The 56,134-nt window shown below is 62.7% G+C and carries 54 protein-coding genes, 3 tRNA genes and 1 pseudogene (1 of these 58 cut by a window edge); 27 read left to right on the top strand and 31 right to left on the bottom strand.

What is annotated here, in order from left to right; genetic code table 11:
- From lpdA to CKO25_RS07850, 4 genes are all read right to left on the bottom strand, one after another.
- On the bottom strand, positions 1-818 hold the 5' portion of the coding sequence (lpdA, locus tag CKO25_RS07865) for a dihydrolipoyl dehydrogenase (RefSeq protein ID WP_200387378.1). 958 nt of this gene lie to the left of the window's left edge; 818 of the gene's 1,776 nt are visible here — the first part of the coding sequence; the start codon lies at positions 816-818; its stop codon lies off the left edge, out of view.
- Between the two features lie 197 nt (positions 819-1,015).
- Complete coding sequence (gene aceF / locus CKO25_RS07860; protein WP_200387377.1) at positions 1,016-2,767, bottom strand: dihydrolipoyllysine-residue acetyltransferase; 1,752 nt, start codon at positions 2,765-2,767, stop codon at positions 1,016-1,018.
- Positions 2,768-2,802: 35 nt separating this feature from the next.
- On the bottom strand, positions 2,803-5,457 hold the full coding sequence (aceE, locus tag CKO25_RS07855) for a pyruvate dehydrogenase (acetyl-transferring), homodimeric type (RefSeq protein ID WP_200387376.1): 2,655 nt from the start codon (positions 5,455-5,457) through the stop codon (positions 2,803-2,805).
- A 113-nt stretch (positions 5,458-5,570) separates the two neighbouring features.
- Positions 5,571-5,789 (bottom strand): cysteine-rich CWC family protein, encoded by a 219-nt coding sequence (locus tag CKO25_RS07850; protein WP_200387375.1) that lies wholly within the window; start codon positions 5,787-5,789, stop codon positions 5,571-5,573.
- 139 nt (positions 5,790-5,928) lie between these two features.
- On the opposite strand from CKO25_RS07850, the gene CKO25_RS07845 reads away from it, so the two are divergent.
- Positions 5,929-7,251, top strand: a complete 1,323-nt coding sequence (locus CKO25_RS07845) for an adenosylcobinamide amidohydrolase (protein WP_242467493.1) — start codon at positions 5,929-5,931, stop codon at positions 7,249-7,251.
- Positions 7,242-8,207, top strand: a complete 966-nt coding sequence (gene cbiB / locus CKO25_RS07840) for an adenosylcobinamide-phosphate synthase CbiB (protein ID WP_200387510.1) — start codon at positions 7,242-7,244, stop codon at positions 8,205-8,207. The genes CKO25_RS07845 and cbiB overlap by 10 nt, the downstream gene beginning before the upstream one ends.
- Positions 8,208-8,234: 27 nt before the next feature.
- On the opposite strand, the gene CKO25_RS07835 is transcribed toward cbiB, so the two are convergent.
- A complete protein-coding gene (locus CKO25_RS07835) occupies positions 8,235-8,543 on the bottom strand; it encodes a DUF4282 domain-containing protein (protein WP_200387374.1) in 309 nt (102 codons plus the stop codon).
- A gap of 247 nt (positions 8,544-8,790) precedes the next feature.
- Positions 8,791-8,877, bottom strand: a tRNA-Leu gene (locus tag CKO25_RS07830).
- Positions 8,878-8,994: 117 nt separating this feature from the next.
- Between CKO25_RS07830 and rnr the strand changes: the two genes are divergently transcribed.
- Both rnr and rlmB read left to right on the top strand, forming a co-directional pair.
- Positions 8,995-11,349, top strand: coding sequence for a ribonuclease R (gene rnr, locus CKO25_RS07825; protein ID WP_200387373.1), 2,355 nt, complete (start codon positions 8,995-8,997; stop codon positions 11,347-11,349).
- Positions 11,350-11,447: 98 nt separating this feature from the next.
- The gene (gene rlmB / locus CKO25_RS07820) at positions 11,448-12,209 is read left to right on the top strand and encodes a 23S rRNA (guanosine(2251)-2'-O)-methyltransferase RlmB (RefSeq protein WP_200387372.1); all 762 of its coding nucleotides are present in this window, start codon (positions 11,448-11,450) and stop codon (positions 12,207-12,209) included.
- 62 nt (positions 12,210-12,271) lie between these two features.
- On the opposite strand, the gene tsaA is transcribed toward rlmB, so the two are convergent.
- Positions 12,272-12,991 carry a tRNA (N6-threonylcarbamoyladenosine(37)-N6)-methyltransferase TrmO gene (gene tsaA, locus CKO25_RS07815; protein WP_200387509.1) on the bottom strand — a complete coding sequence of 240 codons (720 nt, stop codon included), beginning with the start codon at positions 12,989-12,991 and terminating at the stop codon, positions 12,272-12,274.
- Positions 12,992-13,285: 294 nt separating this feature from the next.
- Here tsaA and CKO25_RS07810 point away from each other — a divergent pair, with 294 nt between their 5' ends.
- Entirely contained in the window at positions 13,286-14,266 is a 981-nt protein-coding gene (locus CKO25_RS07810; protein WP_200387371.1) for a SphA family protein, read from the top strand.
- A 75-nt stretch (positions 14,267-14,341) separates the two neighbouring features.
- Here CKO25_RS07810 and CKO25_RS07805 read toward each other — a convergent pair whose 3' ends face one another.
- Entirely contained in the window at positions 14,342-15,370 is a 1,029-nt protein-coding gene (locus CKO25_RS07805) for a serine hydrolase (RefSeq protein ID WP_242467492.1), read from the bottom strand.
- Between the two features lie 146 nt (positions 15,371-15,516).
- Between CKO25_RS07805 and CKO25_RS07800 the strand changes: the two genes are divergently transcribed.
- Entirely contained in the window at positions 15,517-16,740 is a 1,224-nt protein-coding gene (locus CKO25_RS07800; protein WP_200387370.1) for a YcjF family protein, read from the top strand.
- Positions 16,737-18,293, top strand: a complete 1,557-nt coding sequence (locus tag CKO25_RS07795; protein ID WP_200387369.1) for a GTPase family protein — start codon at positions 16,737-16,739, stop codon at positions 18,291-18,293. Before CKO25_RS07800 ends, CKO25_RS07795 begins: the two co-directional genes overlap by 4 nt.
- 78 nt (positions 18,294-18,371) lie before the next feature.
- Here the strand turns inward: CKO25_RS07795 and CKO25_RS07790 are convergent, their stop codons facing one another.
- The 3 genes from CKO25_RS07790 to CKO25_RS07780 all read right to left on the bottom strand — a co-directional run bounded on the left by CKO25_RS07790 (position 18,372) and on the right by CKO25_RS07780 (position 23,989).
- Complete coding sequence (locus CKO25_RS07790; RefSeq protein WP_200387368.1) at positions 18,372-22,097, bottom strand: sulfite exporter TauE/SafE family protein; 3,726 nt, start codon at positions 22,095-22,097, stop codon at positions 18,372-18,374.
- A 142-nt stretch (positions 22,098-22,239) separates the two neighbouring features.
- Positions 22,240-23,181: a dicarboxylate/amino acid:cation symporter gene (locus CKO25_RS07785; protein WP_338115088.1), complete on the bottom strand. Its 942-nt coding sequence runs from the start codon at positions 23,179-23,181 to the stop codon at positions 22,240-22,242.
- Positions 23,117-23,989, bottom strand: coding sequence for a dicarboxylate/amino acid:cation symporter (locus CKO25_RS07780; protein WP_200387367.1), 873 nt, complete (start codon positions 23,987-23,989; stop codon positions 23,117-23,119). The genes CKO25_RS07785 and CKO25_RS07780 overlap by 65 nt, the downstream gene beginning before the upstream one ends.
- Before the next feature lie 119 nt (positions 23,990-24,108).
- On the opposite strand from CKO25_RS07780, the gene CKO25_RS07775 reads away from it, so the two are divergent.
- Both CKO25_RS07775 and CKO25_RS07770 read left to right on the top strand, forming a co-directional pair.
- A complete protein-coding gene (locus tag CKO25_RS07775) occupies positions 24,109-24,444 on the top strand; it encodes a hypothetical protein (protein WP_200387366.1) in 336 nt (111 codons plus the stop codon).
- A gap of 82 nt (positions 24,445-24,526) precedes the next feature.
- Positions 24,527-24,880, top strand: coding sequence for a DUF4870 family protein (locus CKO25_RS07770; RefSeq protein ID WP_338115087.1), 354 nt, complete (start codon positions 24,527-24,529; stop codon positions 24,878-24,880).
- Positions 24,881-24,936: 56 nt separating this feature from the next.
- On the opposite strand, the gene CKO25_RS07765 is transcribed toward CKO25_RS07770, so the two are convergent.
- Both CKO25_RS07765 and CKO25_RS07760 read right to left on the bottom strand, forming a co-directional pair.
- The gene (locus CKO25_RS07765) at positions 24,937-25,122 is read right to left on the bottom strand and encodes a hypothetical protein (protein WP_200387364.1); all 186 of its coding nucleotides are present in this window, start codon (positions 25,120-25,122) and stop codon (positions 24,937-24,939) included.
- A 69-nt stretch (positions 25,123-25,191) separates the two neighbouring features.
- Positions 25,192-25,860: a Bax inhibitor-1/YccA family protein gene (locus CKO25_RS07760; RefSeq protein ID WP_200387363.1), complete on the bottom strand. Its 669-nt coding sequence runs from the start codon at positions 25,858-25,860 to the stop codon at positions 25,192-25,194.
- Between the two features lie 277 nt (positions 25,861-26,137).
- Here CKO25_RS07760 and CKO25_RS07755 point away from each other — a divergent pair.
- From CKO25_RS07755 to CKO25_RS07715, 9 genes are all read left to right on the top strand, one after another.
- Positions 26,138-26,225, top strand: a tRNA-Ser gene (locus tag CKO25_RS07755).
- A gap of 134 nt (positions 26,226-26,359) precedes the next feature.
- The gene (gene rpsU, locus CKO25_RS07750; RefSeq protein ID WP_200387362.1) at positions 26,360-26,575 is read left to right on the top strand and encodes a 30S ribosomal protein S21; all 216 of its coding nucleotides are present in this window, start codon (positions 26,360-26,362) and stop codon (positions 26,573-26,575) included.
- 159 nt (positions 26,576-26,734) lie between these two features.
- Entirely contained in the window at positions 26,735-27,178 is a 444-nt protein-coding gene (locus tag CKO25_RS07745; protein WP_200387361.1) for a GatB/YqeY domain-containing protein, read from the top strand.
- A gap of 18 nt (positions 27,179-27,196) precedes the next feature.
- A complete protein-coding gene (gene dnaG, locus CKO25_RS07740) occupies positions 27,197-28,963 on the top strand; it encodes a DNA primase (protein WP_200387360.1) in 1,767 nt (588 codons plus the stop codon).
- 81 nt (positions 28,964-29,044) lie between these two features.
- Entirely contained in the window at positions 29,045-30,907 is a 1,863-nt protein-coding gene (gene rpoD / locus CKO25_RS07735) for an RNA polymerase sigma factor RpoD (protein WP_200387359.1), read from the top strand.
- A gap of 63 nt (positions 30,908-30,970) precedes the next feature.
- Positions 30,971-31,047 (top strand) — tRNA-Ile (locus CKO25_RS07730).
- Between the two features lie 609 nt (positions 31,048-31,656).
- Positions 31,657-32,811, top strand: coding sequence for an IS110 family RNA-guided transposase (locus CKO25_RS07725; RefSeq protein ID WP_200387507.1), 1,155 nt, complete (start codon positions 31,657-31,659; stop codon positions 32,809-32,811).
- Between the two features lie 335 nt (positions 32,812-33,146).
- A complete protein-coding gene (locus tag CKO25_RS07720; RefSeq protein WP_200387358.1) occupies positions 33,147-33,479 on the top strand; it encodes a hypothetical protein in 333 nt (110 codons plus the stop codon).
- A 148-nt stretch (positions 33,480-33,627) separates the two neighbouring features.
- Positions 33,628-34,782, top strand: a complete 1,155-nt coding sequence (locus CKO25_RS07715; protein ID WP_200387507.1) for an IS110 family RNA-guided transposase — start codon at positions 33,628-33,630, stop codon at positions 34,780-34,782.
- A 906-nt stretch (positions 34,783-35,688) separates the two neighbouring features.
- Here the strand turns inward: CKO25_RS07715 and CKO25_RS07710 are convergent.
- A complete protein-coding gene (locus tag CKO25_RS07710) occupies positions 35,689-35,967 on the bottom strand; it encodes a hypothetical protein (protein WP_200387357.1) in 279 nt (92 codons plus the stop codon).
- Positions 35,968-36,007: 40 nt separating this feature from the next.
- On the opposite strand from CKO25_RS07710, the gene CKO25_RS07705 reads away from it, so the two are divergent.
- Positions 36,008-36,466 (top strand): REP-associated tyrosine transposase, encoded by a 459-nt coding sequence (locus CKO25_RS07705; protein ID WP_200387356.1) that lies wholly within the window; start codon positions 36,008-36,010, stop codon positions 36,464-36,466.
- 424 nt (positions 36,467-36,890) lie between these two features.
- Here the strand turns inward: CKO25_RS07705 and CKO25_RS07700 are convergent, their stop codons facing one another.
- Positions 36,891-37,694, bottom strand: a complete 804-nt coding sequence (locus CKO25_RS07700) for a DUF2189 domain-containing protein (RefSeq protein WP_200387355.1) — start codon at positions 37,692-37,694, stop codon at positions 36,891-36,893.
- A gap of 177 nt (positions 37,695-37,871) precedes the next feature.
- On the opposite strand from CKO25_RS07700, the gene CKO25_RS07695 reads away from it, so the two are divergent.
- The 3 genes from CKO25_RS07695 (at position 37,872) to mazF (ending at position 38,842) form a co-directional block, all read left to right on the top strand.
- Entirely contained in the window at positions 37,872-38,138 is a 267-nt protein-coding gene (locus CKO25_RS07695) for a hypothetical protein (RefSeq protein WP_200387354.1), read from the top strand.
- Positions 38,139-38,252: 114 nt separating this feature from the next.
- Positions 38,253-38,495, top strand: a complete 243-nt coding sequence (locus CKO25_RS07690) for an AbrB/MazE/SpoVT family DNA-binding domain-containing protein (protein WP_200387353.1) — start codon at positions 38,253-38,255, stop codon at positions 38,493-38,495.
- Positions 38,495-38,842: an endoribonuclease MazF gene (mazF, locus tag CKO25_RS07685; protein ID WP_200387352.1), complete on the top strand. Its 348-nt coding sequence runs from the start codon at positions 38,495-38,497 to the stop codon at positions 38,840-38,842. The genes CKO25_RS07690 and mazF overlap by 1 nt, the downstream gene beginning before the upstream one ends.
- Before the next feature lie 536 nt (positions 38,843-39,378).
- Here mazF and CKO25_RS07680 read toward each other — a convergent pair.
- The 4 genes and pseudogenes from CKO25_RS07680 to CKO25_RS07665 all read right to left on the bottom strand — a co-directional run.
- A pseudogene (locus tag CKO25_RS07680) lies at positions 39,379-39,537 on the bottom strand (type II toxin-antitoxin system Phd/YefM family antitoxin); the annotation flags it as partial.
- Positions 39,538-39,881: 344 nt separating this feature from the next.
- Complete coding sequence (locus CKO25_RS07675; protein WP_200387350.1) at positions 39,882-40,136, bottom strand: toxin-antitoxin system HicB family antitoxin; 255 nt, start codon at positions 40,134-40,136, stop codon at positions 39,882-39,884.
- Positions 40,123-40,362 carry a PIN domain-containing protein gene (locus CKO25_RS07670; protein ID WP_242467491.1) on the bottom strand — a complete coding sequence of 80 codons (240 nt, stop codon included), beginning with the start codon at positions 40,360-40,362 and terminating at the stop codon, positions 40,123-40,125. Before CKO25_RS07670 ends, CKO25_RS07675 begins: the two co-directional genes overlap by 14 nt.
- A gap of 290 nt (positions 40,363-40,652) precedes the next feature.
- Positions 40,653-40,841, bottom strand: coding sequence for a hypothetical protein (locus CKO25_RS07665; protein WP_200387349.1), 189 nt, complete (start codon positions 40,839-40,841; stop codon positions 40,653-40,655).
- 175 nt (positions 40,842-41,016) lie between these two features.
- Here CKO25_RS07665 and CKO25_RS07660 point away from each other — a divergent pair, with 175 nt between their 5' ends.
- Complete coding sequence (locus tag CKO25_RS07660) at positions 41,017-41,298, top strand: DUF2887 domain-containing protein (protein WP_200387348.1); 282 nt, start codon at positions 41,017-41,019, stop codon at positions 41,296-41,298.
- Positions 41,243-41,608 carry a DUF4351 domain-containing protein gene (locus CKO25_RS07655; protein ID WP_200387347.1) on the top strand — a complete coding sequence of 122 codons (366 nt, stop codon included), beginning with the start codon at positions 41,243-41,245 and terminating at the stop codon, positions 41,606-41,608. Before CKO25_RS07660 ends, CKO25_RS07655 begins: the two co-directional genes overlap by 56 nt.
- A 227-nt stretch (positions 41,609-41,835) precedes the next feature.
- On the opposite strand, the gene CKO25_RS07650 is transcribed toward CKO25_RS07655, so the two are convergent.
- The 12 genes from CKO25_RS07650 to CKO25_RS07595 all read right to left on the bottom strand — a co-directional run bounded on the left by CKO25_RS07650 (position 41,836) and on the right by CKO25_RS07595 (position 53,754).
- Positions 41,836-42,339 (bottom strand): GNAT family N-acetyltransferase, encoded by a 504-nt coding sequence (locus tag CKO25_RS07650; protein ID WP_200387346.1) that lies wholly within the window; start codon positions 42,337-42,339, stop codon positions 41,836-41,838.
- Positions 42,336-42,626 (bottom strand): type II toxin-antitoxin system TacA family antitoxin, encoded by a 291-nt coding sequence (locus tag CKO25_RS07645; RefSeq protein WP_200387345.1) that lies wholly within the window; start codon positions 42,624-42,626, stop codon positions 42,336-42,338. Before CKO25_RS07645 ends, CKO25_RS07650 begins: the two co-directional genes overlap by 4 nt.
- A gap of 600 nt (positions 42,627-43,226) precedes the next feature.
- Entirely contained in the window at positions 43,227-44,399 is a 1,173-nt protein-coding gene (locus tag CKO25_RS07640) for an ATP-binding protein (protein WP_200387344.1), read from the bottom strand.
- A gap of 1,349 nt (positions 44,400-45,748) precedes the next feature.
- The gene (locus tag CKO25_RS07635; protein WP_200387343.1) at positions 45,749-47,038 is read right to left on the bottom strand and encodes a pilus assembly PilX family protein; all 1,290 of its coding nucleotides are present in this window, start codon (positions 47,036-47,038) and stop codon (positions 45,749-45,751) included.
- Between the two features lie 60 nt (positions 47,039-47,098).
- The gene (locus CKO25_RS07630; protein WP_200387342.1) at positions 47,099-47,743 is read right to left on the bottom strand and encodes a PilW family protein; all 645 of its coding nucleotides are present in this window, start codon (positions 47,741-47,743) and stop codon (positions 47,099-47,101) included.
- Positions 47,740-48,354, bottom strand: a complete 615-nt coding sequence (pilV, locus tag CKO25_RS07625) for a type IV pilus modification protein PilV (protein ID WP_200387341.1) — start codon at positions 48,352-48,354, stop codon at positions 47,740-47,742. The genes CKO25_RS07630 and pilV (CKO25_RS07625) overlap by 4 nt, the downstream gene beginning before the upstream one ends.
- The gene (locus CKO25_RS07620; protein ID WP_200387340.1) at positions 48,324-48,920 is read right to left on the bottom strand and encodes a GspH/FimT family pseudopilin; all 597 of its coding nucleotides are present in this window, start codon (positions 48,918-48,920) and stop codon (positions 48,324-48,326) included. The genes pilV (CKO25_RS07625) and CKO25_RS07620 overlap by 31 nt, the downstream gene beginning before the upstream one ends.
- A complete protein-coding gene (locus CKO25_RS07615; RefSeq protein WP_338115086.1) occupies positions 48,908-49,387 on the bottom strand; it encodes a type IV pilin protein in 480 nt (159 codons plus the stop codon). Before CKO25_RS07615 ends, CKO25_RS07620 begins: the two co-directional genes overlap by 13 nt.
- Positions 49,388-50,087: 700 nt before the next feature.
- Positions 50,088-51,851 carry a pilus assembly PilX N-terminal domain-containing protein gene (locus CKO25_RS07610; protein WP_200387339.1) on the bottom strand — a complete coding sequence of 588 codons (1,764 nt, stop codon included), beginning with the start codon at positions 51,849-51,851 and terminating at the stop codon, positions 50,088-50,090.
- Positions 51,852-51,905: 54 nt separating this feature from the next.
- A complete protein-coding gene (locus tag CKO25_RS07605; protein ID WP_200387338.1) occupies positions 51,906-52,550 on the bottom strand; it encodes a PilW family protein in 645 nt (214 codons plus the stop codon).
- Positions 52,547-53,167: a type IV pilus modification protein PilV gene (gene pilV / locus CKO25_RS07600; RefSeq protein ID WP_200387337.1), complete on the bottom strand. Its 621-nt coding sequence runs from the start codon at positions 53,165-53,167 to the stop codon at positions 52,547-52,549. Before pilV (CKO25_RS07600) ends, CKO25_RS07605 begins: the two co-directional genes overlap by 4 nt.
- Entirely contained in the window at positions 53,137-53,754 is a 618-nt protein-coding gene (locus CKO25_RS07595) for a GspH/FimT family pseudopilin (RefSeq protein WP_200387336.1), read from the bottom strand. Before CKO25_RS07595 ends, pilV (CKO25_RS07600) begins: the two co-directional genes overlap by 31 nt.
- A gap of 278 nt (positions 53,755-54,032) precedes the next feature.
- Between CKO25_RS07595 and CKO25_RS07590 the strand changes: the two genes are divergently transcribed.
- The 3 genes from CKO25_RS07590 (at position 54,033) to CKO25_RS07580 (ending at position 56,047) form a co-directional block, all read left to right on the top strand.
- The gene (locus tag CKO25_RS07590) at positions 54,033-54,239 is read left to right on the top strand and encodes a DUF433 domain-containing protein (protein WP_200387335.1); all 207 of its coding nucleotides are present in this window, start codon (positions 54,033-54,035) and stop codon (positions 54,237-54,239) included.
- A 472-nt stretch (positions 54,240-54,711) separates the two neighbouring features.
- The gene (locus tag CKO25_RS07585) at positions 54,712-55,149 is read left to right on the top strand and encodes a pilin (protein ID WP_200387334.1); all 438 of its coding nucleotides are present in this window, start codon (positions 54,712-54,714) and stop codon (positions 55,147-55,149) included.
- A gap of 394 nt (positions 55,150-55,543) precedes the next feature.
- Complete coding sequence (locus CKO25_RS07580) at positions 55,544-56,047, top strand: pilin (RefSeq protein ID WP_200387333.1); 504 nt, start codon at positions 55,544-55,546, stop codon at positions 56,045-56,047.
- The last annotated feature ends 87 nt before the right edge of the window (positions 56,048-56,134 follow it).

Below are 56,134 nucleotides of genomic sequence, written 5' to 3'. Positions count from 1 at the left end.
GGGATTTTCATCGGCGCGGAGCCGCAGGCGATCACGCACTGATCGAACAGAACACGGACCTGACCCCGACGTCCCTCGACGAGCAGGCGGTTGGGCGATTCGAATCGCCCGGTGCCCTGAATCACCTCGACCTGGCGCTGTTTGGCCATGGCCGCGAGCCCCCCGGTCAACTTGGCCACCACGCGCTCCTTGCCGGCGCGCATCTGATCGAGATCGATGCGCGGTGGCTCGAAGGTCACCCCCATGCTGCCAAGGGTCTTGACCTCCTCGAGGATCGCCGCCGTGTGCAGGAGCGCCTTGGAGGGGATGCAGCCGACATTCAGACAGACGCCCCCGAGGGTGTCATAGCGCTCGATCAGGACCACCTTCTTGCCGAGGTCGGCGGCGCGGAAGGCCGCGGTGTAGCCACCTGGTCCGGCGCCGAGGACGACCACCTCGGTGACCAGCTCTCGTACCCCGGACGCGGCCGGTGCCGCATCCGCCTCGCCCTCGCGGCGCGCATCGTCGGTCGGTTGCGGCCGCGGCGGGGTTGGGGTGGCCGGCGGCGGGGGCGGCGCGTCCGCCTCGCTCACCTCGAGCGTGAGGATCAGCGCGCCCTCGCCGACACGCTCTCCGACCGCGAGCGCGACGGAGCGCACCACGCCTGCTTGTGGCGCGGGAACCTCCATCGTGGCCTTATCGCTCTCGAGGGTGATCAGCGACATCTCGCGGGCGACCCGGTCGCCAGGTGAGACCAGGATCTCGATGACCTCGACCTCCTCGAAGTCGCCGATGCCAGGGACCAGGACATCGATGGTGTCGGCGCGGGTATCGTTCATGCTGTGCTTCTTCTCTCAAGGCCGCGATGGCTGCGCGATGATGGGGTGTGCCAGACTGGCAATGCTAGACCAAACCGGCCCGCGAGGCGAAGCCGCCGGCCCTATTCAGTGCATTGGGAAGCCTTGGAATCGGGGTCCCTGGCAGTGAGTTCGGGCCGCCGGCTCCGGTGCGCCGGCTGCTCGTCAGGTCGTCGGAATCAGAGCAACAAGCGTCGCAGATCACCGAGGAGGCTGGCGAGCAAGGCGGTGAAGCGGGCGCCATCGGCTCCGTCCACGACCCGGTGATCGTAGGACAGCGACAAGGGTAACATCAGCCTGGGTTCGAACTCCTCACCGTTCCAAACCGGTTTTATGCTGGCACGCGAAAGGCCGAGGATCGCCACCTCGGGGGCATTCACGATCGGCGTGAAGGCGGTGCCCCCGAGACTGCCCAGGCTCGAGATGGAGAAGCAGCCGCCCTGCATGTCACCGGGCAGCAGCTTCCCGTTGCGCGCCTTCTCGCTGAGCTCGGCGAGTTCGCGCGCCAGTGAGTGGATGCCTTTGCGATCGACATCACGTACCACCGGGACGAGGAGTCCGTTGGGGGTCTCGACCGCGACCCCGATGTGCGTATAGTGCTTGGTGATCAACTGCTCCCCATCGTGACTGAGGGAGGCCTTCAGGATCGGCATCCGCTCAAGCGCCGTGGCCACTGCCTTGAGCACGAAGGGCAGCAGGGTCAGCTTGACCCCGCTGGCCTCGGCCGCGGCCTTCTGCTCGCGCCGAAAGGCATCGAGCGCGGTGATGTCGGCTTCATCGAACTGGGTGACATGGGGGACGCTGATCCAGCAACGGTGCAGATGCCGCCCGCTGAGCTTCTTGATGCGCGGGAGCTCACTGGTCTCGATGGCGCCGAATTTGGCGAAATCGATCTCGGGTGCCGCCGGCAGGGCAAAGGGCAGCGCGGTCGCGGGGGCCGGCGTGCCACGGGTCAGGGCCTGCTTGACGAAGTTCTGGACATCGTCCTTGAGCGCGCGTCCCTTGGGTCCACTGCCCTTCACGAAGGTCAGATCCACCCCGAGTTCGCGGGCGAAGCGCCGCACCGCCGGGCTGGCATGGGGTTTGCGGCCCTTGGCAATCGCCGCCATATCCTGTGGGCGCGGCAACACCGGAGCAGGGCGGCGCTCGGCCTCGCCGGGTGCCCGCGCCGGCGCGCCCGCGCTGGCATCGGGTTTGGCCGTCGCGGCCGGGCCGGCCGTGGCATCCGTCTCCTCCGCCGAGAAGGGGCCATCGACGTCGAGCGGCTCGGCCCCGGCTGTCCCCGTGACGCTTGCCGCCTCCCGGACGGGGCTCCGCAAGGTCAGGATCAGATCACCCTGATTGAGGGTGTCGCCGATCTTCACGGTCACTTCCTCGACGATCCCCGCATGGGGTGAGGGGATCTCCATGGTCGCCTTGTCGCTCTCGAGCGTGAGCAGCGATTGGTCGATCTCGACCTGCTCCCCAGGTGCGACCAGGACCTCGATCACCGGGATATCGCTGAAATCGCCAATGTCGGGTAAGACCACCGAGATGGTCTCGAACCGATCGGCCGCGGAGGTGGACGCGGGGCGACTCGGTGCGCGCGGCGGGGCCGAGGCGGCCGTGGGCGCGTCGCTCGGCGGCGCCTGACGGTCGGCCGGCGCGGAGGGCTCGCGCGCCGCGGGCGCGGCCGGCGCTCGCGCAGCGGCGTCGGTGCGCAGGGTCATCAGGAGATCCCCCTGGCTGACCCGATCTCCCAACGTGATCTTCAGCTCCTCCACCACCCCAGACTTGGGCGAGGGGATTTCGATGGTTGCCTTGTCACTCTCCAAACTCAGGATCGATTGTTCGACCTCGATCCGATCGCCGGGGGCGACCAGGATCTCGATCACCTCGACGTCGGAAAAGTCACCGATGTCGGGTAGCAGGATGTCTTCGACGGTTGCCACGCTCTGTCCTCCAGGCCTCTCGTTGTTCGGTTGCCTCAGATCGTCACCGGGTTGGGTTTTTCCGGGTCGAGGCGGTATTTCCGAATGGCCTCGGAGACCGTTGCGGTCGGGATCTCGCCTTCGTCCGCCAAGGCCTTGAGGGCGGCAACGACGATGTAGTAGCGATTGACCTCGAAGAATTTTCGCAATTGACTGCGCATGTCACTGCGTCCGTAACCATCGGTTCCGAGCACCAGATAGTGGCGTGAAAGATAGGCACGAATCTGGTCGGCATAGGTGCGCAGATAGTCCGTTGCGGCGACGATGGGTCCTTGGGTGCCGGCCAGTTGGGAGGCGACATACGGGATGCGCGGCGGCTGATCGGGATGCAGCATGTTCCAGCGCTCGCTGTCGATGCCGTCACGACGCAATTCGTTGAAGCTGGTGACGCTCCAGACATCGGCGCCGACCTCGAAGTCCCGGGCGAGCAGTTCAGCCGCCGCCAGGACCTCGCGCAGGATGGTCCCGGCACCGAGCAACTGCACCCGGTGGGTCGTCTCACCGCCCTGGTGAATCCGATACATGCCCTTGAGAATGCCCGCCACGGCATCCTCCGGCAGGGGCGGGTGGACATAGTTCTCGTTCATCGCGGTGATGTAGTAGAAGCAGTTCTCCTTCTCCTGATACATCCGCCGCAGTCCGTCCTGCACGATGACGGCCAGTTCGTAGGCAAAGGCTGGGTCGTAGGCGATGCAATTGGGAATGGTCGAGGCCAGCAGCAGACTGTGGCCATCCTGGTGTTGCAGACCTTCCCCGGCGAGCGTGGTTCGCCCCGCGGTGCCGCCGATCAGGAAGCCACGGGCTTGCATGTCGCCCGCCGCCCAGGCCAGATCGCCGATCCGCTGGAAGCCGAACATCGAATAATAGATGTAGAAGGGGATCATGCTTTGGCCATGATTCGCGTAAGCGGTGGCCGCGGCGATCCAGGAAGACATGGCGCCGGCTTCGTTGATTCCTTCCTGCAGGATCTGACCCTTCTTATCCTCGCGGTAGGACATCACCTGATCGGCATCGACCGGCTCGTACAACTGACCGATCGAGGAATAGATCCCCAGTTGGCGGAACATGCCCTCCATGCCAAAGGTGCGCGCCTCGTCCGGGACGATGGGGACGAGATAGCGGCCAATCGTCCGATCGCGCACCAAGAGGGTCAAAATGCGCACCAGGGCCATGGTGGTCGACATCTCCTTCTCGCCAGTGCCTTCGAGCAGGGGTTTGAAGAGCTCCAGCGTGGGCACCGTGAGTGCGGGCGCGCTGTCCTCGCGCGCGGGAAGATAGCCCCCGAGACGCTCACGGACCTCGTGCAGATAGTGGGTCTCGGGGCTCTCCGGCGGCGGTTTGTAGAAGGGGGCCGCACCGATCTGATCGTCCGAGATCGGAATATTGAAGCGGTCGCGGAAGGCCTTGAGATGGGCCTCGCCCATCTTCTTCTGCGAATGGGTGATGTTCATCCCCTCGCCGGCCACGCCCATGCCATAGCCCTTGACGGTCTTGGCGAGGATGACGGTTGGCTTGCCGGTGGTGCGCACGGCGGCGTCGTAGGCGGCGAACACCTTGACCGGATCATGGCCGCCACGGTTCAGCCGCCAGATATCCTCGTCGGTCATGTTCGCGACCATCTCGCGCAGTTCGGGATATTTCCCGAAGAAATGCTCACGGGTGTAGGCGCCGCCCTTAGCCTTATAGGCCTGATAGTCGCCATCGACGCACTCCTCCATGCGCTTGAGCAGCAGGCCCTGCTTGTCCCGAGCCAGCAGGGGATCCCAGTAACTGCCCCAGATGACCTTGATGACATTCCAACCGGCACCGCGGAACACCGCCTCGAGCTCTTGGATGATCTTCCCGTTGCCACGCACCGGGCCGTCGAGCCGTTGGAGATTGCAATTGACGACGAAGACCAGGTTATCGAGCCGTTCACGCGCCGCCAGCGAGATGGCGCCAAGCGATTCCGGCTCGTCCATCTCCCCGTCGCCAAGGAAGGCCCAGACCCGCCGCCCCGTGGTGTTCACCAGGCCGCGGTCGTTGAGATAGCGCATGAACCGGGCCTGATAGATGGCCATCAGGGGTCCCAGTCCCATCGACACGGTTGGGAACTGCCAGAAATTCGGCATCAACCAGGGATGTGGGTAGGAGGAGAGTCCGTTGCCGTCGACCTCTTGGCGGAAATTGTAGAGTTGCTCCTCGCTGATGCGTCCCTCAAGGAAGGCGCGGGCATAGATCCCGGGGGCCGAGTGGCCCTGATAGAAGATCAGATCACCGCCGTGATCCTTGTCGCGAGCCCGGAAGAAATGGTTGTAACCCACATCGACGAGGGTCGCCGAGGAGGCGAAACTGGAGATGTGACCCCCAAGCTCGGTCGAGAGCCGATTCGCCTGCACCACCATGGCCATCGCGTTCCAGCGCACGAAGGAGCGAATCCGCCGTTCCATTGCGCGATCCCCCGGAAACAGCTTCTGTTGCTGGACCGGAATGGTGTTGAGATAGGCCGTGTTGGCGGTGAAGGGGAGATAGGCCCCCGAGCGCCGCGCCTTGTCGATCAATCGCTCAAGCAAGAAGTGGGCGCGTTCGACGCCCTCGTTTTCGAGCACGGCTTCGAGCGAATCGAGCCATTCCTGGGTCTCTTGGGGATCGATATCGGGCTTGTTGGTCATGGTGTTTCCCGGAAAGCAAGCGAAGCGGTCAGCACGGGCAAAGCGCGGATTATATCAGCGCCCCGATTTTTGAATACTCAGAATTTATTCAGTCAATGGATCGCGATGCGCCATTAACCCTGCCGGGTTGTCGTGGAATCCGCGGGGCTGTAGCGACGGTTGACCTCATCGAGACAGGCTACGCACAGACAGTCCTCGTAGTGGTCGCCTAAGTATTCCAGTGCGGCATCGGTGAGGGTCACGCTCAGGCAGGCGCAGCGCTCGACCCGATTGGCCTTGCATTCGAAGATCGCCCCGCAGCGGGGACATTGCTTTAATTCATGTTTGCCCATCGGCGGTGATCCTGATGTGATGGTCGGGTTGTGATCGCCAGCCTTGGGTTGGCCACCGGTCGTGGGTCGTCTGCCGCAGTTGGAGTCAGTTCATTGAACACGTGCATGTTTCATCGGATCGCCCAGGCTGAGGCAGCGCATGCCGGGGATAGCTTGGTCGATCCTGACCCAGGACTCAAGACGTCACGCGCGCATCCGCCGACGCATCCGCCCACGCATCCTCAAGTTCATCCAAGGCCAGCACACGAGGCTCGCCATGGTGCTCGATGAGACCGATCATGACCGGCTGCGGCGCGAAGGGCGCTGTCTGTTCATTGTCTTCAAACGGCCCCATCGGGTCCTCAGTACCTGTCGTGTGAACGGCGGTCTGTGCGAAACGCTCACCCATCTGGCCAACCATCAAGGGTGCGAGGGCGTCGCGCACCAGGTCCATGCCCTGGATGCCGGCACGCACGGACGAGTGGCCGCCCATGGTCGCGCTTGCGCGGAAGCCGGGCTGCCGCCCGAGAGCACGGCGCTCATGAGCACCGCGGCGAACATGCAATGCGCCGCGCTCGCCCGGCTGAGCGCGGAGGAGTTGCATGTGCGCGTCGCCGCGACGGCAGGGGTGCTTGGAAATGCGACACGCGCCGGCGATCCGGCGGGTTGGCACGAAGAGGCCGAGACCAGTCGTCCCGTCACCAATCGGCCCAGATCTGAATTGGGGTCTGATCTGGGGTCGGGTCCGGGGTCCGATCCGGAATCCAGCCTGACCCCGGATCATCGTGGCTGCGGCACCATTGTCACCCTGGTGTCGATCAATCAACCCTGTACGCCAGCCTGCTTGGTGCGGGCCGCGACCATGGTGACCGAGGCGAAGAGCACCGCCGTGCTCGATCTGCGCATACCGAGCCGACAAGGGGTCGGATTGGCCACCGGCACGGGGACGGATCAACTCGCGATTGCCGCGCCCTTGCCGCGACCGGGGGAGTGGGAGCGCCAATGGGCCGGCGGGCACAACAGCCTCGGTGAATTGCTCGCGCGCGCGACGCATGCAGCGGTGACCCGCGCGCTCTTGCTGCAAAACGGTCTCTGCGCCGAACTGCGCCGCAACCTCTGTGCCGCGCTGGGTCGTTTCGGGTGTGATGAGTCGCTGCTGGAGACCTGCGCGCGCCGGACCCTGGACGACGCGGGGGCCGAGCTGTTCGTCGCGAATCTGGTGGCGCTCATCCATGACCCGCGCGGTGCCGCGGCGGCCTATGCGCTCGCCGAGGTCCTCGAACTGGTGCGCGTCGGGGTCCTCCACCGGGAGATCGCGGGTGAAGCCGTGCTCGACCAGGCCGCGCTGCTCGCCGCGGCGATTGCGACCAAGCCGGAGCGATATGCCTTGCTGCGCGATCAATTGATGCCGGATCTGCACCGGCCCGCTGGCGAGTTTGCGGCGTTGGCGGTGGTGCGGGGGTTTGCATGCAAATGGAGTTGACCCTGCATCTGGTGATCATCGCCGCGGCGGTCGTGTTCGATGCGCGCTTCGGCGACCCGGTCTACCGCTTCCATCCGGTGCGTCTGCTCGGCTCCTGGAGTCTGATCTGGGAGCGCTGGTTGTTCGCCCGTGGATGGAGTGGCTTCAGCGGCGGGGTGGCGCATGGGTTCCTGGTGGTGGCGGGCGCCCTCGGCGCCTGGTGGTCAATCCGCTGGGCACTGGGCTTGCTGTCCCCTTGGTTCGCCCTCTTCTGGGACGTCTTCATCGCCTACAGTTTGCTCTGCACCCATGATCTCCTGGCGCATGGTCTGCGCGTGCTCGCGGCACTCGATGATCTGCCGCGCGCGCGTGCGCAGTTGCGGATGCTGGTCGGGCGCGATACGGACGACCTCGATCGCGGTGCGATCGTACGCGCGACGATCGAGAGTCTCGCCGAGAATCTGACCGATGGCGTCTTGACCCCGCTGTGGGCGCTCTGTCTCTTTGGTCTGCCGGGTCTGATCCTGGTCAAGGCGGTGTCGACCCTGGATTCCATGGTCGGCTACCAGAATGAGCGCTATGCCCGCTTCGGTTGGGCCGCCGCGCGCTCGGACGATCTGGTGCATTGGCTCCCGGCGCGTCTGTCGGTCCCGCTCATCGCCGCGGCCGCGGCGATCCTGCGCCTGCATCCGCGCCTGGTCTGGCCGAGCGCCCGCGACCATCATGCGATGTTGCCAAGCCCGAATTCCGGTTGGAGTGAAGCGGCCTGCGCGGGTGCGCTGCGGGTGCGTTTGGTCGGGCCGATTCGCTACGCTGGACGGCTGGTGACTGAGTCCTACATGGGGGATCCGAGCTGGCCCGCGGATCTCGACGCACGCCATCTCGCTGACGCCTTGCGTCTCATCCGTCTCACCGCCGTGCTGGCACTCGCGGTTGGCTTACTGCTCACCCCACTGCGGCCACTGCTGCCCTGGTGAGCCGGCCTGGTGAGCGGGCGGGCGGACTCAGTGTGCGACCAGCGCGTCGCGGATCTGCATGAAGGCAATTAAGTACTCGAACATCAGACGCCACATGAGTTCCATGAAGAGGAACAGGCCCCCGAACAGCAGGATCATCAGCAGGCGCCAGCGCCAGGGCAGGGCGGTCTTGAACAGTTCAAGGCCCGTTTCGGCGGCCTGGCGCGCCAGCGCGACGCGCCGGATCAGGATCAGTGACAGGATCCAGGCCCCCACCGGCATGACGACGGCTCCCAAATAATAGAAGGCGATCAACACCGGGATGCTGATCAGGGTCTCGAAGGTGAGCAGATCCATGATGTCGTTGCGGGTACGCGCCGGTGTCCGCACGGGACTTGGGCGTGATCAGGACGCGGCAACCGGGTCGGGTGCACGCGCTGTTGCGGTGAGCGTCATGTAGGCGGTCAGCGAAGGCCTGCCGTAATCCGCGAACGCTTGACGTTGGGCTTGATCGCCGATGCTTGAACCGGTGGAACGGGATCGCGGCGATGGGATGCGAGCTTTGGACATTGATCCCAGCAGCGCGGGGCTGCTGGATCGAATTTGGTGCCGAGAAGAGGACTCGAACCTCCACGAGCTTTCGCCCACATGGACCTGAACCATGCGCGTCTACCAGTTCCGCCATCTCGGCCTACTGTCGGATGGAGCCTCCTGGAAATGGCTCACCCTCGGTGGAGCGCGAATAATAGTGAGACAACCAAAGCGAGTCAAGGCTACACTAGTCTTTTCAGACCTAGAACGAGATCACGTGACAAGACGCCGAACGACCACAGCCGCCAGAGAAGCGGATCCGCATCGCCAACGCGAGGCGAAAAAATACGCCAACCCCATCCCCAGTCGCGAATTCATCCTCGACACCCTCACCAATCTGGGTGCCCCAGCCAGCGCCGCTGAAGTCGCTCAGGCGCTCGCTCTGACCGAAGAGCAAGACCTCATCGCTCTAGAACGCCGACTCGGCGCCATGGTGCGCGATGGTCAGTTGGTGCTCAACCGCAACCAGGCCTTCTGTCTGGTCAACCGTCGTGATCTGATCGCCGGGCGGGTCATCGGACATGCCGATGGTTTCGGCTTCGTCCGCCCCGACGAGGGCGGTGACGACCTCTATCTCTATCCCAAGGAGATGCGCGCACTCTTCCATGGGGATCGCGTGGTGGTGCGGGTTGCCGGACGCGATCGTCGCGGACGGCTCGAAGGCGCGGTGGTGGAGATCCTCGAGCGTAAGACCCGCTCGGTGGTGGGTCGCCTCTACAAGGAAAGTGGTGTCGGCTTCGTCATGCCGGACAACAAACGGCTCACCCACGACATCATCATCCCCAGCGACCGTATTGCCGGCGCCGAACAGGGACAGATCGTCGTCGCCGAGATCACCGACCATCCGACCCAGCGCACGCCCCCGATCGGTCGCGTCGTCGAAGTCCTCGGCGACCATCTCGCCCCCGGGATGGAGACCGACATCGCGATGCGTGCCCACGACATCCCCGTCGAGTGGCCGGACACGGTCATGGCCGAGATCGCCGGGCTCGCCAGCGAAGTCCCGGAGGAGGCCAAGACGGGGCGGGTCGATCTGCGCGCGCTGCCGCTCGTGACCATCGATGGCGCCGATGCCCGCGATTTCGACGATGCCGTCTATTGCGAGCGCAAGCCGAAGGGCTGGAAGCTTTTGGTGTGCATCGCCGATGTCTCCAGCTATGTCGTTCCCGGCACCGCGCTGGACAGCGAGGCGCATGCGCGCGGCAACTCCGTGTATTTTCCCGACCGGGTGGTGCCGATGTTGCCGGAGGTGCTCTCGAACGGACTCTGCTCACTGAATCCGCGGGTCGATCGGCTCTGCATGACGGCCGAGCTCTATGTCAGCACCGAGGGCAAGGTCACCCGCAGCCGCTTCTACGAAGGCGTCATGCGCTCACAGGCCCGTCTAACCTATGACGAGGTCGCGGCCATGATCGTCGAGGGTGACGGCGAACTCTGCGCGCGTCACGCCGAACTCCTGCCGCATCTGCATGCGCTCCATGGCCTCTATCAGACGCTGCGCGAGGCTCGGGCGGAACGCGGTGCCATCGACTTTGAAACCGTCGAGAGCAAATTCGTTTTCAATGAACTCGGTCGCATCGCGGCGGTGGTGCCGGTGGTGCGCAACGATGCACACCGCATCATCGAGGAATGCATGTTGGCGGCCAATGTCGCGGCCGCGCGGTTCTTCGAGCGCCGGCGGCTCCCCGCACTCTTTCGCATCCACGATGTCCCGAGCATCGAAAAACTCACGGATCTGCGGGAGTTCCTCGGACAACTCGGCCTGCGCCTGCCCGGCGGCGAGAAACCAACCGCGCGCGACTATGCCGCCTTGCTCGAGATGGTCCGTGACCGTCCCGATCGCCAACTGATCCAAACGGTGTTGCTGCGCTCGATGCAGCAGGCGATGTACAGCTCCGACAATGTCGGACATTTCGGCCTCGCCTTTGAGGCTTACACCCACTTCACCTCGCCGATCCGCCGTTACCCGGACCTGGTGGTGCATCGGGTCATCAAGCACGCCCTGGCCGGTGGGACCGCCGCCGATCTCGAGTACTCCAAGAGCGATCTGCAACAGATCGGCGAGCACTGTTCGGGCACCGAGCGGCGTGCCGACGAGGCGACCCGTGATGCCGATGACTGGCTGAAATGCGAATTCATGCAGGGGAAGCTGGGCGAGATCTTCGACGGCGCCATCACCAGCGTCAATTCGTTCGGTCTCTTCGTCGAACTCGACGAGGTTCATGTCGATGGCCTGGTGCACATCACCGCACTCGACAATGACTTCTATCACTTCGACCCCATCGGGCATCGCCTTCATGGCGAGCGCACCGGCATGGTCTATCGCCTCGGCGATCGTTTGCGCGTGCAGGTCGCGGCCGTGAACTTGGATGACCGCAAGATTGATTTCGTCCTCGCGGAGAACGCCGGATCCCGCCGGCGTTCGAGCCAATCCGGCCCCAAGGCCGCGGCGCGGACGGACACCAAGACCGCGGAGCGCGATGCGACGACGGCGCCGTCGAACGGCACCAAGAAGCCACGTTCGCGTAACCGCCGTAAGCGTAAACCAGCCGACACCAATCCGACCTCGTGAGCGGCGCGGGCGTGACCGGGACACCGAAACGACCTGCGCGCCCGCGCCGCGCATCGGGATTCCGAACGGCCAGCCCGGCGCCGTCAGCGGAATCGCCGATGGCGACGGACGCAACGCTGCAGCCGATCGCGGGCATTCATAGTGCTCGCGCGGCGCTAAAGTTCGGGGCCGCCGGGGTTGGTGAACTCTGGTTGGATCCCGCCCGCCGGGATCAGCGCCTGGCGGACCTCGCGGAGCTGGCACACCGCGGCGGGGTCTCGGTGCGCGGGGTCGAGCGGGATGAACTGGAGCGGGCTGCCCGGGGTGCCAACCATCAGGGCGTCGTGATCTGGGTGCGCGTTCCCGCGGCCGGTACCGAACACGACCTCGAGCGCATCCTTGACGCGCTCACCGAGCCCCCATTGCTCCTCTTGCTCGATGGGGTCCAGGATCCCCATAACCTCGGTGCCTGTCTGCGCACCGCCGATGGCGCCGGGGTCCAGGCCCTGATTGCCCCCAAGGACAACGCCGTCGGCCTCACCCCCACGGTTTGCAAGGTCGCGAGCGGTGCGGCCGCGACCCTTCCCTACCTGCAGGTCACCAATCTGGCGCGCACCATGGATCGCTTGAAGGCGCGCGGCATCTGGCTGGTCGGCACCGCCGCGACGGCCACCACGGAACTCTATGATCTCGATCTGACCGGGCCGCTCGGACTGGTCATGGGCAGTGAAGGCAGCGGACTGCGTCGGCTCGTGCAAGAGCGCTGCGATCATCTCGTGCGCCTCCCCCTACACGGACGGGTGGAGAGCCTGAATGTCTCGGTGGCGACCGGAATCGCCCTCTACGAAGCACTGCGCCAACGCCGCGTCCCAGCCCCCTAATCCAAACTCCCCTTCACCTTTCACCTTTCACCCTTCACCCTTCACCCTTCACCCTTCACCCTTCACCCTTCCTCCGTCACCACCATCGCCTGAACTTCGATGCCATCCGGCAGGATCCGCCAACGCACATCGAACTCGGCGATGCGCAGCCCGAAGGATCGACGCTCGGGATAGCGGTCCATATAGCCGGGACGAGGGTCCTGTGCCAGGACCTGCTCGATCAGGACCCGCAGGTTCCGCCGTCCCGTCGGGTCCGCCGCCTGGATCTGTGCCAGTGACTCGGCTGAGAAGATAACCGGCCATCCCAGTGGTTCGGGCGCGCTCGCAAAGCCCCCGCGAGCATCCGGATAGGCATCCGCGTAGGGCACATAGGGCTTGATATCCAGCACCGGCGTGCCGTCGAGCAGATCCAGACCACGCACCGCCAGGGCCAACTCGCTGCCCGCGCGAATCAGCCCCACCTGCTCGACCGCGGAGATGCCGATCGGATTTGGACGATAGGGCGCGCGACTGGCGAACACCCCGACGCTTGCACGGCCGCCGAGCCGGGGTGGCCGCACGGTGGGGTTCCAGCCGGCGTCGAGACAATCGGCATGGAAGACGAACAGCAACCAGACATGAGAAAAGCCCTCGAGTGCCTTGAAGGCCTCCTCGCGGGCATAGTCCGGATAGAGCACCACCTGTCCCTCGGCGGCAGGGACCAGCCCTGGCTGGCGCGGAATCCCGAACTTATCCCGATAGGGTGAACGCACCCATCCGATGGGATCGAAGCGATAGGACATCATCGACTCTCCTGGATACAGGATAAAAATTGATCATTCAATGCGTTATTCCGATTCCCTCAGCCCTGAATCGACTCCGATCCGGCTAGAGCCAGGAGCTGAGTTCCCTTATGCTTAGAGGGGCAGACGCAGACTGGGCGCAACCGCCACCCACTGTGTGACGGCCGTTGCCGCGGGCGTCGATCGCCGGGGTCCAGACCGCTCGCTCGCGGTTCGGTGCAGGAGTCTGCTTGCGAGTGCGCCGGGGGGATCGACCCTTGGCGGTCAGCACGATCACAAGAGGTCAGGGGTACGATGAAGATCACTAGCATGTGGGCCGGCACCATGGCGGCCGGACTGAGTCTCGGATTGAGCGTGGCGTCCTTGCCGGAAGCGCGCGCCTCGAATCTACCGGCGTTGAACCTGGGGTTCACGAGCTTTCTCGATGGGGGGCCACCGGCCGGTCCCGGATGGTATGTGCAGCAGTACCTGCAATTCTACCGCGATGGCCAGATCCAGGGGCCTGGTGGCGGCAACCAACTCTTCCCGACGCGTCAGGGCTTCGCGACCGCCAAGGTGGATGCGAACATCGGTCTGACCCAACTGCTCTATCAATCGGATCAACCCCTCCTGCTCGGTGGCAAATGGGGCATCAACCTCATGTTGCCCTATGGGAAACTAGACACGGAACCGCGTGACAACCTCATCCTCTCGACCAACAGCAGCCCGTGGGGTGACCTCCTGATCGGTCCCTACCTGCAGTGGGATCCGGTGATGGGGCCGAACGGACCCAAATATGTCCAGCGAGTCGAGCTCCAGTTCATTCTGCCGACCGGTTCCTACAGCTCCGATCATCCTCTCAACCTGGGCAGCAACTTCTTTTCCTTCAATCCCTACTGGGCCGCGACGCTTTGGCTGACCCCGAAGTGGACCGCCTCCTGGCGTCTGCACTATCTCTGGAATGCCGAAAATAATGACCCCTACCGCTTGCTCGGGGCCAGCAACAGTCAAGCCGGGCAGGCCTACCACATCAACTTCGCGAGTGCCTACGAGGTGCTGCCGGAGCGCTTGCGGGTGGGCATCAACGGCTATTTCCTGCAACAGTTCACCGAAACCAAGGTCAATGGCCGCAGCATCCCGAACAGTGAGGAACAAGTGCTCGGACTCGGCCCCGGCCTCGTCTATCACTTCTCCCGGCACAATCATCTCTTCGCCAACTACTACTGGGAGAGCAATGCGGAGAACCGTCCCGAGGGCAATCGGTTCAACCTGCGGTTCGTGCACCATTTCCATTGATCCGGCCCTAACCGATGTGCCCTGCGCGGCGCCCTTGAGCGGGTCTCGAACCCGCTCCCCGGTTGGGGGCGGGTCTCAGCGCCCGGCAACGACCTCGGTGCCACTCAACCAACTCTTGAGTCGATTCGAGTCACCGATGGGCGTGAGCTTGCCGACCGCATCGAGGAACACGACGTCGAGCCGGCGACCCGCGATCTCGGTGCGCATCACCAGACAGTGTCCGGCTTCGTTGATGAACCCTGTCTTGCTCAGCTCGACCGTCCAGGTGGGATTGCGCACCAGCGAATTGGTGTTGCGATACTCCAAGGGGGTCCCATCGGCGTAAGGATAGACCGTCAGCTCACCCCGCGCGGTGGCCTCGCGAATGAGCGGGTAGCGCGCGGCGGCACGAATCAGGGTCACCAAGTCTTCCGCATGGGAGCGGTTGCGGTTGTCCAACCCACTGCTATCGGCGAAGCGCGTGTCCGCCATGCCAAGGGCTTGCGCCTTGCGGTTCATCGCCTCGACGAACCGGTCGGTGCCACCGGGGTGGGTTCGTGCGAGGGCGGCGGCCGCGCGGTTGTCCGATGACATCAGCGTGACCATCAGCAGTTCGCGCCGCGTGAGGGTCGCCTCGCCGATGCGCAAGCGTGATCGGCTGTTGCGCAGACGGTCACGATCGGCCTCCGCGATGGTGATGCGCGCATCGAGCGGTGCCCCGGAGTCCAGGACCACCATTGCGGTCATGAGCTTGGTGATGGAGGCGATGGGTTTGACGGCGCGGCTGTTCTTGGCATACACCTGCCGACCCTGCTCGTCGAGGACCAAGACGCTGGCGGAACGCAACTGTGGATCTCCGGAGATGGTCTGAGCGGTCACCGTCGCGGCACTGGTGAGTGCAACCAACAGCAGCAGCCCGGCCGCGCCCGCGCTGTTGCGCCGCATCGGGCGGGGCAGCGGGTCAGCTGATGTCAAGGGTGCGGACAGGGTGCGTTCGCGCGCCAATGTGGCGCACGAGATGGAATCTGTTCGAGTCATCGGCGTGAGGATCTCAGTGATCAGGACCAGGGGGTGCGCGCGCGGCGCGGTGGTGGCGGGCTTGGCGAGCGCGCCATGGTGCGGCATGATCCCAGATCGACGTGGAAAAATCTCGCTTGGGCTCCGATCAAGTCGGGGCTCGGCGCGGTCCTGACGCGGGCTGAGCCTAGGTGCTCAGTTCGAGCTCGCGCACTGAGTGAGAAGAGGATTTCGCAACAGGATGGCAGAAGAGGATGCGCAGTGTGAATGACTGGTCCAATCGTTGGCGCGAGTTGCGTGCCGCGCTGCTCGATCCGCGGGTGGACGACGCGCGTCTCGACGCAGCCGTGCGCGCGGCCAGCGCACGTCATCCGAAACCCGTGGTCTGGCTGATCGGCAAGACCCAGTCCGGGAAGACCTCCATCATCCGTGCCCTGACCGGCAGCGCGGCGGCCGAGATCGGCAATGGGTTTCAGCCTTGTACCGCGACCACGCGACTCTACGACTATCCCTTCGCGACCCCGCTGGTGCGTTTCCTCGACACCCGCGGTCTGGGCGAGGTCGGCTATGATCCCCGTGAGGACATCACCTATTGCGAGTCACAGGCCCACCTGTTGCTCGCGGTCATGAAGGCGACCGATGTGCGGCAGGACGAGATCTTCGCGATCTTGCGCACGTTGCGAGGCCGCCATCCCGAATGGCCGCTGGTGATCGCGCAGACCGGATTGCACGATGGCTACCCGCCCGATGGCGAGCACCTGCTCCCCTATCCCTATGGACGCGAGGACTGGCCGCGGCTCGTGCCCGCCGACCTCGCACGTGCGCTGCTGGCCCAGCGCGAGCGACTCGGGGATCTGCCGGGGTCGCTTCCCGTGCGCTGGATTCCGATCGATCTCACCTTGCCCGAGGACGGCTTCACCCCCACCGATTACGGCCTAGACGCCCTCTGGGAGGCGATCGACGAGGTCTCGGCGCTCCATCTGCAGGCCCGATTGCGCAGCGATGAGGCGGTCCGCGACGCCTATGCCCGTTCGGCCCATCCGCACATCCTCGGCTATGCCGCCGCGGCCGCCGGCCTCGGTGCGGTGCCCATCGTGGATCTGATCGGTGTCCCGGCCATTCAGGCGAAGATGCTCCAGAGCCTCGCCGCCATCTATGGCCAAGCCTGGGACCGACGCGCCATCGCCGAGTTCTTGGCCTTGTTGGGCACTGGTATTGGCATCGCCTACGCGGCTCGTAGCGCCGGGCGGGCGGTGGTGAAGTTGATCCCGGTGTGGGGGCAGACGGCGGGCGCCGTGTGGGGGGCGACGGCCAGTGGCGCGACCACCTACGCGCTCGGCAAGGCGGCGGGGTTCCACTTCAACCGGCGTCGTCGCGGTCTGCCCGCGGATGCCGCGGGGACCCGGCGGGCCTTCGCGGAGGGCTACACGCGTGGTTCGACGCTGTTGAAGGACCTGACCAAACCCCCGCGCCCATGAAGATCATCCTGAGTCGTTTCGATCGTCTGCGCCTGCTCGCCCTGCTGCTCTGGGCGGTGCCCGTGGGCGCGCTCTTGCCCGCCGGTCTCCTGTGGCTCTGGCAGGCCGGGTGGTTTCAAATCTGGCTGCTCACGCTCGCCCTGTTCAGCGCCGCGGGCTATGGCCTGCAATACTGGTTACAGCGCGCCGAGCGGCCCTGGTTCGAGGAGGCCGAGACCCAACCGGATCCGAACTGGCCACCGCAGGCCGATGGTGCCTGGACCCAGGTCGAGCAGATGGCCAAGGAGGTCGACCCCGAGGAATGGCCGCTGGGGCAGGGCACCAGTCTCGGTCGCCTCGGGCAGCAGACGCTCGAGCGGGTTGCCCGCTATTATCATCCCGAAGTCGAGCAGCCGCTGCTGGAGCTGACCGTTCCACACGCGCTGCTGATCGTCGAGCGGGCCAGCCGTGATCTGCGCCAGAGCATCACTGACCACGTGCCCATGAGCCACCGCCTGACGGTCGGATCCTTGATGCGCGCCTATCGTTGGAAGCCCTTCGCGGACCGACTGCTGAGTGTCTATCGGGTTGGCCGCTGGGTGGTCAATCCGATCAATGCGGTGCTGAGCGAGGCGCTTGCGCAATTGCGTGGCCGGGGGTATGCCCTGGCCCAGGACGAACTCTACCGCTGGCTGCTCGGTGAATACATCCGCAAGGTGGGTGCCTACGCCATCGATCTCTACAGTGGTCGGCTGGTGTTGACCGACGAGCCGCTCGAGCAGCGCCCCACCGCGCGTTCGCAACAGGATCTCGTCACCGCCGAGGCCTTGGACGAACCGCTCGGCGAGCCCCTGCGGATCCTGGTACTGGGCCGCTCAAGCGCCGGGAAGTCGAGCCTGATCAATGCCCTATTCGGACAGTTACGGGTCGCAACCGATCTCCTGCCCGAGACCACCAAGATGCTCACGCCCCATCGCTTGCAACGCGACGATCTCGACATCGCCTTGGTCTACGATACCCCGGGATACGAGGGCATGGAGGTTCAGGCCCTGCGCGCCGCGGCGGAGGAGGCCGACATGATCCTCTGGGTCAGTGCCGCCGATCGGCCCGATCGTCAGGCCGATCATGCGATCCTTGAGGACGTGCGTACCGTCTTTGCTCAGCGCATGGCGCGCCATGCGCCCCCAATCCTGGTCGTGCTGACCCACATCGACCGCTTGCGCCCGGTGCGTGAATGGCGACCGCCCTACGACTTGGCCGATCCCAAAAGCCTGAAGGCCGAGAGCATCCTGGCGGCAGTCTCGGTCGTCGCGGTCGATCTCGGGGTCCCGATCGCCAGCGTCATCCCCGTCTGTCTCGCCAGCGGTCGCGTCTACAATGTCGACGACGTCCTTTGGGCGGCGATGCTCGACCGCCTGGACGCGGCCCAGCGCTCCCGTCTGCTGCGCTGTCAAGACGCGCGCAAGCGTGAGGAGAACTGGTCGCTGCTGCGTCGTCAACTCGCCAATGCCGGGCGCTTTCTGCTCGCCCTCCCGCAGCGGCGCGATGGCGGCCGCGGCCAGGGGCATCCCTGAGACGTTGCCGCTCTGGTTGCGTCCTGCCGTGCTTCCAGCCACCGGTGCGAACCGCTGTACCGGCCGGTCGGCGCGGGTTCAAGAGTCGGCCAACAGGGTATCGAGGTCGTCACTGATCAGCTTCGTGCCCGCGCGTCCGCTGAAGACCCGCAGATCAGCCCCGATCAACGTCCAGCAATGCTGCCCCAGGTGATGCGTGGGGCCACTCAAGGCCACGCGCAGACAGAGATCGGGCTCGATCAACTCGATCTCGATCCGCAGCGCAATCGGGTGATGCTCCGGGGTCTGGGTGGCATAGAGCGAGAGGGTCAGATCGAAGGCATTCCCCGAGAGGCGCGGGCGCCCTGTTTCGACGTGCACCAGCCCGCAGCCGGGCTCGGCACAGCGCAGCCGCAGCGCATAGCTCAATTCGCGATGACAAAAGACGCAGAGTGCTCGGTCGACCTCGGCGAGGCGGCGCTGCGCGTCGCGCAACCGCGCGGGGTAGGGGATCTCGTCACGAATCTCTTCCCGCAGGACACGCCGCAAACGATCGAACGCCTTCGGCAGGGTGCCGCTGTGGAAGCCGCGTCGCAACATACCGCGCATGGTTTCGCCGTGACTGCCGATGATCGCCGGTTCGACCGGCGTCTTCACGATGGCGTCCCGATCGACCGGCCCCAGCGTTCCCTCCAATGCCGGCGCGCCGGGACGTGATCCATGGTGATTGGCCGCGTAGATCTTCCAGTTCTCTTTCAGTTCCCACACCAGAAACCCGGCCAGACCGGGCAGCAAGAGGATCGTCAGGGTCACGATGGGGTAGGCGAGCACCTTGGGCAGAAACGGATCGGTGAGTGCCAGGAAGAGCCCCGTGAGCGCGGGCAGGAACGGCAGCATCAATTTGTGCGCGATGGTCACCAAGGGGAAGTGCTTGATCGGGTTGACCTGTGGTTCGACCAGCACCGTGACATAAAACTGGATGACGGCCTCGAACAGCTTCCACAAGGGCGCGAACAGCGCCTTCACCACCAGTTGCAGGTGCGACTCACCCAATTGATGGGTCAAGAGTTCCTCGATACGGTGCAGCCCCTGCGCGAAGCGCCGCGTGACCTCCTTGAAGAAATGCAGCAGTTCCTGCACCAGCCCGATCACCAGGGTTTGATTGAGCCGCCGCAGGAACTGCAGGGTCTTGCTCACGGCGTTGTCGAGCAGGCGCCGACCCGCTGGGGTATTGCGGATGAGCGTGCCCACCGCGAAGGCCACCACCAGGGAGGAGAGACCGGGTTCGATATCGATGCCCTCGATCAGCAGCCCGATGCCGAGAAAGGGCAGCACCAGGGCGAGGCCGATCAGGAGCGGCTGGAACAGATTCCGATCGAGACCACGAATCGCGCTGTTGGCCAGGAAGCGGGCGATCGGCCGCCAGCGCAAGAGCCGGCGGATCCCGTCGAACAGCAGCAGGCGAAACGTCCAGCAGATCACCCGCCAGAGGGCCACGACGATCCAACGTCCGCCGCGCGTGTAGGCAAACAGGTTGATCATGGCCGCGAGCAACAGGACCAGCCACAGGGGTGCCAGGTTCAGACTCAGTTCAGGCGGCGTGACCAGCCCTGCAATGATGTCGATCGTCTTTAAGCCGAGATAAGCCAGGCCGATCGGGACGATCAGATGGCGCAGCACCAGACGGCCGCGCGGGGTTCCGAACAGGGGTGCGCCGAGTTGCTGCAAACCCTTGATATAGATCTCGCCCGGCTTGTAGACGCCGGGTAGGGCCTGCTCGGCGAGGCGATCGAAGTGCGCGAGCCGATCGCCCTTGCGCAGTTCCTCCAGCGTGGGGTCGGGCAGACGCAGGATGTTGCGGGCGACGATGTCGCGGACATCGGTGAACTTCAGATGACGACGCCGGCGAATGACGTCGAGCAATTCCTCGCGCATCTTGTGCGCGGCCACGCGCTCACGATGATTGCGTGGGTTGAAGCCGGCTGCCTCGAGCGCGGTGCGCAGATGGGGGCGCAACTGTGCGCTCAGCCGTTTCGAGAGTCCGGTGGAGAGCTGCTTGAGCGGTTGGCTGAAGCGCTCGATCTCAGCCATCGACCAGGGGATTTGCTCGAGCCGATTGGTCGCGCTTTCCAAGGCGCGCAACGCCTTCAGATCGGACTGGAAGGGAAGGATCTGCCGTAACCGAGTCCGGCCAAGGGTCGCGATCCAGTGAAAGATGCGCAGCCGATAATAGGTCGTGCGGCTCTCGCGCAGGATCTGCTCGAGATGGTCCAGGATCTGCAATGCCGAGAGCGCCGCTCCGGGATGCATCACATCCAGCCCGAGTCGCTCCGTCAGGGCCGAGAGCTCGCGCGCGCTCGCCGGGGGGAGCTTTGCCTTCGCGGCGATCAGGTCGGCGAGGAGGCCGGTGGCCGCGGCTCGGCGCTCCTCGAGGATCGCCACCACCATCGCGCGACTGGCATCACAGGCGTGCCCCATCGCATTGAAGCGACGCAGCGCCACGGCAAGTTGCGCGACCGCGTTGGCGTAGCGATCGGCGAGGTGGTCGCGCTGGGCTCGGCGCACCGCATCGGCGAAGAGGGTGAGATGCAGACTCAACAAGACGCCGCGCGGCGTGCGCCCGAAGCGGCGCCAACTGAGCACCGCGATCACGGCCAGGAGACCCTCGAGCAGAGGGGCGGTCCAGAACAGGAGGTGATCGCGCCAAGTCTGACGCCAATCGCGCCGCCCCAGTTGCGAGGCCGCTTGCAACCTGCCCAGACAGGAGCGCGTCACCCCACCCTGGCACGCGCGCGCGCACTTCTCGGACTTGGCGAGCATCGGCACCGGACAGGGCGAGGGATCGGGGCGGGTTGTCGGTCGCGCACCCCGCGGCGGCGCGGTCGGAGCGTGCGGGATCGCCGGTGCGGCGGAAGGCGGCTGTTGCGGGGCTGCTGATGCGGCGGCGGAGTCCGCCGGCGGCGTGCGTGCCGGCACCGGCGCGCCGGTCTCGTCGACGCGCAGCAGTGCTGCCTGGCGTTGCTTGGCAATCACCCGATGATAGTCCGGATCAGACTCGCCGTAGGGCAGGCCAGTCGGCAGCAGCGGTTGATATTCGGGCTGACCACAGCCCTGATCGGGGCGGGTGTGCTTAAGCAGGCGGGGCAGGCGTCCCCCTTCAAGCGCGCTGGGCAGATCCAGTCCGCTCTCGCTCAGCCAGCGGTCGAGCCGCTGCCACTCCTGGATGGTCGGGAAGAAGAACGCACGGGCGCCGGGGGAGAAATAACGCAGCCGTGTCGTCATCGCCACGAAGCTACGGCAGATATAGGCGTCATCGAGGCCGTGCGGGACGACGCCATCACGGGTCAGGACATCGCGCACCTCGGCGAAGGCCAGGCTGCCGATCTGGTGTGTCAGCCCGGCGGGCCCGAACGTTTCATCATCGTGATTGTCCTCGCGGGCACTCTGCCAGGCGCGCGCGATCTCGGCCTCGAAGCGGCGCGCCCAGTAGTCGCGCAGCAGACGCATGAAGCCCAACCGATCCAGTCGTTGCTCGGGCGGGATCGGGAGCAGGATGATGTGGTTGGGAAGATTCAGGCCCTCGATGACGGCCAGCGCCTCGGGGTTCTCCGTCTCCAGCCCCCGCAGAAAATCCGCCACCGGCATCAGGTGATAGGCGAGATCCGGCACCGAGAGGTCCGGAGTCGTCCCGGCAAATTGGTCCGTGACCAGCCGCTCCATCGCCCGGGGATGGAAGAGGAAGACCCCCTCGGCGGGTTTCAGGATTCGCGCGCGAAAGCGTTTGGCAGTGGTTTCGGCGCTGGCTGAGGCGCTGTGTTCTGGCACGGAGTCCTTGGTCGATCGATCGATGAGGTCGGCGGGACCGCACGCCGGAGGTCACCAGGGTGACCAGGCGCGGACTGCCGCGCTAACCTGGTGAGCCTATCCTAAATCCGCGCCAACCCCAAGCCGAGCCGTGTGCCAGTTCCTAGAGGCGCGGCCGGCGGTGCGCGTCGGTCAGGATGCCTTGTTCGCCCTCGCTCTTAGCAATGATCACGGCACCGCAGGAGTCACTGAAGATGTTCACCGAGGTGCGCATCATGTCGAGCAGACGGTCGACGGCCAAGATCAGACCGATCCCTTCCAGCGGCAGCCCGACCGCGGTCAGGATGATGGCGATCGCCACCAGACTCGCTGCCGGGATCCCGGCCACCCCGATCGAGGTGAGCAGTGCCAGGACCACCACCAGGATCTGGGTGGCCAGGTTCAGTTCGATCCCATAGGCCTGCGCGATGAAGAGGACCGCTACACACTCATAGAGCGCGGTTCCATCCATATTGATGGTGGCGCCGAGCGGCAGGACGAAACTCGAGGTGCGATTGGAGACGCCGGCGTTCTTCTCGACGCACTCCATGGTCACCGGCAAGGTCGCCGAGGATGACGCGGTCGAGAAGGCCGTGATCAAGGCCGCCCCCATGGCGCGATAGTGACGCATCGGGTTCACGCGGCCGACCAGCCAGAGCAAGAGCGGCAGGGTCAGGAAGAAATGGATGGCGAGTGCGAGCACCACGCTGAAGAAGAAGAGCAACAAGGGGCCGAACGCCTCGAGCCCCGTCTCGGTGATCGTCTTCGCGACCAGCGCGAACACCCCAATCGGCGCGAACTTCATCACCAGTTCGGTGATCTTCATCATGATCTCGAACATGCCGTTCCAGAAGTTCAGCTGCGTCTCCGCATAGACCCCCTGGAGCCGGGTGAGGAAGAAGCCATAGAGGAGGCTGAAGAAGATCAGCCCCAGCATCTGACCGGCCGCGGCCGCCTCGACGATGTTCGTCGGGATCATCCGCAGAAAGATCTCGACGATGTCATCTGCGCCCTTGTCGGCGAACCGCGCTTCGAGATCTTGCGGGTCGGCCGCGAGTCCGAACACCTCCTTCGCCGAAGTGACGCATCGGGTTCACGCGGCCGACCAGCCAGAGCAAGAGCGGCAGGGTCAGGAAGAAATGGATGGCGAGTGCGAGCACCACGCTGAAGAAGAAGAGCAACAAGGGGCCGAACGCCTCGAGCCCCGTCTCGGTGATCGTCTTCGCGACCAGCGCGAACACCCCAATCGGCGCGAACTTCATCACCAGTTCGGTGATCTTCATCATGATCTCGAACATGCCGTTCCAGAAGTTCAGCTGCGTCTCCGCATAGACCCCCTGGAGCCGGGTGAGGAAGAAGCCATAGAGGAGGCTGAAGAAGATCAGCCCCAGCATCTGACCGGCCGCGGCCGCCTCGACGATGTTCGTCGGGATCATCCGCAGAAAGATCTCGACGATGTCATCTGCGCCCTTGTCGGCGAACCGCGCTTCGAGATCTTGCGGGTCGGCCGCGAGTCCGAACACCTCCTTCGCCGAGCCCTCGACCACGCCGGGTTGAATCAGGTTCACGACCAACAAGCCCGCCAGGATGGCCAACAGACTCGTTAAGGCGTAATAGCCGATGGTTTTGCCCCCGAGGCGACCGAGGCTGTTCGAATGGCCGATCCCCGCGATGCCGACGATGATCGACGAGACGATCAAGGGTACAATCAGCATCTTTAACGCATTGAGAAAGAGTTCTCCCAGAAACGCGAAGATGCTATGGAAGGTGACGCCGAACAGCGCGGTGTCGGGATCGATCAGCAGACCGATCAGAATCGCGAGCCCCAGCGCGATCAAAATCTGCCAGTGGAGCTTGGGCAAGGCAATGGCCATCGATCTGTCCTCGTGACTCAACCGCGACATCGCGGTGGGGCGCGGCTCCGGGCAACTGCTGATGGAGTCAGTGCCGAGACCAGCTTGGAGCCAGCATCCAACCAGCAAGATGCGAGATCATGCACTATCGGGTCTACTTTTTATTCGAGCGCGCGGGGGAGGCGATCTCCTCGGCACGCGCGATCGAAGTCAGTCAACGCGAAATCCGCGAGCAATTGCTGCCACGGTTACAGCACGACGACGACTATCTAGGGATCATCGATCCTGCGGACAATACCTTACAGATTTTCCGCGAACGCGGCGGCGAGCGCTACTGGGTGGAGTTGCCGATCGATGCCGCGAAGGCATCATACGCGCGGGTGATGGACCACGACGAGGTCGATCAACTGTTGCGTGAACTGCCCGCGGTCTTTGATCGCGAGGCCATTCCCGGACTGGAGTACCGTCCCTGGTGACCACCATGCCGCACAATCGACGATGAACGCCGAGCCCCACGCAGCGCGGCCGGACCCAACTCCGGCATCCGCGACAACCGCCGTGTCTCGGTCCGATCCGCCCAGGCCGCCAGACCCGCTCGACACGATCAAGGGCGTGACGACCCTGGTCTATGCCCTCCAGGCCCTGTCCTTCCTTGTCGGCTTTACCGGCATTGCGGGCATCATCATCAATTACCTGCGACTCGCGGACGCCCGCGGCACCTGGCTCGAGAGCCACTTCGTCTGGCAGATTCGAACCTTCTGGTATCAACTCCTGTGGGGCGTGCTCGGACTGCTCACCAGCGTGCTGCTGATCGGCTTTGTCATCCTGGCCGGCGTCTATTGTTGGTCCATCTATCGCGTGGTCAAAGGCTGGCTCAACCTCGCCGATCAACGTCCCATGTATGCCGAGTGAGTTGTTTCGGACCGGCTCGGTCCTGGATCCGCGTCGGTGTCAGCCCGGCCGAGGGGTCAGCGCACCGCCATGATCAGCAACACCACTAAGGCCACCACCGCGCCCAGCGGCAGGAGCGCCGCTTGCCAATCACCCTTCTCGGCCTTTGGCCCGTTCTCCTGCCAATTTTTGTAAGCTGGCCAGAGATAGAAGAGCATCAGGATCAACACCGCGGCCGCGGCAATTTTCAGCGCGAGTTCCATTGATACAATCTCCGAACAAAAAAACCCCGGCATTCAGCCGGGGTGTGTCGTCAGCGGATCACGGGTGTGTCAGTCGTCGCCCAGGATGCCGAGGAGCTGCAGCAGACTGATGAAGATGTTGAAGATGGCGAGATAGATCCCGTAGGTCGCCATGATGTAGTTGGTTTCCTCACCGCGCGCGATCCGGCTGGTGTCGAACAGGATGAAGCCGCTCATCAGCAGGATGATGGCCGAGGAGATCGCCAGCGAGAGTGCCGGCATCTGCAGGAACAGATTCGCCACGATCGCCAGGATCACGACCATCATGCCGGCGAAGATGAAGCCGCCCATGAAGCTGAAGTCGCGCTTGCTGGTCAAGGCGTAGCCGGACAGGCCGAGGAAGATCGCCGCGGTGCCACCGAAAGCCAGGCCGACGGTTTGCGGGCCATTCGGCAGCGCCAAGTACATCGAGAGGATCGAGCCCAGACCGAAGCCGAGCAAGCCCGTGATGAGGAAGATCACACCAATTCCGGCCGAGGAGTTGGCGGTGCGTGGCAGCAGGAAGATGCCCATCACCATCGCGGCGATGACGGAGACCAGGTACATCCAGCTCGGGACCGCCAGCGCGATCGAGATCATCGCCGTGAAGGCACTGAAACCCAGTGTCGCGGCAAGCAACAAGTAGGTGTTTTTCAGCACCTTGTTGGCCGAAATGATCGCCTGTGGACTCCGGGCGACGGTAAATTCAGTGTTGGCCATGGTTGTGGTCACTCCGTTAATGACTGAGTCAGCGAAGGAAGTTGCCAGGTGTGACCCGGCGACCGGATTCAAGTTCCGAAAGGATACCCGATGGCGCCTGTCATGCAAGCATTCAGCGTATCGACCTGGCCGCGAGATCGGGTAAGATAGTGCGCGGCTGAAGGCCCCTGGACACTCACAGCAAGGTGAGGGCGGGGGTACGTGTCGTCAATCGTGACGACGACTCAGGGGATCGATCCGGCAGGATCAGCATTCCCTAGAGGCCGAAGGCCGATTTGGAGAGGTGGCTGAGCGGTCGAAAGCGGCGGTCTTGAAAACCGTTGACTCGCAAGGGTCCGGGGGTTCGAATCCCTCCCTCTCCGCCATTTGACACTGGCGGATGCCTTCTAAACAGCCTTCCGCAATACTTTGCAATCCGCTCGGGACTTCCGTTAAAATCCCGGGGCTTGATCGACGCTATCCCAAATTCCGTCCGGAGCCAACCTTTTAAGGATTATCCATGCCCAGCGTGCGCGTAAAAGAGAACGAGCCTTTCGAAGTCGCGATGCGACGTTTCAAACGGTCCTGCGAGAAGGCAGGCGTCCTCGCCGAGGTTCGTCGCCGCGAATTCTACGAAAAGCCCACCGCCGAACGGAAGCGCAAGAAAGCCGCCGCGGTCAAGCGTCACCAGAAAAAACTCCAGCGTGAAGCCCGCCGTTGGGAGCGCCCTTACTAGTCGGCGCCACTAGGCTCCAGGTCCGAGCGGGCACATCGCCCGCGTCCCCAGGCGCACCTGAGAGCCAATGTGGGTGCCCCGGGTGCTTGTAGTCTCCCGTGCGTCCATGTCCGTCTGATCGCGGAGAGGTCGCGTGCCGAACGAATGGGGGCCTGATCGATGTTAAAACAGCAACTGCAGACCGACATGAAGACCGCCATGAAGGCGGGCGACAAGGCCAAGTTGGGAGTCATCCGGCTGGTGCTCGCGGCCGTTAAGCAGCGCGAGGTCGATGAGCGAATCGAACTGGATGACGCCCAGGTGCTGGCCGTGCTCGACAAGATGGTCAAGCAGCGCCGCGACTCGATCACCCAATATGCCGGCGCCGGGCGCGACGATCTCGCCGCGGTCGAGCAATTCGAACTCGAGGTCATTCAGTCCTATCTGCCGCAGGCGCTAACGGATGAGGAGATCGACGCCAGCATTACCGCTGCGATCACCGCCTCCGGGGCTGCTGAGATGCGCGACATGGGCAAGGTGATGGCGGTGTTGAAACCCCAATTACAGGGGCGTGCCGACATCGGCGCGGTCAGCGCGCGGGTGAAGCAGCGACTCGGGGGCTGATCTCGGTCATCCCGGACGATGTCCGGCCGCATTCCAACGGAGTTCATCGATGCGCTGCTCGCGCGCACCGATATCGTCGATGTCATCGGCACCCGTGTTGCGCTGAAGAAGGCCGGTAAGGACTACCAGGCCCGCTGTCCCTTCCACGACGAAAAGACCCCATCCTTCACCGTCAGCCCCGAGAAGCAGTTCTACCATTGCTTCGGTTGTGGCGCGCACGGCACTGCCATCGGCTTCCTGCTCGAACACGACCGGCTCAGCTTTCGCGAGGCGATCGAAGAACTTGCCCAGCGCGCAGGCCTCGAGGTGCCCGTCGCCGGTGCGTCTTCCGCTCCAGGCCCGGACTTGCAGCCGCTCTACGACCTGCACGAGCAGGTCCGCGACCTCTATCGCGACCAACTGCGGCAGCATCCGAGCGCGCGGCGCGCCGTCGAATATCTCAAGGCCCGTGGACTCTCCGGCGCCATTGCCGCGCACTTCGGTATCGGCTTCGCGCCGGCTGGGGGCCAGACCCTGATCGCGCACTTCGCCGGCAACCTGCTGGCCCGCGAGCAGCTGCTGGCCTCTGGTCTCATCGTCGATCAGGACGGACGACGACACGATCGGTTTCGCGACCGCATCATCTTTCCGATTCGCGACCGCCGTGGGCGTGTCATCGGCTTTGGCGGGCGCCTGCTCGGCGAGGGAAAACCCAAGTACCTCAACTCACCCGAGTCGCCCATCTTTCACAAAGGGCGCGAACTCTATGGCCTCTACGAGGCGCAACAGGCCAATCGGCGGCCCGACTCCATGTTGGTCGTCGAGGGCTATCTGGATACCATCGCGCTTGCCCAATACGGTCTCACCAACGTGGTCGCGACCCTGGGTACCGCCACCACCACCGAGCATCTCCAGTTGCTCGCACGCAGCGCGCCCGAGATCGTCTTCTGTTTCGACGGCGACCGGGCCGGGCGCGACGCGGCCTGGAAGGCGTTGCAGACCACCCTGGGGGTCGCGACCGGACGCCAGTCCTATCGCTTTCTCTTCCTGCCCGAGGGGGAGGATCCCGACACCCTGGTGCGGGTCGAGGGTGCCGCGGCCTTCCAAGAGCGGATGCGGCGCGCCCAGCCGCTCTCGGACTATTTCTTCGAGCATCTGTGCGCGCAGGTCGATCTGACCAGCATCGAAGGGCGGGCGCGTCTCGCGACCCTCGCTCAACCCCTGATCGAGCCGGTGCCCCCGGGCGTCTATCGTGACATGCTCAATGCCCGCCTCGCGGAACTGACCGGTCTCAAACGTCTCGGCAGCGGTCCCCCATCATCCGGCGCGCCGGCCCGACCACCGGTCCGCGCCCGGGGCCGCGGACGTCTGCCGCAGCCCCGCCGCCCCAGCCGCATCGCCATGGCGATCGCCTTACTCCTTGATAACCCGTCCCTCGCACCCCAAGCAGAACAAGCGCCTGGTGATTGGCGGCGGGCATCGAATCCCGGGATTGCGATCCTGGTCGAGTTGCTCGAAACGCTTGCGGACAACCCCAATATGAACAAGGCCACACTGTTGGAGCGCTTTCGTGAAAACGCCCATTTCGGCCATCTACAACGCTTGAGTATCGACCCCGTGCTGCGAGATATCCCTCAAGAGGGCATCGCCGCCGAATTCATCGGCGCGCTGACACGTCTCAGCGAAGACATCGTGAAGGACGAACGCAGTCGTCCAATGAACGAGACCAGCCCGGCCGCGTGGAGTGAGGATGTCCGAGCGCAGGTCGAGCAACAGGCCGCCGCGGCTCGCACCCGACGAAGATGAGTTGAAGCCACCTCTTTTGTTGTGACATACTGCGCAGTTTTCCGCCTCCCGTCCTTACCGTCGTTTCAACCAGGGTACCCCATGGATCAAGAACAGCAACAGTCACAGCTGAAGCAACTGATCGCCAAGGGCAAGGAGCAAGGTTACCTGACCTACAGCGAGGTCAACGACCACCTTCCGCCAGGGATCGTGGAAACGGATCAGATCGAAGATATCGTTCGCATGATCAACGATATGGGCATCATGGTCCACGAGTCCGCCCCGGACGTGATCGATCAGACCCTGAGTGACAACGCCGTTTCGGATGACGAGGCCGCCGAGGCCGCCGCCGCCGCGCTGGCCTCCGTCGACAGCGAATTCGGTCGCACCACCGACCCCGTGCGCATGTACATGCGCGAGATGGGCACCGTCGAGTTGCTCACCCGCGAGGGCGAGCTCGTGATCGCGAAGCGGATCGAAGACGGACTCAACCAGGTGCTCTCCGCCTTATCGGTCTATCCACGTTCGATCGAAAAACTCATCGAGATCTTCGATCGCGTCGACCGTGAGGAGACGCGTCTGACCGACGTCATCTCCGGCTTCAACGACGGGGACGACGAGCCCATTCCCACGCCCGCTCCGCATGTGCACGACAAGGATAAAGACAAGGAGAAGACCAAGGCGGCGGCGGAGGATGAGGACACCAGTGACGACGACGACGAGGATGAGAGCACCACCGTCGTCGACACCGGGCCAGACCCCGAAGACGCGGCGCGGCGTGCGCAACTCCTGCGCGAGCGCTACGCCGTACTGCGTGATGCCCTCGAACAGCACGGTCGCGACGACCCACGCGCGCGCGCGGCCATGGCGGAGGTCTCCGAGATCTTCCTGCAGTTCAAGTTGGTCGCCGCCGTCTTCCAAGAACTCGCCGAGTTGCTGCGCCAGACCATCGAGCGCATCCGCGCCCAAGAGCGCGTCATCATGGCGATCTGCGTCGAGCAATGCGGCATGCCACGTAAGGTCTTCATCGAGACCTTCCCCGCGCACGAGACCAATCCCGACTGGCTCACCGAACAGCTCGCCAGCGGCAAGCCCTATGCCGCGCGACTCGTTGAATTCGAGCGCGACATCCGCCGCTCACAACGCAAGCTGCAAGAACTCGAGCGCGAGAACATCCTCACCATCAGCGAGATCAAGGATGTCAACCGCAAGATGTCGATCGGCGAGGCCAAGGCGCGGCGCGCCAAAAAAGAGATGGTCGAGGCGAATCTGCGACTCGTCATCTCGATCGCCAAGAAATACACTAACCGTGGTCTGCAGTTCCTCGATCTTATCCAGGAAGGCAACATCGGTCTGATGAAGGCGGTCGATAAATTCGAATATCGCCGTGGTTACAAATTCTCGACCTACGCCACCTGGTGGATTCGTCAGGCGATCACCCGCTCGATTGCCGACCAGGCCCGCACCATTCGCATTCCGGTGCACATGATCGAGACCATCAATAAGCTCAACCGCATCTCGCGACAGATGGTGCAGGAGATGGGGCGCGAGGCTACCCCTGAGGAACTCGCCGCGCGCATGGACATGCCCGAGGACAAGATCCGCAAGGTGCTCAAGATCGCCAAGGAACCCATCTCGATGGAGACCCCGATCGGCGATGACGAAGATTCCCATCTCGGTGACTTCATCGAAGACTCTGGCGTCGTCTCACCGATCGACTCCGCCACCGCCGAGGGACTGCGCGAGGCCACCCAAAACATGCTCGCCAGCCTCACCTCGCGCGAGGCGAAGGTTCTGCGCATGCGCTTCGGCATCGACATGAACACCGACCACACCCTCGAGGAAGTCGGTAAACAGTTCGACGTCACCCGCGAACGCATCCGCCAGATCGAGGCCAAGGCCCTGCGCAAATTGCGCCATCCCACCCGCTCGGAGCGACTGCGTAGCTTCCTCGAGCCCGATTGATGGCACCACCAGCGTCCGGACCACCCACTGGTCCGGGCCGTCCAAGCTCAGTCGAGCAAAAAAGGGCCTATAGCTCAATTGGTTAGAGCAGCGGACTCATAATCCGTTGGTTGCAGGTTCAAGTCCTGCTGGGCCCACCATCCACCGCTGAAGGCGCCGAGCATAATCCCCTTGCCGCCGCCCCGATCGGGTGAGTGACCGTGGTGGTTGCCGCGGACATCCGCTTCCCAACGACACCCGTGTCGTAGACATTCGATGGCCGCCGCGCCCCGATCGGGTTGATGACCTTGGTGGTTACCGCAAACATCCAATCGCCGCTCCCGCCCCGTAGGAGCCGGCTTGCCGGCGATCGCGGGGGAACGCCGGGGTGGGTCGACCACAATCCGGTCATGCACCACCACCCCCCCGCATCCGGTTCGTCACGGTTGGCGGATCGCCCGCAAGCGGGCTCCTACCGCTTGGGGTCACCCGGATAGCGACGATAGAGGTCATCCGGGTGACAACGATAGAGGTCATCCGGGTGACAACGATAGAGGTCATCCAGATGGCGACGATAGAGGTCATCCGGATAGCGACAATATCGGTAGACATCATGGATTGACCTGCCCGACCTCAACCGACGTGGGTTATGTTTTCGAGGTTGGGCAACCACCGACAACACAGAGCCATGATTGAGGGGGCAGGTCATGAATGAGTTTAGCGCGGAAGGGCGGAAGCATGCAGGTTCGGTCGCGGGGCTGGGCGGGGTGATGTCGGCGCTGGAGCAAGCGAGCGACGTGTACGCGGCCTATATCGGGCTGGACGTGCACAAGGAGACCATCGCGGTGGCGGTGGCCGAGTGCGGTCGCGGGGCGCCGGAGTATGACGGACCGATCGCCCATACGCCGCAGAAGGTGGCCAAGCTGATCGAACGGCTGAGTGCCCGCTACGGTGGCGAGCGACTGCTGTGGGTCTACGAGGCGGGTCCGTGTGGATACGGGCTGTATCGGCAGATCGTCACGGCGGGCCATGCTTGCGAGGTGGTGGCGCCCTCGCTGATTCCAGTGAAAGCCGGCGAGCGGCGCAAGACCGACCGCCGCGATGCGTTGGGGCTGGCGCGGCTCTCGCGAGCCGGGGAGCTGACCGCCGTCTGGGTTCCGCCCCCGGAGCAGGAGGCCATCCGGGATCTGACGCGGGCGCGCGAGGACATGAAGAAGCTCGAGCTCAAGGCGCGGCAGACGTTGGGGGCGTTCCTGCTCCGGCACGGCAAGGTCTATGGGGGCAAGAGCCGCTGGACGCAGGAGCACTATCGTTGGTTGGAGACGGTGACCTTCGACTCACCGGTGCAGCAGATCGTGTTGCAAGAGTATCTCGAGGCAGTGTTGGCGGCACAGCGGCAGGTGGCGCGCCTGGAGCAGCAGATGCGCTCGGCGCTGCCACAGTGGTCGCTGGCACCGGTGGTGGAGGGTCTGATGGCCCTGCGCGGCATCAGCCTGGTCAGCGCCATGACGGTGCTGGCGGAACTCGGAGACATCAGCCGGTTCGATTCCCCACGCCAGTTGATGGCTTATTTGGGACTGGTGCCCAGTGAACACTCCAGCGGCCCACGCCGTCGCCCGGGCGCCATCACCAAGACGGGGAACGGCCATGTCCGACGGATCCTGACCGAATCGAGCTGGAACGATCGATTCCCGGCACGCAAGACCCGGGTGATTCAGCAACGGGCCGAGAAGACCTCGGTGACCGTTCAGGCCATCGCCTGGGAGGCGCAAAAGCGGTTATGCGGGCGCTACCAGCACCTCCTGCGGGCCGGCAAGGTCAAGCAGCAGGTGACCACTGCGGTGGGCCGGGAGCTGGCCGGTTTCATCTGGGCGATCGCCTGCGAGGTGATGGGCAAGCCCCATGGCAGTCGGGCGACAACCTGAGCCCGGCGCCGCTATCGCCAAATCCATTCACCACCAAGCAAGATCGTGATCGCTAACGTTCAATTCAGTGTCTTCGAGTCAGGGCATGACCGGCCGGTGAGGAGAACCCCTGAGGCTCCTATGAGGCACCCTTCCTTGGAAGGGCTGACCCTCGAGCGTAGAGAAGGGCAGCTCCGTGACGAAGTGACGTCCGGTCGGTAACCAACCCACGTATATCAGAGTGATCCACCGTCGCAGCTCGCTTGTCGTGCCCTGACCCGAAGACATTGATGACAGAAGGTTTCAATCGAACGTCACAACAAAGCTTGACAGGTCAATCCATATCAGGAGCCGGCTTGCCGGCGATCGCAGGAGAACGCCGAGGTGGGCCGACCACAACCCGGTCATGCACCACCACCCCCCGCATCCGGTTCGTCACGGTTGGCGGATCGCCCGCAAGCGGGCTCCTACCGCTTGGGGTCACCCAGATGGCGACGATAGAGGTCATCCGGGTGACAACGATAGAGGTCATCCAGATGGCGACGATAGAGGTCACCCGGATGGGGACGATAGAGGTCATCCGGGTGGCGAGGATAGGGTTCATCCGAATAGCGACGATAGGGTTCATCCGGATGGCGGGGATAGGGGTCATCCGGATAGCGACAATATCGGTAGACATCATGGATTGACCTGCCCGACCTCAACCGACGTGGGTTATGTTTTCGAGGTTGGGCAACCACCGACAACACAGAGCCATGATTGAGGGGGCAGGTCATGAATGAGTTTAGCGCGGAAGGGCGGAAGCATGCCGGTTCGGTCGCGGGGCTGGGCGGGGTGATGTCGGCGCTGGAGCAAGCGAGCGACGTATACGCGGCCTATATCGGGCTGGACGTGCACAAGGAGACCATCGCGGTGGCGGTGGCCGAGTGCGGTCGCGGGGCGCCGGAGTATGACGGACCGATCGCCCATACGCCGCAGAAGGTGGCCAAGCTGATCGAACGGCTGAGTGCCCGCTACGGTGGCGAGCGACTGCTGTGGGTCTACGAGGCGGGTCCGTGTGGATACGGGCTGTATCGGCAGATCGTCACGGCGGGCCATGCTTGCGAGGTGGTGGCGCCCTCGCTGATTCCAGTGAAAGCCGGCGAGCGGCGCAAGACCGACCGCCGCGATGCGTTGGGGCTGGCGCGGCTCTCGCGAGCCGGGGAGCTGACCGCCGTCTGGGTTCCGCCCCCGGAGCAGGAGGCCATCCGGGATCTGACGCGGGCGCGCGAGGACATGAAGAAGCTCGAGCTCAAGGCGCGGCAGACGTTGGGGGCGTTCCTGCTCCGGCACGGCAAGGTCTATGGGGGCAAGAGCCGCTGGACGCAGGAGCACTATCGTTGGTTGGAGACGGTGACCTTCGACTCACCGGTGCAGCAGATCGTGTTGCAAGAGTATCTCGAGGCAGTGTTGGCGGCACAGCGGCAGGTGGCGCGCCTGGAGCAGCAGATGCGCTCGGCGCTGCCACAGTGGTCGCTGGCACCGGTGGTGGAGGGTCTGATGGCCCTGCGCGGCATCAGCCTGGTCAGCGCCATGACGGTGCTGGCGGAACTCGGAGACATCAGCCGGTTCGATTCCCCACGCCAGTTGATGGCTTATTTGGGACTGGTGCCCAGTGAACACTCCAGCGGCCCACGCCGTCGCCCGGGCGCCATCACCAAGACGGGGAACGGCCATGTCCGACGGATCCTGACCGAATCGAGCTGGAACGATCGATTCCCGGCACGCAAGACCCGGGTGATTCAGCAACGGGCCGAGAAGACCTCGGTGACCGTTCAGGCCATCGCCTGGGAGGCGCAAAAGCGGTTATGCGGGCGCTACCAGCACCTCCTGCGGGCCGGCAAGGTCAAGCAGCAGGTGACCACTGCGGTGGGCCGGGAGCTGGCCGGTTTCATCTGGGCGATCGCCTGCGAGGTGATGGGCAAGCCCCATGGCAGTCGGGCGACAACCTGAGCCCGGCGCCGCTATCGCCAAATCCATTCACCACCAAGCAAGATCGTGATCGCTAACGTTCAATTCAGTGTCTTCGAGTCAGGGCATGACCGGCCGGTGAGGAGAACCCCTGAGGCTCCTATGAGGCACCCTTCCTTGGAAGGGCTGACCCTCGAGCGTAGAGAAGGGCAGCTCCGTGACGAAGTGACGTCCGGTCGGTAACCAACCCACGTATATCAGAGTGATCCACCGTCGCAGCTCGCTTGTCGTGCCCTGACCCGAAGACATTGATGACAGAAGGTTTCAATCGAACGTCACAACAAAGCTTGACAGGTCAATCCATATCAGGAGCCGGCTTGCCGGCGATCGCAGGAGAACGCCGAGGTGGGCCGACCACAACCCGGTCATGCACCACCACCCCCCGCATCCGGTTCGTCACGGTTGGCGGATCGCCCGCAAGCGGGCTCCTACCGCTTGGGGTCACCCAGATGGCGACGATAGAGGTCATCCGGGTGACAACGATAGAGGTCATCCAGATGGCGACAATATCGGTAGGAGCCGGCTTGCCGGCGATCGCAGGAGAACGCCGAGGTGGGCCGACCACAACCCGGTCATGCATCACCACCCCCGCATCCGGTTCGTCACGGTTGGCGGATCGCCCGCAAGCGGGCTCCTACCGCTTGGGGTCACCCGGATGGGGACGATAGAGGTCATCCAGATGGCGACGATAGGGGTCATCCGGGTGACGATGATAGGGGTCATCCGGATAGCGACGATAGAGGTCATCCGGATGGCGACAATATCGGTAGGAGCCGGCTTGCCGGCGATCGCAGGAGAACGCCGAGGTGGGCCGACCACAACCCGGTCATGCACCACCACCCCCGCATCCGGTTCGTCACGGTTGGCGGATCGCCCGCAAGCGGGCTCCTACCGCTTGGGGTCACCCGGATGGGGGCGATAGAGGTCATCCGGGTGGCGATGATAGGTGTCATCCAGATGGCGACGATAGGGGTCATCCGGATAGCGACGATAGGGTTCATCCGGATGGCGACAATATCGGTAGGAGCTGGCTTGCCGGCGATGGTAGGCTTCGCACACCTCCTGTGGCGATGTCACCTGCAATCGGGTGTCGATGTCCAGGCGGACGTGCTCAGGAGAGTAGAAGCCGATTGAGATGAACGGTGCTCCGAGAAGAAGCCAACACATAGAACCAACTGATCCTAAGGTCGCCTGCAAGCGAGCTGCGATGCCCAATGGATCACATGGATCTGAACTCCGCAAAGGACGGTTTTCGCAGACTGGGCTGTTCTATTCGATCACTACGGTGACGGAACGGCGACGCCCCGTGTTTCGGGATCTCTGGAGCGCGCGTCTCTTGATCCGTGAGTTACGTGAGGCAGACGCGCTCGGGTGGTCGACCACCTGGGCGTTTGTGGTCATGCCCGATCATCTGCATTGGCTTGTCGAACTCGGGGACTCGGAGCTGTCCCAACTCGTGCTGCGGGTCAAGTCATGCTCGGCGATTGCCGTCAATCGAGTGCTTGGACGGAGCGGGCGATTGTGGCAGAAAGGGTTTCATGATCACGCCCTCCGCAGTGAAGAGGATCTGCAAGCCATCGCAAGATATATCGTTGCCAACCCTTTGCGAGCCGGTTTGGTGACGTCGGTTCGAGATTATCCGCATTGGGATGCGCGATGGCTCTAGCCTTGGATCATCGCCCGCAAGTGTAGGAGCCCGCTTGCCGGCGTTCGCGGGGGAACGCCGGGGTGGGTCGACCACAATCCTGTCACGGACCACCACGACCCGCACCCGGTTCGCCTCGGTTGGGCGGATCGCCCGCAAGCGGGCTCCTACCGCTTGGGGTCATCCGGGTGACGATGATAGGTGTCATCCGGATAGCGACGATAGAGGTCATCCGGATGGCGACAATATCGGTAGGAGCCGGCTTGCCGGCGATCGCAGGGGAGCGCCGAGGTGGGTCGACCACAACCCGGTCATGCACCACCACCCCCCGCATCCGGTTCGTCACGGTTGGGCGCATCGCCCGCAAGCGGGATCCTACCAGTTGGTGTTCGTGACCTGAGTGATTGCAGCGGACATCCGCTTTCCGCCGCTCCGTACCTGTCGGTTAAACGTCCTCGCCGACCAGATCGCGATAGGCATACCAGCTCGCGTAGCCAAGCAACGGGAAGATCACGACCATGCCGACGAAAGCCGTCAGCGCGCCGACCAGCATCAGGCCGAGGATCAATCCCGCCCAACGCAACATCGGACCAGGATTGAGGGTGACGGCCCGCCAACTCGCCTGCACACCGGCAACCGGGCCGGCATCACGATCGACGATCAGCGGAACCGCGATCACACTGGCCGCGAACACCGCCGCGCCAAGCAAGGCGGTACTCACCAGCGTGAAGAGCATCATCAATGGGTCCATCCCGCCTCCCAACAGGGTCACATAGCCACTGGAGATCGGCGCCAGAGTCGTCACTTTAATGGCAAAGATCACCGCCGAGGCCAAGACCCAGAAGGCGACAACGAACATCAGAACCAGCCCGAATAACGCCAGGCTTGAGCGCCGCTGACCATAGAGCGCAAAGCTGGCGCGAATCCCGATCTGTTCACCGCCCAACTGGCGACGCGCGGTGACGTAGAGCCCAGCAGCCAGAAAGGGGCCTAGCAGCAAGAGCACGATCAGAAACTTCAACGCCATACCCGGCATCGCCTGGCTCATGGACAGAGCCCCGAAACCGGCTAGGGCGCAGAGCGAACCGTAAAATAGACTGACGAAGGGCGTTTCCTTCAGGGTCCTCCAGCCTTGCCCGAGCCACTGTAGAGGTGCGTTCGAGGCCACCCGCTGAATCGATAATGTATCGGCTTGGACGACATCCTGATGCGAATCGGTTGAGGGGAGGGCGATAGATTCTGTGGTCATAGTGAAGACTCCTGGGGTTGATCACGGCCAAGTCGGGCGCTCGATTGAACCGAGTGTCGACTCACCGGCCCTGGACGGGTTTAATAAAATGGGAAAGTAAGAATATAAGTATTTACTAAAATTAAAACAAGTCCCTGATCACGGATCTCAGGAAAAAGATCTCAACGGCGCGGAGGATTGGCTGGAAGTGACGCCGACGTTCGTGGCCCAGCGCTGACATCCCCGGGCAACGATGGCCATGGCAATCCCCCCTACGAGGGTCTGATGGGGTGCGGGTTGCTGCGGCGTGTGTATCTGAGTGACCTGCTCGGCGCCGAGCATCTCGGCTTCAACGCCCGACTGGCCCGCCTGGTCATCTTGGAGCGTGCCCAGACCGCCGCCGAAGCGCGTGCTATTGGCCGTGATCAAAAAGCGGCCAAGTATGGCCCCGTATTCATCAATTGACCCGGGCCCCTATTCTCCGGGTCTTCGCGGCGACCTGACCCGACGGTCGCAAGGTTGCCAGCCACGTGGCTCCGGCGTAATGTATCAACATTGAAGATACACCGGAAATCCGCTATGCGTGTCACTGTGAAGAAGTGGGGCAACAGTGCGTCGGTGCGTATCCCTGCCGCCGTCATGGAGGCGGCCCACCTGACGCTGGATGATGTCGTGGAGATCCGCGAAGAAGGCGGGGTCATCGTGATCGAGCCGGTACGACCCAGGGGCTACGACCTTGCTGAATTGCTGGCCGGCATCACGCCGGAGAACCTGCACGCAGAAGTTGACTTTGGTGGACCCGTGGGTCAGGAAGCGCTCTGATGGTTCGGCGTGACACACCCGAGGCCGGCGATATCGTGTGGTTGTACTTCGACCCGCAGGCTGGACATGAGCAGGCTGGCCACAGGCCGGCGCTGGTTGTCAGTCCTTCGGCCTACAACGGCAAGACCGGGCTGATGCTCTGCTGTCCCATGACCACGCAGGTCAAGGGCTACCCCTTCGAAGTACCGATACCGGGGGATCGCCCGCGCGTCGTTCTAGCCGACCAGGTCAAGAGCCTCGATTGGGTGGCCCGCAAGGCCCTACGCAAAGGGAAGGTGTCCACTGCCGAGCTGAACGACGTCAGGGCCAAGATCGTCGCGTTGGTAGGCCCGGAACCTCGACAGTGAACGGGACGACGCGAGGACTGGACGCGACATGAGCCCGCGAGCGGGACACCTATACGACCCGACCACGGGTCTCAGTAAGTTGGCGGATCGCCCGCAAGCGGGCTCCGACCGGTTGGGGTCATCCCGATGGCGACGATCGGGGGCATCCGAATGGCGACCATATCGGTAGGAGCCGGCTTGCCGGCGATCGCAGGGGAGCGCCGAGGTGGGCCGACCACAACCCGGTCATCAGCCCACCACGTCCCGCATCCCGTTCGTCACGGTTGGCGGATCGCCCGCAAGCGGGCTCCGACCGGTTGGGGTCATCCCGATGGCGACGATCGGGGGCATCCGAATGGCGACAACATCGGTAGGAGCGGGCTTGCCGGCGATGGCAGGGGAGCGCCGAGGTGGGCCAAGCGTGACCCTGTCATCAGTCCACCACGTCCCGCATCCCGTTCGTCACGGTGGGCTGGTCGCCCGCAAGCGGGCTCCTACCAGGGGTGCCAGCTGATCAACCCTTGTGGATGCTGACTGATTCTAGCGACGAATCAATTCTGCTCGTAGTCGGACACGGACTGGATCACGGCGACACCCCGTCCTCTGCGGGTGAGAAGCACGGGCCTATGGGCCTCGACAGCCTGTTTGACCACGCGACCAGGGTTGATCTTCAGGTCTGTCAACGGGACCACGTCTTCGGAGAATCTCACGCTCATGGACGCCTCTCTTTAGGCTTATACGGCGCGGACAGTAGCACCTGTTAAGTGGTCTGCCAACAGAGCTGACAATCCCAAGGGGGAATTCGGAAGGGCAGCGAAATGACGTCCTCTGCCTTGGGAACCGTCTGCCGGATCCGTGACCGCGAATGTGGTGCGTGATGCCGGCGAGTTCCAACAGTATCGGTCATTCAATGCCACGACGGGTGTCCGCTGTCCCCTCGACTGCGGATCCCATCCGGCGACGCATCAGTGTCAACTCCGGGTCGATTCCAGACCCTTTCACCGCCTCTAGGCCGGTGCCGCAGCGCGGAAAAATCGGACGAATCAATTAACCCTGGCCCCTATTCGCTAATGTCGAGTTCATCTCCTGTCCGTGGCGATTCCCGACCAAGGCGTTCCAGCACATCCAGGAAGCGCGCTCGGTCGGCCCGAGCGGCGCGGTGCGTGAATACCTCTTCGGTCGCCAGCGCGGCCACCTTCTCAGCTAAGGCAGTGTTGATGAACTGGTTCAAGCTCACGCCGTCACGCTTGGCGGCGCGGCGTGCCGCCGCCAGAATGCTCTCCGGCGTACTCAAGGCGAAGTTACTCTTGCTCATGGCGCAAATTCCTCGCGATCTCTGCTGGGCGGCAAAGCGTGATCCCAAATCGGCTCGGTGCGGTCCCGAAGTCACGGATATTGAAGGTCACCAGATGCGTCGCCGCCGCATTTGCCGCCGCCTCCAGTACCATGTCGTCGTTCGCGTCCCGGAGCTGCGGTCGCCATAGGTACCAGATTGGCGCCCGCCGCAGCACGCTGGCCAACTGGTCGAGAATGACGTCCATATCCTCCGTCGTGCCGCCCGCGCGACTCAGTTAGCGAATCGCCTGCAAGCGGGCTCCTACCGGTTGGGGTCATCCCGATGGCGACGATCTCGGTAGGAGCCGGCTTGCCGGCGATGGCAGGGGAGCGCCGCGGTGGGCCGACCACAACCCGGTCATCAGCCCACGACGTCCCGCATCCCGTTCGTCACGGTTGGCGGATCGCCCGCAAGCGGGCTCCTACCAGGGGGGCCAGCTGATCAACCCTTGTGGATGCTGACTGATTCTAGCGACGAATCAATTAACCCTGGCCCCTATTCGCGATTCGCCTCGGTTAGCGGATCGCCCGCAAGCGGGCTACTACCGGTTGGGGGCAGCCGTGCTGCACGCTGATCCGTACGGATCTTGTGGATGCCGAAGGCGATGCGGAGTTCGTTGCGCGCCAGTCGATGGGCCAGTTCTCGTGCCTTAGCGCTGCGCACGGAGAATTGTGGTTCAGCCATCAATCGTCTCCGTTCGTCTTGAGGTTCCGCGTAGGGACTCGGCTTGGGGGTGGGTTCTCCCAATCGCAACGATGGCCATGGCAATGGGGCGAAGTCCTGTCGTATGCCAGTTTCCCAGGGACGCACACGTTATGTAAACTTCGCCTCGAACCGATCGACCACGGACGATGAGCCCATGCACACGGATCCTCTGTTTTATCGCCTCTTCCAGGAACGCCCGGAATTGGCCTTCGACCTAGCCGGTTTAGCCGTGCCCGAGGCGTCGGCCTACCGCATGAAAGCCGTCGAGGTAAAACAGACTGCCTTTCGGCTCGATGGTGTCTTGCTGCCCCCGCGCGAGCGCCCCGATGCCCCGCTGATCTTCGCCGAGGCCCAGTTCCAGCGCCGCCGAAGCGCGTGCCTTGGCGGCGCAGCGCGACAGCACGCCCGATCCGCTGGAGACCCTGGATCTGATTGAGACGATTCTGGTGTATCAATTCCCGCAACTGACCCGCGAGGAGATCCGCGCCATGCTGCACTTGCCCGTCACCGATGTGAAACAGACCCGCTCATACCAAGAGGCCTACGGTGAAGGCCGGGAGGAAGGCCGGGAGGAAGCTCGGCGCGAATTGATTTTGAGCCAGCTCGCCCGGCGCTGCGGCGCACTGACGCCGCCGCACTTGGAACAGATCCGGGCACTCGACAGCGCCCAACTCGTCGGCCTCGGTGAAGCCCTGCTGGATTTTGGCTCGATCGCGGATCTTGACGCCTGGTTGCAGGATCACTGATTGGGGAGCAATTCGGTGCTCGGGTGATTGGGGACGGGGCCGCGTTTCGCGGCACCGGACACCGATCAGAGTGTTGACTGCGCCCCCTGATGTCGTCTCGCCCGACGGAAAACCGGCCCGGGTGTCCTGGCGCTGAATGGTCCCTCTGATCGCATTGACATCCTCGCCGCCCTGTAGGAGCCGGCTTGCCGGCGATCGCAGAGCGACGAATCAATTGACCCTGGCCCCTATTGGCCCAGCATCGCGCGAACGTCCTTGAGCAGCACGAACAGATGCAGCGGGTCGCTCGGGGACGGGGCGAAATCGAAATGCTCGTAGAAGGCTCGGGCGCGCTCGTCCTTTGCCTGAACGAGTAGCGCCCGGATGCCAGCGATATCGGCGGCTTGCAATGTGCGGAGCATCGCGTCCTTGAGCAGGCCGGCCCCCACTCCTTGTCCCTGCCAGTTCCGAGCGACAGCCAGGCGGGCCAGGACCATGACAGGCACCGGATGGCGGGCGAGCCCTTTGGCCAACCGATCGGGCGCGGCTTCGTATTCCACTTGCCCGACCACGAGCGTATGAAACCCCACGATCTCGTCGCCCGACAACGCGACGTAGCTCTGCGAAGCCCCCGCCATCTGGCTCTGCATGGCGTGGCGGGATAGAAACCGGTTGAGGGTCTCGTCGCCGCAGTCGAACGCGTCGACACCGTGGCTTCGCTGGAGTTTCTCGACCCGCAGGCGCCGGGTCAATCGCCGTCACTCCCGTCGAGAACGCTTGGCTCCTGCAACAGGCGCGCAAGGCGCGGCACGGGTCTGGGCGGGGCGTCCAGGGCTGCCTGGAAGGCGGCCCATTGTTCCGCGTCGAGGCCGAATCGCTGGCGATCCGCTAGCGTCTCCTGCGCGCGCGCCAACGCGCTCTCCAAGACGAACTCGCTGACGGATCGACGCGTTGCCACCGCCGCGGTCTGAAGCGTGCGCTTCGCCGCCGGGGTCAGCCTAAGGTCAAGCTTTTCGGTGCGGGGCGTCGGGGTCGGCATGGTGGTGATCTACCAGTCGCGTGCGTAGGAGCCTATGGTAGGGTCTCCGCCAGACAATGTCACGACAGTTGGTCCCGTCGGGTCGTGTCCGCAGGGAAAGCCGGAAATCTGTCCCCCCTATTCCCCGCTGTAGCTTGAGCCTGGCCAAGTCCCTCCTAGCTCAAAGCGATTTGGTGGTCCGTCCCTGGTTTCACTCGTCCCGCATCCCGTTCCTCACGGTTGGCGGATCGCCCGCAAGCGGGCTCCTACCGGTTGGGGTCATCCCGATGGCGACGATCGGGGGCATCCGGATGGCGATGATATCGGTAGGAGCCGGCTTGCCGGCGATGGCAGGGGAACTCTGAGGTGGGCCAAGCGTGACCCTGTCATCAGCCCACGACGTCCCGCATCCCGTTCGTCACGGTTGGCGGATCGCCCGCAAGCGGGCTCCTACCTGTGGGTGGGGGGGGTTCTGGTTGGGGCGGTGGTCTGCTGCGGCCTTGGATCGCCCGCAAGCGGGCTCCTTACCAGGGGGCCAGGTGATCAACCCTAGGGGATGCTGACTGATGCTAGCGACGAATCCATTGACCCTGGCCCCTATTCCCCCAGGAGCGTCTCGCCTCACGCCGCGTCGAGCGACGCCAGTTCCTGCGCCAATTGCCTGACCCCGATCGCCTCGATTCCGCCACCTTTTGGGTAGCGCTCATCCCCGGAGTAGACCAGAAAGGCACGGTCGGGATTCAGGTCGGCGAGCGCTGTGTGGGTGCCCGGCTCGACCTTGGGCGCCAGGCCGCGTTTGATCTCCACCGCCCAGAGGCGGTGACCCGGCAGCTCGAGCACCAGGTCCATTTCCACTCCCGTGGCCGTTCGGTAGAACGTCGCCTGGGTTCGCTCGGGTGCGGCGCGCAGCAGGGTTTCGATGATGAATCCCTCCCAGCTCGCGCCGGCGACCGGGTGTCCGAGCAGGTCGTCGAGCCTGTCCAATCGCAGCAGCGTATGGACGAGGCCGCTGTCGCGGACGTACACCTTGGGGGATTTGACGAGACGCTTCCTAACGTTCGCGACGTAGGGGGGAAGCCGGCGCACCAGCAGCAGATCGACCATCAGGTCCAGGTACCGGGCCACCGTCTTGCCGTCGACGGCGAGCGCGCGCGCCAGATCGGCGGCATTGAGCAGACCGCCCTGCCCATGTGCGAGCATGGTCCAGAAGCGACGTAAGGTCTCGGCGGGGATCCGTGGTCCGAGCTGGGGAATATCCCGTTCCAGATAGCTGCGGATGAAGTTCTCGCGCCAGAGGACGCTGTCCGCATCCCCGTCCGCCAGAAAGCTCCGTGGAAAGCCGCCACGGGCCCAGAGCTGTTGGACCTGTGCTGCATCGATCTCCAGCGGATCGAACGGCGCCAGCTCCAGATACGCGATGCGCCCCGCGAGACTCTCGCTCGACTGTCGCAGCAACTCGACCGATGCCGAGCCAAGGAGGAGGAAATGGCCCGCCGCCTCGCCGTCGCGCACACGCTCATCGATCAGGCCACGCAGGACCTGAAACAGCCCAGGGGCGCGTTGGACCTCGTCGATGATCGTGAGACGGCCGCGACGCCCCTCAAGGTAACCGCGCGGATCCGACAGCTTCTCAAGATCGGCTGGGTTCTCCAGATCCAGGTAGAGTGCATCGTCTGCCGTGTGGCACGACAGGGCCAGGGTCGTCTTTCCGACCTGACGCGGACCGAGCAAGGCGACAGCCGGAAACCGGCTGAGTCGATGTTCAAGAGGTGTCGCAAGACGACGTGGGATCATCCTTGCAATTGTGGACTGGCGTGCCGGATTTGCAACCCCACAAGGCATCGGTCATGGTGTCAGTCCCTGTGAGATGGATCGGGATCGGGTCGCGCTCAAGGAAAATGGGCTTGGCTCGAATGGCGGTCGTCTTGCCGCCGCCCTGTAGGAGCCGGCTTGCCGGCGATGGCAGGGGAGCGCCGGGGTGGGCCGACCACAACCCGGTCATCAGCCCACGACGTCCCGCATCCCGTTCGTCACGGTTGGCGGGTCGCCCGCAAGCGGGTCCGACCGGTTGGGGTCATCCCGATGGCGACGATCGGGGGCATCCGAATGGCGACAATCTCGGTAGGAGCCGGCTTGCCGGCGATGGCAGGGGAACGCCGAGGTGGGCCGACCACAACCCGGTCATAACCCCACGACGTCGCGCATCCCGGTCGTCCCGGTTGGTGGATCGCCCGCAAGCGGGCTCCGACCTGTGGGTGGGGGGTGTTTCTGGTTGGGGTGGTGGTCTGCTGAGGCCTTGGATCGCCCGCAAGCGGGTCCGACCGGTTGGGGTCATCCCGATGGCGACGATCGGGGGCATCCGAATGGCGACCATATCGGTAGAAGCCGGCTTGCCGGCGATCGCAGGGGAACGCCGAGGTGGGCCGACCACAACCCGGTCATGAGCCCACGACGTCCCGCATCCCGTTCGTCACGGTTGGCGGATTGCCCGCAAGCGGACTCCGACCGGTTGGGGTCATCCCGATGGCGACGATCGGGGGCACCCGAATGGCGACCATATCGGTAGGAGCCGGCTTGCCGGCGATGGCAGGGGAGCGCCGAGGTGGGCCGACCACAACCCGGTCATCAGCCCACGACGTCCCGCATCCCGTACGTCACGGTGGGCGAATCGCCCGCAAGCGGGCTCCGACCGGTTGGGGTCATCCCGATGGCGACGATCGGGTGCATCCGAATGGCGACAATATCGGTAGGAGCCGGCTTGCCGGCGATCGCAGGGGAACGCCGAGGTGGGCCGACCATAACCCGGTCATCAGCCCACGACGCCCCGCATCCCGTACGTCACGGTGGGCGGATCGCCCGCAAGCGGGCTCCGACCGGTTGGGGTCATCCCGATGGCGACGATCGGGGGCATCCGGGTAGCGACAACATCGGTAGGAGCCGGCTTGCCGGCGATCGCAGGGGAACGCCGAGGTGGGCCAAACGCGATGCTGTCATGAGCTACCGCGACCCGCATCCAAAAAGACAGGTTTGCGGATCGTTTCTCCTTTCTGTATTAAGCCTAGTACCAGTTGTTTTTGAAATTAGTTTTTGCTTAAGTTAGCGCCATTCTGGTCTACCCGCGGTTAGCATCCGGAGTTAGGTCACTAGTCTGGGATCACCTCTGACCAGGAGACAATTCGCGGTGTACCCCGGTTGCTTGAACCACCGCTGCTCCCACCACCACCGCCTTCGCAGCTGTCCATCGCCCAAATATTTTTTGCCGCATCACTTAGCAAATTCCGAGATGCAGTAATACTGTCGCAGTCAAAATTATAATCTACGTTACCACCTCCTGAGACGGTGAACTGGCTGCCTACTTCAACTTCAACATCATTCCCATTTTCATCCTTCTTGATTTCCTTCTTAAATCTCCATGGGTCCTTTGAGGTATCGATATTTGTCACAAACATCGTGCCTTCTAGACCTCCATTGCCGCCACCACTGGTATGGACCGCACCACCAAGCACAATGATGACGCCATCCCAGCTCGGAGTACCGTTAAAGGTCAAAGTGCCCGTGACAATCAGAACTCCCGCACCCCTATTATTTCCTGTAAAACGAATAGTTTGATTGCCAGTAAGGACATTGACCATTCTGTTGCTGGTAGTACCATAAGGATTAGTGCCTTGCCCCGTTGGAAAAGAAGGCGCTAAATTACCGCAATAATTCGCAGTGGCGCATACCGCGTCAACAAAGTCTTTAAGTTTCTCTGGGTTCGACCAGGGTTCTGGATAAGCAATTTCTTCAATACCACCGGTATAATTATTCAACCGGCCTTTATCACGAATATCCTTTTCTATTGCATCTTTGCTGGACTTGTCAGATGTACCGATGGCAGGGCCGCCTTGACCATCAACCTTGTAGGCATTGGAATTGGCGCCTTCAAAAGTTTTAACCTTTCCAAAAAAGTTAATGGCACCACCAAGACCGCCGCCACGGGGCTCACTGCCCTCATAAGAAAATCTAAAATTCAAAACGGTTTCTGAAAGAATATCATTTCCCGATCGAGAAATTCCCGTCACATTCACTGAAATCAGATTCTGGTTCCAATCAGGTTCGTCATTATCAGGAATAAAGAAATGCCCAAACGGTGGGAATTGAATGGGATTCGTCATCGGTCCATTGGGAATGTCTGCGCGCTGACTTGCGTCACTCCAATCAACAGATAAATCGTTGGACCGTTCAGCATCAGAAACCCACTCTAAAAACCGACCCGCACCTGCCTCCGCTGCCATATTGGCAATGATCTTATTCTGCTGATTGGAGGTCAGACGTTCCTGCATGATGGTGCCGCGCATCATCGACAGGGCGCCGAGGCTGGCGACGGCAACGAGCATCAAACCGATGATGAGTGCGGCTCCGCGTTGGGCGTTGCGTAATGTGAACGCTTTCATGTCTTGATCTCCGCGGTTCCTGATCTCGTGGACGCCTTCGAACCGGTTCTCGACCTAGGTTCAGTCACAACCGAGCACCCGACAACGCATGGTGGCGATGAACGCGATCTCCTCGACATCTTCGACTCCTTGCATCCTCAGAAGGATCCGCACAGAGGTGGCTTCCGCTGCCTGATTGGTTGTACTCAATTCACCGTGGTTAGTCGGATGCGGTCGCAGAAATTGCACCTGAAAATTCGGTTGTTGGTTCGTCGGCTGAGCGAGTCCGTCGATCAGGGGGACAGGCGGGTCGTTACCACTTTGACAACGCAATTCGTAACGTTGCGTGGTCTGGTTCAGCGCGCTGCTGAAGATGTTCCGAGCGGGTGGTGGTGTGATCTGACTGATCTCCGTTCCGACACAATCTCGGACACCTTGTCCCGCCACGCCAGGCGGGAACTCAACGACGAGTTGCCCCGTCTGACCCGCGCTAAAACGCGCACCTGAGCGGACCACTCGACTGATGGTTTGGGCGGCAAAACGGGTCGCGTCTTGATTGGATTGAATTCGATCCATCAGTGCGGATGTTTGACGGTTCGCGGTGAAGACACTGATGGCACCGGCGATGATGAACAAACCGATCATCGAGGCGATCATCAACTCGGAGAGCGTGAAGCCGGCCTGCTTCACACGCCGACTCGGATACGTCATTGTGATGTGGTTCATTCGCATTGGCTCTTGTCAATAGGTGGAAGAACCGTTGAGAAGAGCATCCCGTCACTGACTCGGAAAAAATAGTTTGGATGCGTTGCGCCCGGTTCCACAAAGACTCGACTTTGACTAGCAAACGCATCGGGGTCGAGAAAGCAGACGGGATTGGGACAACAGGATGGCGGGGCGCAGGTCGCATTCTCTTGAGCATTGGGATCGCCTACTGGCGCGGTGATCCTGAGGCGATTGCCAATATTGCCAAGCAATGCTTCGTTGTCGTCAAGCCATTGCTCCACGGTGCGGGTGGCGAACGTGATCCGATCGGACTCGGAATCAGCGTTCGCCAGCAGGCAGGACACAGCCCAGAGTCGTTCGCCCAGATCAGCGGACAGAATGGCCGCGTTGGATGTCATCTGGCTTTCAGTGGTGGACCGGAGCGCCTTGGTCTGCAGCGCCGCGATCCCGAGCAGGCCCACGCTGATGACCACCATGGCGATCAGGGCTTCGATCAGGGTCGCGCCCGCTTGGCGAGGGTGCGGTCTTTGGCTCGGCGCGTGGCCTGCTGCGGTGGGCGGAGCGCGAACGAGCCAGGTGCCTAGTTTTGCTGAGGGTTGACGGTCGGACATGCCATTCTCTCCATCGAGATAAATCCGCTGGGTAGAATCCGTATACAGCGGGGGCGATTCGCCTCGGAGTCGATTTCGAATGTACCCATTTGGGCGCTCCCATCGGGCTGGAATTGGATCTGCTGAACAGTGGTTGCGATGGTCACCCCAGGAGCAGGTGCGGCGCCGACGCGGATCGGCGTTTGTGGGTTGACCCGATAGAGCACCCAACCATTAGACCAGGGTGGGTCTGCAACGGCACAGTCTGTCTGATTCGCATTGGCGGCGCAGACGGTCGCCTGCGTGCGGTAGCGAATAGCCTCACTGCGCCCGAGTTGAAAGGCCATCAGTAGGTCGTTGGTGGTATCCGTGATGCGGTCGCGTTGCGCGAGACCCTGAAAGCTGGGGACGGCGACGCTGAGCAGGATCGCTAAGATGGCGATGGTAAATAGGAGTTCGAGCAGGGTAAGGCCGGCAGCACGACGGCGGGCGAGGGGAGTGTGCCAACAGCTGGACCTGACGCTGCGCCAGGGATCGCGCGTCAACAGGTCGTTTATTTGACAGCCGTGACCGTTCATCGCCAGCATACTGCGTCATCCCCAGTTGCGCGGGGTCGCCCGAGGTTGTCGATCGTCAAGGTCCCGCAGTCGCGCCAATCTTGATTCCCGACTGGTGTTGCGCTCAGGGTATAGGAGGACGTCGTTCGTGCGGTGACGGCGATGTTGTATCGAGCCGTACCGGTTTTGGGCGACTGTGTGAGTCCAGATTCGGCTGCGAAGATGGCTGCGGTCGGATATTGGTTCGCTGGCATGTATTCAGCACCGGCCACATACAGCCGCTCCATCCACTGCGCCGCCTCCATCAGCACCGTCTGGGCCTCGACCAAGCGCGAGCGATTCACATGGTCGCGGTAAGAGGGGTAGGCGACGGCGGCGAGGATGCCGACGATGGCCACCACGATCATCAATTCAAGGAGAGTGAATCCGCGACTATAGCGGTGGTACAGCAGCATGGTGAACTCCAGCGGTGTGGTGCGCATGATACGCAAGGACACTGTGCACAAACTGCACATCAGTCATGGGTAAAGATAGCTCATTGGACATCGGCTCGTTCGGATAGTCCATTCAACTGTGACGGATTCGACAGAATTTGCAATTGACGCCCAGAAAACGACCCAAAAGTCGAGACCCCGCCTTGCTTGCCGAGCCGCCAGACCCCCTGTTGTCTGAGTCGTTTCAGTCACTCATCATCCGCCGTCGATGTGGCAAAATGCAAACAGTGATCGGGATGATACAAACCCTTTTCCATGAAAAGTTTTACATCCGGAAAAACCCAGTTGCGGGCGACGCAGACAGCACAGACCTGGAGAAGACCGAAGAAGCCGGCTTGCCGGCGATGGCAGGGGAACGCCGAGGTGGGCCGACCACAACCCGGTCATGGGCCACTACCCACCCGCGTCCGGTTCGTCACGGTTGGCGGATCGCCCGCAAGCGGGTTCCTACCGGTTGGGGTCAGCCGGGTGACGACAATATCGGTAGGAGCCGGCTTGCCGGCGATCGCGGGAGAACGCTAACGAGGGCTAAGCGCAGCCCTCGATCCCAGGCACGCGAAGAGGTGCGACTGAATGGCCACCCGAAGAAGCAAAAATAGTCCAGATCTTGGCAGCTGAGCGATTCGATTATCAATGACATCCGCCTAAGTTAGCGCCATTCGAGACTTGTCCTTTCTCCTTTCAAACCATCCGCCCTGGACGATTAATCGGCTGACTTTGGCAAGGGAAAAACAACGTTCCAACTCGTCACCTGCACAGTTGCAACGTCACTGTTACCGACGCTTTCGCTCGTCGGAACGGAGAAGGTGCCAAGTCGGACGTCGTAATGGATTCCGCCTGCCCCTGTCGCCTCGACGCTCTTACCACGAACCTGACCGAAAAGAGAACCGCTTCCGGTGACCGAAACATGCGATTTTGGTGCATAGATGACCGCAGTGAAATCGGTGTTGCCACGCAGTCGCACGCCGTCGTTGTTTCCTTTATTTGATGTCTGCTCATACGACGAGAACAATGAGAAGGGTAGCTTACCGTTTGCGTCGATTGGATTTTGGTTGTTGACCTTCACGCTGCCCTGCAGGTCGAATTTGCCGGTCAGGAGCACGGTTAGACTACTGCCAGGCGCAATCGTAATCTCGGTATTACCGCCGATCGACATGTCGCCGTCGACCATGAGAACAACGTCGCCGCCCGTCACTTCGAGACTCCCGTTCTGACCCAAGGCGAAATGTGATACCTTGAGGAATCGGGTCTCCCTGCCAAACAACTCGATATCTTGCATCGTGCGCGCGTTGTCCGTCTTCCAGCTTTGTACGTTCCAGGTCGGGTCGTAATAGTCAACGCCATCGGGCGAGAGCTTGAGATAACGGTAAGTCCAGGGTCCGATGTTCATGCTGCCCGTCGAAAACTGATCATCGAATTCCGAGACGATACCGTCGACATCGAGTGGATCGCAGGGTGTTTGCGCTACGCCTGAGTTTCCGGGGTTGGATCCGGCTTGAACGGATCCGCCGACATGTTGTTCGGGTGGCTTATTATTGTTCCTGCTGGTGATCTCGCCGCCGGCTTTTGCATTACCCGTAACACGGGCACTCCAATTGTTGAACGCAATATTTCCATTCGCCGAGACGTTGCCATGAACCTCCGCGCTACTCTCGAAACTAACGTCTCCAGCAGTCTTCACGTTGCCATAAACTTTGACACCGCCCCCTTTTAGCGATACCAAGCCGGTGGCGTTGATATCGCCATAAACCGGTGATGAGCCCGTTGCGGATACGCTGCCCGTCGAATTCACGCTGCCGTAAATCGGGGCATTGCCGGTGAGTTCAACCATCGCCGAAGGGGATGTCGTCAGCACATGCGCATCTCTTCCAGGGTTGGCAGCATTGTAAGATCCCGCTCCCGAATTGTAACTGTCGATCTGCCCGCTCCCGCGCGTTGCAACGCCCTCGCAGCCAACGACACCGGCATCGGCGTATGGATGAAATACTTCATTGGACAAGTCCGCTGTGACTAAAACGCTGAAGAGAAGTTGGGTCTCGGCTAACAACTCGTTCATCCATGATTCCCCGATGACTGTTACCTCTAACGGCTTTTTTGTCCAGTCAGGCTCTTCGCTGATCCAAAAATATCCGAATGGCGGGAAGTCCGGATTTGCGTTTCGTGCTTGTGGCAGCCGCAACCTTTCAATTTCATCTCTGTTTTCCCAAGCTTCCTTAAGTGTGATTGATATGCTGTTTGATCCTTCCAAATCCTCAATCTTTTTTCCAATCCACTCTAAAAACCGACCCGCACCCGCCTCCGCCGCCATATTGGCAATAATTTTATTCTGCTGATTGGAGGTCAGGCGTTCCTGCAGGATCGTGCCGCGCATCATCGACAGGGCGCCGAGGCTGGCGACGGCGACGAGCATCAAACCGATGACGAGTGCGACTCCGCGTTGGGTGTTGCGTAATGTGATCGTTTTCATGTCTTGGTCTCCACGGTTCCTGGTGAGGTGGGCGCCTTCGAACCGGTTCTCGACCTAGTTTGAGTCACAATCGAGCACCCGACAACGCATGGTGGCGATGAACGCGATCTCCTCGATCGTTTCGACTCCTTGCATCCTCAGAAGGATCCGCACAGAGGTGGCTTCCGCTGCCTGATTGGTTGGACTCAATTCACCGGGGGTAGTCGGATCCGGTCGCAGGAATTCAACGTGAAAATTCGGTTGTTGGTTCGTCGGTTGAGCGAGTCTGTCGATTAGGGGGACAGGCGGGTCGTCACCACTTTGACAAAGCAATTCATAGCGTTGCGTGGCCTGGTTCAGTGCGCTGCTGAAGATGTTCCGAGCGGGTGTGATCTCACTGATCTGCTGACCGACACAATCTCGAACATCTTGTCCCGCCACGCCAGCCGGAAACTCAACGACGAGTTGCCCCGTCTGACCCGCGCCAAAACGCGCACCTGAGCGGACCACTCGACTGATGGTTTGGGCGGCAAAACGGGTCGCGTCTTGATTGGATTGAATCCGATCCATCAGTGCGGATGTTTGACGGTTCGCGGTGAAGACACTGATGGCACCGGCGATGATGAACAAACCGATCATCGAGGCGATCATCAACTCGGAGAGCGTGAAGCCAGCCTGCCTCGACCGAAGGTTCTGACGGGTCATTGTCGTCTGGTTCATGGGCATGGATCCGGGTAGACAACAACAGGAGGTAGGTCAGTGGAGAAGAGCATCCCATCCCTGACTTGGAATAAATAGTTTGGATGCGTTGCGCCGGGTTGCACAAAGACTCGATTTTGACTAGCAAAGGCAACAGGGTCGAGAAAGCAGACGGGATCGGGACAACAGGTTGGCAGGGTGCAGGTTACATTCTCTTGATGATTAGGCTCATCCGCTGGCAGTGTAATCCTGAGGCGATCTCGAATCCGGCCAAGCAATGCTCTGTTCTCCCTAAGCCATTGCTCCACGGTGCGGGTGGCGAACGTGATCCGATCGGACTCGGACTCGGCGTTCGCCAGCAGGCAGGACACGGCCCAGAGTCGTTCGCCTAGATCGGCGGACAGAATGGCCGCGTTGGATGTCATCTGGCTTTCAGTGGTGGATTGCAGCGCCTTGGTTTGCAGTGCCGCGATCCCGAGCAGGCCCACGCTGATCACCACCATGGCGATCAGGGCTTCGAGCAGGGTCGCGCCCGCTTGTTGGCGACGCGGTCTCTGGCACGACGGGTGGCCTGCTGCGGTGAGCGGTGAGCGAACGAGCCGGGTGCCTAGTGTTGCTGAGGGTTGACTGTCGGGCATGCCATTCTCTCCATCGAGATGAATCCGCTGGGTAGAATCCGAATGCAGCGTGGCCGATTCGCCTCGGAATCGATTTCGAATGTCCCGACTGCCGCCCCGACGATTTGAGCGCTCCCATCGGCCCTGAAACGAACCCGCTCAACAGCCGTGGTGATGGTGACCCCAGCAGCAGGTGCCGTGCCGACGCGGATGCGTGTCTCGGTCTGGTCATCTTGTCGAAAGAGCACCCAACCAGTTGACCAGGGTGGATCGGCAACGGCACAGGCTGTCTGATCCGCATTGGCGGCGCAGACGGTCGCCTGCGTGCGGTAGCGAATGGCTTCACTGCGCCCGAGTTGAAAGGCCATCAAGAGGTCGTTGGTGGTATCCGTGATGCGGTCGCGTTGCGCGAGACCCTGAAAGCTGGGGACGGCGACGCTGAGCAGGATCGCCAAGATGACGATGGTGAACAGGAGTTCGAGTAGGGTGAGGCCGGCAGCGCGACGGCGGGCGAGGGGAGCGCACCAACAGCCGGACCTGACGCTGCGCCAGGGATTTCGCGCCAAGGTGGCGTTCAACGGGCGGCCGTGTCCGTTCATGGCCAACATGCGTCATCCTCAGGTGGGCCGCGTTCCCCTCGGTGGTCGATCGTCTCAAGAAGTGTGAATCAGCGACCGGGGCGTCGAGGGGACAGCGGCATGGTGTATTCCGGCGATGTCGTTCGCAAGAAACTCAAGGCTCACTGCACGCAAAATGCGCACCAGCCGTGAAAGTCGCCTGATTGGGCGTGAAATCGTGCGTCTGATTCAAAGAAATGTGACACAGTCGTCAGAATGTGCCATCTGATGCCAGGGAAAAGCCCAAATCCGTCAGCGACTGTCGACAGATGAACGGACAGCCCTACGTCCGCGGTATGAGACCGACCGTTCGCCGCGTGGTTGAAGCCCTGGCCGCTGATCCGAACCGCGAGGAGCTGAAGTCGGACGATCCTGACATCGACGACGAGGACATCGGCACGCCCAGACCCTCGGTGACGCCCTCGAAGGTCTCGCCCAGCCTGCCGATCGGATTGCCGAGCGCTCTGATGTGGTGATCCGTTTCCTGAGGCCCGCCGTCGCGATGAAGCAACAGAAGGGGTCAGTATGTGACGATTTTTGTCACATCAACCTGACGTGAACGGGCATGACGCGGTTTGGACGCTGGCTCGATCAGGGGCGAGCCTGGGTGTGGGTCGGTCTGGCGGCGGTCCGGTCGGGCGCAACGGCGGGTCAGGCCCCGCCAGCGGGGGGCGGATCGCCACGCATCCATCGATCAATGGCTTGCAGTGGATTGAACAGGTGGCGCGGATGCGAAAGCGTGACCCAGGTCACGGTCAACTCCGCCCCGATTGGTCCACACTGAACACCGTTGAACGGATGTGGAGCCGCCATTGCTCCGATGCCTTCACATCTGGCCCGAAATCTGCTGTTGAGAGGATTAGGAAGACCCGGGACGCAATGCTTCTCCGCTGACAGTCCCAACCCCCGGCCAAGCCGGATTCATCACGAAAGAACGGGAGTCGAGACATGAAAAAACAACAGAGTGGCTTCACACTCATCGAACTCATGATCGTTGTGGCGATCATTGGTATTTTGGCGGCGATTGCGATTCCTCAATATGCGAATTTTTCAGCGAGAGCGCAAATGTCAGAGGCACTAGCCCTTGCGAGCGGACTGAAAACGCCAGTCGCTGAAATTGCTAGCGCGAGTGGGCTAGCGGATGCAGATAGCGCGAGCAACGGCTTACCGGCTGCTACGGATGTAAATGGAAGATTTGTAGCTCAAGTCGCGGTTGCAGACGGGGTAATAACTGCGACTATGCGAGCGGCTGCGCCTGTTGCAACAGCTCTGCAAAGTGCAACCTTAACTCTCACTCCCACCGCTGGTCCCGGCAGTGTTTCTTGGGCGTGTACTTCTAGTTTATCTGCTGCTAGTCCACAACTTCTTCCGCCTGATTGCAGATAGTGTTCCATGACTGCAGGAATACCCCGGCTGGTGGCTAATCAGTCGGCTAGTAGGGCATAGACCACGATTTATCTAAGCCTGCTTTGACTCAAGAAAAGACCGCCCCGGCGGTCTTTTCCTTTTGATTAACCGCCGCCCAGCTCCAGTTCCCCAAACCCCTTCACCTAATCCACCTAAGCAACCTTGTGAATGCGCAACCCCCGATAGCATCGGCCACATTCAGTTCCCCATCTCAATCTCGTCACAAACCCCTTCCCATACTCTCATCCGTCCATCACACCTCCACTCACTCCCCCCAAAATAACGCACAATCCGTCCACGATCATGGCATCCTATGACTGGCCGGACACACACCCGTCCGGTCGCTCGACTCTGTAGTCAGATCAGGAGGATCATGATGAAACGACCTGAACAGGGATTCACCCTGATCGAGTTGATGATCGTCGTCGCGATCATCGGTGTTTTAGCCGCGATCGCCATCCCGCAATACCGTGATGTTGTGATCCGTGCCCGGGTGAGCGAGGTGCTGGTGGCGATGGGCAAGGTTAGGACCGATTTAAGCCTCTTCTATGCCGAGCAGGGCCGCTTCCCCGCCACTGCAGCCGAACGCGCGCCGTTCGAGATCACCGCGGCCGATGCCCACCCGACCATTCGCCGTCTCCAACTCCAAGGAGTTGGTGCCTGCAATCTCAACGCGGGCTGTACCGGGACGCGGGTGGAGGTCCAGTTGCAGCGCTCCGTCTACCACGGCATCGGCGGCGATGCGAACAGCCAGATTCGCCTCGAAGGGCAGGGAGGACCGAACGGGGGCGTGGTGACCTGGCGGTGCGGACCACGGGATGTGCAGCCGCTGCGCTTGGAATGGCTGCCCGCGACCTGTCGACAGCCGCCGGGTTGAGGGTGGGTGGGGAGTGATTCTGCTTGGGGTGGTGGTCTGCTGAGGCCTGGGTCGCCCGCAAGCGGGCTCCTACCTGTGGGTGGGGGG

Origin of the sequence: Thiocapsa imhoffii (genome assembly GCF_016583985.1) — a bacterium.
In the GTDB taxonomy this organism is placed as follows: domain Bacteria; phylum Pseudomonadota; class Gammaproteobacteria; order Chromatiales; family Chromatiaceae; genus Thiocapsa; species Thiocapsa imhoffii.
This window is presented reverse-complemented; position numbering and strand designations above follow the sequence as displayed.

Bases quoted from the DNA above. Each gene is read 5' to 3' on its own strand.
- aceE (WP_200387376.1), bottom strand. From the start codon at position 5,457: ATGACCAACAAGCCCGATATCGATCCCCAAGAGACCCAGGAATGGCTC.
- CKO25_RS07850 (WP_200387375.1), bottom strand. From the start codon at position 5,789: ATGGGCAAACATGAATTAAAGCAATGTCCCCGCTGCGGGGCGATCTTC.
- CKO25_RS07845 (WP_242467493.1), top strand. From the start codon at position 5,929: ATGCCGGGGATAGCTTGGTCGATCCTGACCCAGGACTCAAGACGTCAC.
- cbiB (WP_200387510.1), top strand. From the start codon at position 7,242: ATGGAGTTGACCCTGCATCTGGTGATCATCGCCGCGGCGGTCGTGTTC.
- CKO25_RS07835 (WP_200387374.1), bottom strand. From the start codon at position 8,543: ATGGATCTGCTCACCTTCGAGACCCTGATCAGCATCCCGGTGTTGATC.
- rlmB (WP_200387372.1), top strand. From the start codon at position 11,448: ATGGCGACGGACGCAACGCTGCAGCCGATCGCGGGCATTCATAGTGCT.
- tsaA (WP_200387509.1), bottom strand. From the start codon at position 12,991: ATGTCCTATCGCTTCGATCCCATCGGATGGGTGCGTTCACCCTATCGG.
- CKO25_RS07810 (WP_200387371.1), top strand. From the start codon at position 13,286: ATGAAGATCACTAGCATGTGGGCCGGCACCATGGCGGCCGGACTGAGT.
- CKO25_RS07805 (WP_242467492.1), bottom strand. From the start codon at position 15,370: ATGCCGCACCATGGCGCGCTCGCCAAGCCCGCCACCACCGCGCCGCGC.
- CKO25_RS07800 (WP_200387370.1), top strand. From the start codon at position 15,517: ATGCGCAGTGTGAATGACTGGTCCAATCGTTGGCGCGAGTTGCGTGCC.
- CKO25_RS07795 (WP_200387369.1), top strand. From the start codon at position 16,737: ATGAAGATCATCCTGAGTCGTTTCGATCGTCTGCGCCTGCTCGCCCTG.
- CKO25_RS07780 (WP_200387367.1), bottom strand. From the start codon at position 23,989: ATGGCCATTGCCTTGCCCAAGCTCCACTGGCAGATTTTGATCGCGCTG.
- CKO25_RS07775 (WP_200387366.1), top strand. From the start codon at position 24,109: ATGCACTATCGGGTCTACTTTTTATTCGAGCGCGCGGGGGAGGCGATC.
- CKO25_RS07765 (WP_200387364.1), bottom strand. From the start codon at position 25,122: ATGGAACTCGCGCTGAAAATTGCCGCGGCCGCGGTGTTGATCCTGATG.
- CKO25_RS07760 (WP_200387363.1), bottom strand. From the start codon at position 25,860: ATGGCCAACACTGAATTTACCGTCGCCCGGAGTCCACAGGCGATCATT.
- rpsU (WP_200387362.1), top strand. From the start codon at position 26,360: ATGCCCAGCGTGCGCGTAAAAGAGAACGAGCCTTTCGAAGTCGCGATG.
- CKO25_RS07745 (WP_200387361.1), top strand. From the start codon at position 26,735: ATGTTAAAACAGCAACTGCAGACCGACATGAAGACCGCCATGAAGGCG.
- dnaG (WP_200387360.1), top strand. From the start codon at position 27,197: ATGTCCGGCCGCATTCCAACGGAGTTCATCGATGCGCTGCTCGCGCGC.
- rpoD (WP_200387359.1), top strand. From the start codon at position 29,045: ATGGATCAAGAACAGCAACAGTCACAGCTGAAGCAACTGATCGCCAAG.
- CKO25_RS07725 (WP_200387507.1), top strand. From the start codon at position 31,657: ATGTCGGCGCTGGAGCAAGCGAGCGACGTGTACGCGGCCTATATCGGG.
- CKO25_RS07715 (WP_200387507.1), top strand. From the start codon at position 33,628: ATGTCGGCGCTGGAGCAAGCGAGCGACGTATACGCGGCCTATATCGGG.
- CKO25_RS07710 (WP_200387357.1), bottom strand. From the start codon at position 35,967: ATGTGTTGGCTTCTTCTCGGAGCACCGTTCATCTCAATCGGCTTCTAC.
- CKO25_RS07705 (WP_200387356.1), top strand. From the start codon at position 36,008: ATGCCCAATGGATCACATGGATCTGAACTCCGCAAAGGACGGTTTTCG.
- CKO25_RS07700 (WP_200387355.1), bottom strand. From the start codon at position 37,694: ATGACCACAGAATCTATCGCCCTCCCCTCAACCGATTCGCATCAGGAT.
- CKO25_RS07690 (WP_200387353.1), top strand. From the start codon at position 38,253: ATGCGTGTCACTGTGAAGAAGTGGGGCAACAGTGCGTCGGTGCGTATC.
- mazF (WP_200387352.1), top strand. From the start codon at position 38,495: ATGGTTCGGCGTGACACACCCGAGGCCGGCGATATCGTGTGGTTGTAC.
- CKO25_RS07675 (WP_200387350.1), bottom strand. From the start codon at position 40,136: ATGAGCAAGAGTAACTTCGCCTTGAGTACGCCGGAGAGCATTCTGGCG.
- CKO25_RS07670 (WP_242467491.1), bottom strand. From the start codon at position 40,362: ATGGACGTCATTCTCGACCAGTTGGCCAGCGTGCTGCGGCGGGCGCCA.
- CKO25_RS07665 (WP_200387349.1), bottom strand. From the start codon at position 40,841: ATGGCTGAACCACAATTCTCCGTGCGCAGCGCTAAGGCACGAGAACTG.
- CKO25_RS07660 (WP_200387348.1), top strand. From the start codon at position 41,017: ATGCACACGGATCCTCTGTTTTATCGCCTCTTCCAGGAACGCCCGGAA.
- CKO25_RS07645 (WP_200387345.1), bottom strand. From the start codon at position 42,626: ATGCCGACCCCGACGCCCCGCACCGAAAAGCTTGACCTTAGGCTGACC.
- CKO25_RS07640 (WP_200387344.1), bottom strand. From the start codon at position 44,399: ATGATCCCACGTCGTCTTGCGACACCTCTTGAACATCGACTCAGCCGG.
- CKO25_RS07635 (WP_200387343.1), bottom strand. From the start codon at position 47,038: ATGAAAGCGTTCACATTACGCAACGCCCAACGCGGAGCCGCACTCATC.
- CKO25_RS07630 (WP_200387342.1), bottom strand. From the start codon at position 47,743: ATGAACCACATCACAATGACGTATCCGAGTCGGCGTGTGAAGCAGGCC.
- pilV (WP_200387341.1), bottom strand. From the start codon at position 48,354: ATGTCCGACCGTCAACCCTCAGCAAAACTAGGCACCTGGCTCGTTCGC.
- CKO25_RS07620 (WP_200387340.1), bottom strand. From the start codon at position 48,920: ATGCTGGCGATGAACGGTCACGGCTGTCAAATAAACGACCTGTTGACG.
- CKO25_RS07610 (WP_200387339.1), bottom strand. From the start codon at position 51,851: ATGAAAACGATCACATTACGCAACACCCAACGCGGAGTCGCACTCGTC.
- CKO25_RS07605 (WP_200387338.1), bottom strand. From the start codon at position 52,550: ATGAACCAGACGACAATGACCCGTCAGAACCTTCGGTCGAGGCAGGCT.
- pilV (WP_200387337.1), bottom strand. From the start codon at position 53,167: ATGCCCGACAGTCAACCCTCAGCAACACTAGGCACCCGGCTCGTTCGC.
- CKO25_RS07595 (WP_200387336.1), bottom strand. From the start codon at position 53,754: ATGTTGGCCATGAACGGACACGGCCGCCCGTTGAACGCCACCTTGGCG.
- CKO25_RS07590 (WP_200387335.1), top strand. From the start codon at position 54,033: ATGAACGGACAGCCCTACGTCCGCGGTATGAGACCGACCGTTCGCCGC.
- CKO25_RS07585 (WP_200387334.1), top strand. From the start codon at position 54,712: ATGAAAAAACAACAGAGTGGCTTCACACTCATCGAACTCATGATCGTT.
- CKO25_RS07580 (WP_200387333.1), top strand. From the start codon at position 55,544: ATGATGAAACGACCTGAACAGGGATTCACCCTGATCGAGTTGATGATC.